52 protein-coding genes, 1 other RNA gene and 1 riboswitch (1 of these 54 running past the window's edge) are annotated in these 57,671 nt (G+C 34.2%); of the genes, 23 read left to right on the top strand and 30 right to left on the bottom strand.

Translation table 11 applies throughout. The features are described 5' to 3' along the window. Window positions 1-304 precede the first annotated feature (304 nt). Both AC6CHH_RS08195 and AC6CHH_RS08200 read right to left on the bottom strand, forming a co-directional pair. Window positions 305-961 (bottom strand): hypothetical protein, encoded by a 657-nt coding sequence (locus AC6CHH_RS08195; protein ID WP_498281665.1) that lies wholly within the window; start codon window positions 959-961, stop codon window positions 305-307. 63 nt (window positions 962-1,024) lie between these two features. Next, the gene (locus tag AC6CHH_RS08200) at window positions 1,025-1,636 is read right to left on the bottom strand and encodes a WbqC family protein (protein WP_498281667.1); all 612 of its coding nucleotides are present in this window, start codon (window positions 1,634-1,636) and stop codon (window positions 1,025-1,027) included. A gap of 75 nt (window positions 1,637-1,711) precedes the next feature. On the opposite strand from AC6CHH_RS08200, the gene AC6CHH_RS08205 reads away from it, so the two are divergent. The 9 genes from AC6CHH_RS08205 (at window position 1,712) to AC6CHH_RS08245 (ending at window position 11,806) form a co-directional block, all read left to right on the top strand. Next, entirely contained in the window at window positions 1,712-2,578 is an 867-nt protein-coding gene (locus tag AC6CHH_RS08205) for a lysophospholipid acyltransferase family protein (protein ID WP_498281669.1), read from the top strand. After that, complete coding sequence (locus tag AC6CHH_RS08210) at window positions 2,579-3,610, top strand: glycosyltransferase family 2 protein (RefSeq protein WP_498281671.1); 1,032 nt, start codon at window positions 2,579-2,581, stop codon at window positions 3,608-3,610. A gap of 122 nt (window positions 3,611-3,732) precedes the next feature. Beyond that, on the top strand, window positions 3,733-5,751 hold the full coding sequence (gene ligA, locus AC6CHH_RS08215) for an NAD-dependent DNA ligase LigA (protein WP_498281673.1): 2,019 nt from the start codon (window positions 3,733-3,735) through the stop codon (window positions 5,749-5,751). A 27-nt stretch (window positions 5,752-5,778) separates the two neighbouring features. After that, on the top strand, window positions 5,779-6,657 hold the full coding sequence (gene dapA, locus AC6CHH_RS08220; RefSeq protein ID WP_498281675.1) for a 4-hydroxy-tetrahydrodipicolinate synthase: 879 nt from the start codon (window positions 5,779-5,781) through the stop codon (window positions 6,655-6,657). Window positions 6,658-6,717: 60 nt separating this feature from the next. After that, window positions 6,718-7,146, top strand: coding sequence for a hypothetical protein (locus AC6CHH_RS08225; RefSeq protein WP_498281677.1), 429 nt, complete (start codon window positions 6,718-6,720; stop codon window positions 7,144-7,146). A gap of 175 nt (window positions 7,147-7,321) precedes the next feature. Next, a riboswitch (SAM riboswitch) is annotated at window positions 7,322-7,435 on the top strand. Between the two features lie 241 nt (window positions 7,436-7,676). After that, complete coding sequence (locus tag AC6CHH_RS08230; RefSeq protein WP_498281679.1) at window positions 7,677-8,984, top strand: O-acetylhomoserine aminocarboxypropyltransferase/cysteine synthase family protein; 1,308 nt, start codon at window positions 7,677-7,679, stop codon at window positions 8,982-8,984. A 52-nt stretch (window positions 8,985-9,036) separates the two neighbouring features. After that, window positions 9,037-10,095 carry a homoserine O-acetyltransferase family protein gene (locus AC6CHH_RS08235; protein WP_498281681.1) on the top strand — a complete coding sequence of 353 codons (1,059 nt, stop codon included), beginning with the start codon at window positions 9,037-9,039 and terminating at the stop codon, window positions 10,093-10,095. Between the two features lies 1 nt (window position 10,096). Beyond that, a complete protein-coding gene (locus AC6CHH_RS08240) occupies window positions 10,097-11,278 on the top strand; it encodes a homoserine dehydrogenase (protein WP_498281683.1) in 1,182 nt (393 codons plus the stop codon). 345 nt (window positions 11,279-11,623) lie between these two features. Continuing rightward, on the top strand, window positions 11,624-11,806 hold the full coding sequence (locus AC6CHH_RS08245) for an LPXTG cell wall anchor domain-containing protein (protein ID WP_498281685.1): 183 nt from the start codon (window positions 11,624-11,626) through the stop codon (window positions 11,804-11,806). A gap of 66 nt (window positions 11,807-11,872) precedes the next feature. Here the strand turns inward: AC6CHH_RS08245 and AC6CHH_RS08250 are convergent, their stop codons facing one another. The 5 genes from AC6CHH_RS08250 to argS form a co-directional block, all read right to left on the bottom strand. Next, window positions 11,873-13,249 carry a sigma-54-dependent transcriptional regulator gene (locus AC6CHH_RS08250; RefSeq protein ID WP_498281687.1) on the bottom strand — a complete coding sequence of 459 codons (1,377 nt, stop codon included), beginning with the start codon at window positions 13,247-13,249 and terminating at the stop codon, window positions 11,873-11,875. A gap of 44 nt (window positions 13,250-13,293) precedes the next feature. Next, an RNA gene (gene rnpB, locus AC6CHH_RS08255) (RNase P RNA component class A) lies at window positions 13,294-13,671 on the bottom strand. Between the two features lie 180 nt (window positions 13,672-13,851). Then, window positions 13,852-15,051: a BaiN/RdsA family NAD(P)/FAD-dependent oxidoreductase gene (locus AC6CHH_RS08260; protein WP_498281689.1), complete on the bottom strand. Its 1,200-nt coding sequence runs from the start codon at window positions 15,049-15,051 to the stop codon at window positions 13,852-13,854. Next, window positions 15,051-16,124 carry a Gfo/Idh/MocA family protein gene (locus AC6CHH_RS08265; protein ID WP_498281691.1) on the bottom strand — a complete coding sequence of 358 codons (1,074 nt, stop codon included), beginning with the start codon at window positions 16,122-16,124 and terminating at the stop codon, window positions 15,051-15,053. The genes AC6CHH_RS08260 and AC6CHH_RS08265 overlap by 1 nt, the downstream gene beginning before the upstream one ends. Window position 16,125: 1 nt before the next feature. Further along, window positions 16,126-17,907, bottom strand: a complete 1,782-nt coding sequence (gene argS / locus AC6CHH_RS08270) for an arginine--tRNA ligase (RefSeq protein ID WP_498281693.1) — start codon at window positions 17,905-17,907, stop codon at window positions 16,126-16,128. Window positions 17,908-18,016: 109 nt separating this feature from the next. On the opposite strand from argS, the gene AC6CHH_RS08275 reads away from it, so the two are divergent. Both AC6CHH_RS08275 and AC6CHH_RS08280 read left to right on the top strand, forming a co-directional pair. Beyond that, window positions 18,017-19,408 carry an arginine decarboxylase gene (locus AC6CHH_RS08275; RefSeq protein ID WP_498281695.1) on the top strand — a complete coding sequence of 464 codons (1,392 nt, stop codon included), beginning with the start codon at window positions 18,017-18,019 and terminating at the stop codon, window positions 19,406-19,408. A 207-nt stretch (window positions 19,409-19,615) separates the two neighbouring features. Further along, the gene (locus AC6CHH_RS08280) at window positions 19,616-20,734 is read left to right on the top strand and encodes an MBL fold metallo-hydrolase (protein ID WP_498281697.1); all 1,119 of its coding nucleotides are present in this window, start codon (window positions 19,616-19,618) and stop codon (window positions 20,732-20,734) included. 64 nt (window positions 20,735-20,798) lie between these two features. Here the strand turns inward: AC6CHH_RS08280 and AC6CHH_RS08285 are convergent, their stop codons facing one another. Continuing rightward, complete coding sequence (locus AC6CHH_RS08285) at window positions 20,799-21,251, bottom strand: hypothetical protein (protein WP_498281699.1); 453 nt, start codon at window positions 21,249-21,251, stop codon at window positions 20,799-20,801. Between the two features lie 219 nt (window positions 21,252-21,470). Between AC6CHH_RS08285 and AC6CHH_RS08290 the strand changes: the two genes are divergently transcribed. Next, entirely contained in the window at window positions 21,471-23,498 is a 2,028-nt protein-coding gene (locus tag AC6CHH_RS08290) for a M3 family metallopeptidase (RefSeq protein ID WP_498281701.1), read from the top strand. A 76-nt stretch (window positions 23,499-23,574) separates the two neighbouring features. Here AC6CHH_RS08290 and AC6CHH_RS08295 read toward each other — a convergent pair whose 3' ends face one another. Next, entirely contained in the window at window positions 23,575-24,246 is a 672-nt protein-coding gene (locus tag AC6CHH_RS08295) for a tetratricopeptide repeat protein (RefSeq protein WP_498281703.1), read from the bottom strand. Between the two features lie 316 nt (window positions 24,247-24,562). Between AC6CHH_RS08295 and lon the strand changes: the two genes are divergently transcribed. Both lon and rnhA read left to right on the top strand, forming a co-directional pair. Beyond that, the gene (gene lon / locus AC6CHH_RS08300) at window positions 24,563-27,025 is read left to right on the top strand and encodes an endopeptidase La (protein WP_498281705.1); all 2,463 of its coding nucleotides are present in this window, start codon (window positions 24,563-24,565) and stop codon (window positions 27,023-27,025) included. 198 nt (window positions 27,026-27,223) lie between these two features. Continuing rightward, the gene (rnhA, locus tag AC6CHH_RS08305; protein ID WP_498281707.1) at window positions 27,224-27,721 is read left to right on the top strand and encodes a ribonuclease HI; all 498 of its coding nucleotides are present in this window, start codon (window positions 27,224-27,226) and stop codon (window positions 27,719-27,721) included. A 35-nt stretch (window positions 27,722-27,756) separates the two neighbouring features. Here the strand turns inward: rnhA and AC6CHH_RS08310 are convergent, their stop codons facing one another. Next, window positions 27,757-29,259: an NAD(P)H-hydrate dehydratase gene (locus AC6CHH_RS08310; RefSeq protein ID WP_498281709.1), complete on the bottom strand. Its 1,503-nt coding sequence runs from the start codon at window positions 29,257-29,259 to the stop codon at window positions 27,757-27,759. Between the two features lie 50 nt (window positions 29,260-29,309). Next, on the bottom strand, window positions 29,310-29,576 hold the full coding sequence (locus AC6CHH_RS08315; RefSeq protein WP_498281711.1) for a hypothetical protein: 267 nt from the start codon (window positions 29,574-29,576) through the stop codon (window positions 29,310-29,312). A 107-nt stretch (window positions 29,577-29,683) separates the two neighbouring features. On the opposite strand from AC6CHH_RS08315, the gene AC6CHH_RS08320 reads away from it, so the two are divergent. Continuing rightward, window positions 29,684-30,415, top strand: a complete 732-nt coding sequence (locus AC6CHH_RS08320) for an acyl-[acyl-carrier-protein] thioesterase (protein ID WP_498281713.1) — start codon at window positions 29,684-29,686, stop codon at window positions 30,413-30,415. 160 nt (window positions 30,416-30,575) lie between these two features. Here the strand turns inward: AC6CHH_RS08320 and AC6CHH_RS08325 are convergent, their stop codons facing one another. The 14 genes from AC6CHH_RS08325 to AC6CHH_RS08390 all read right to left on the bottom strand — a co-directional run bounded on the left by AC6CHH_RS08325 (window position 30,576) and on the right by AC6CHH_RS08390 (window position 44,908). Then, window positions 30,576-31,145: a gluconate 2-dehydrogenase subunit 3 family protein gene (locus tag AC6CHH_RS08325; protein WP_498281715.1), complete on the bottom strand. Its 570-nt coding sequence runs from the start codon at window positions 31,143-31,145 to the stop codon at window positions 30,576-30,578. Between the two features lie 12 nt (window positions 31,146-31,157). Continuing rightward, window positions 31,158-32,582 (bottom strand): Gfo/Idh/MocA family protein, encoded by a 1,425-nt coding sequence (locus AC6CHH_RS08330; RefSeq protein ID WP_498281717.1) that lies wholly within the window; start codon window positions 32,580-32,582, stop codon window positions 31,158-31,160. A gap of 18 nt (window positions 32,583-32,600) precedes the next feature. Further along, window positions 32,601-34,286 carry a GMC oxidoreductase gene (locus tag AC6CHH_RS08335; RefSeq protein WP_498281719.1) on the bottom strand — a complete coding sequence of 562 codons (1,686 nt, stop codon included), beginning with the start codon at window positions 34,284-34,286 and terminating at the stop codon, window positions 32,601-32,603. A 12-nt stretch (window positions 34,287-34,298) separates the two neighbouring features. Continuing rightward, a complete protein-coding gene (locus AC6CHH_RS08340) occupies window positions 34,299-35,552 on the bottom strand; it encodes a nucleoside permease (RefSeq protein WP_498281721.1) in 1,254 nt (417 codons plus the stop codon). Between the two features lie 100 nt (window positions 35,553-35,652). Continuing rightward, complete coding sequence (locus AC6CHH_RS08345) at window positions 35,653-36,582, bottom strand: hydroxypyruvate isomerase family protein (RefSeq protein WP_498281723.1); 930 nt, start codon at window positions 36,580-36,582, stop codon at window positions 35,653-35,655. A 28-nt stretch (window positions 36,583-36,610) separates the two neighbouring features. Next, window positions 36,611-37,618, bottom strand: coding sequence for an FAD:protein FMN transferase (locus AC6CHH_RS08350; RefSeq protein ID WP_498281725.1), 1,008 nt, complete (start codon window positions 37,616-37,618; stop codon window positions 36,611-36,613). A gap of 2 nt (window positions 37,619-37,620) precedes the next feature. Next, the gene (locus AC6CHH_RS08355) at window positions 37,621-38,934 is read right to left on the bottom strand and encodes a Gfo/Idh/MocA family protein (RefSeq protein WP_498281727.1); all 1,314 of its coding nucleotides are present in this window, start codon (window positions 38,932-38,934) and stop codon (window positions 37,621-37,623) included. A 45-nt stretch (window positions 38,935-38,979) separates the two neighbouring features. Then, window positions 38,980-39,945: a formylglycine-generating enzyme family protein gene (locus AC6CHH_RS08360; protein WP_498281729.1), complete on the bottom strand. Its 966-nt coding sequence runs from the start codon at window positions 39,943-39,945 to the stop codon at window positions 38,980-38,982. Window positions 39,946-40,048: 103 nt separating this feature from the next. Further along, window positions 40,049-40,963 (bottom strand): AEC family transporter, encoded by a 915-nt coding sequence (locus AC6CHH_RS08365; protein ID WP_498281731.1) that lies wholly within the window; start codon window positions 40,961-40,963, stop codon window positions 40,049-40,051. Window positions 40,964-41,280: 317 nt separating this feature from the next. Next, a complete protein-coding gene (locus tag AC6CHH_RS08370; protein WP_498281733.1) occupies window positions 41,281-41,883 on the bottom strand; it encodes a hypothetical protein in 603 nt (200 codons plus the stop codon). A gap of 6 nt (window positions 41,884-41,889) precedes the next feature. After that, window positions 41,890-42,639: a hypothetical protein gene (locus AC6CHH_RS08375; RefSeq protein WP_498281735.1), complete on the bottom strand. Its 750-nt coding sequence runs from the start codon at window positions 42,637-42,639 to the stop codon at window positions 41,890-41,892. A gap of 85 nt (window positions 42,640-42,724) precedes the next feature. Next, a complete protein-coding gene (gene pyrF / locus AC6CHH_RS08380; protein ID WP_498281737.1) occupies window positions 42,725-43,558 on the bottom strand; it encodes an orotidine-5'-phosphate decarboxylase in 834 nt (277 codons plus the stop codon). A 4-nt stretch (window positions 43,559-43,562) separates the two neighbouring features. Next, on the bottom strand, window positions 43,563-44,162 hold the full coding sequence (locus tag AC6CHH_RS08385) for a TlpA family protein disulfide reductase (protein WP_498281739.1): 600 nt from the start codon (window positions 44,160-44,162) through the stop codon (window positions 43,563-43,565). A gap of 2 nt (window positions 44,163-44,164) precedes the next feature. Then, window positions 44,165-44,908 (bottom strand): RluA family pseudouridine synthase, encoded by a 744-nt coding sequence (locus AC6CHH_RS08390; protein ID WP_498281741.1) that lies wholly within the window; start codon window positions 44,906-44,908, stop codon window positions 44,165-44,167. A 119-nt stretch (window positions 44,909-45,027) separates the two neighbouring features. Between AC6CHH_RS08390 and panB the strand changes: the two genes are divergently transcribed. Then, window positions 45,028-45,843: a 3-methyl-2-oxobutanoate hydroxymethyltransferase gene (gene panB / locus AC6CHH_RS08395; protein WP_498281743.1), complete on the top strand. Its 816-nt coding sequence runs from the start codon at window positions 45,028-45,030 to the stop codon at window positions 45,841-45,843. 32 nt (window positions 45,844-45,875) lie between these two features. Continuing rightward, the gene (locus AC6CHH_RS08400; protein ID WP_498281745.1) at window positions 45,876-46,445 is read left to right on the top strand and encodes a hypothetical protein; all 570 of its coding nucleotides are present in this window, start codon (window positions 45,876-45,878) and stop codon (window positions 46,443-46,445) included. Here the strand turns inward: AC6CHH_RS08400 and AC6CHH_RS08405 are convergent. After that, window positions 46,438-47,730 carry a Gfo/Idh/MocA family protein gene (locus AC6CHH_RS08405; protein WP_498281747.1) on the bottom strand — a complete coding sequence of 431 codons (1,293 nt, stop codon included), beginning with the start codon at window positions 47,728-47,730 and terminating at the stop codon, window positions 46,438-46,440. The genes AC6CHH_RS08400 and AC6CHH_RS08405 overlap by 8 nt on opposite strands. 573 nt (window positions 47,731-48,303) lie before the next feature. Here AC6CHH_RS08405 and AC6CHH_RS08410 point away from each other — a divergent pair. Next, window positions 48,304-48,897 carry an outer membrane beta-barrel protein gene (locus AC6CHH_RS08410; protein WP_498281749.1) on the top strand — a complete coding sequence of 198 codons (594 nt, stop codon included), beginning with the start codon at window positions 48,304-48,306 and terminating at the stop codon, window positions 48,895-48,897. 104 nt (window positions 48,898-49,001) lie between these two features. Here the strand turns inward: AC6CHH_RS08410 and AC6CHH_RS08415 are convergent, their stop codons facing one another. Continuing rightward, window positions 49,002-49,427, bottom strand: a complete 426-nt coding sequence (locus tag AC6CHH_RS08415) for an NUDIX hydrolase (protein ID WP_498281751.1) — start codon at window positions 49,425-49,427, stop codon at window positions 49,002-49,004. Window positions 49,428-49,551: 124 nt separating this feature from the next. On the opposite strand from AC6CHH_RS08415, the gene AC6CHH_RS08420 reads away from it, so the two are divergent. Then, window positions 49,552-50,586 (top strand): L,D-transpeptidase, encoded by a 1,035-nt coding sequence (locus tag AC6CHH_RS08420; protein ID WP_498281753.1) that lies wholly within the window; start codon window positions 49,552-49,554, stop codon window positions 50,584-50,586. Between the two features lie 67 nt (window positions 50,587-50,653). Next, complete coding sequence (locus AC6CHH_RS08425) at window positions 50,654-51,424, top strand: murein L,D-transpeptidase catalytic domain family protein (protein WP_498281755.1); 771 nt, start codon at window positions 50,654-50,656, stop codon at window positions 51,422-51,424. 136 nt (window positions 51,425-51,560) lie between these two features. Here the strand turns inward: AC6CHH_RS08425 and AC6CHH_RS08430 are convergent, their stop codons facing one another. Beyond that, on the bottom strand, window positions 51,561-53,471 hold the full coding sequence (locus tag AC6CHH_RS08430) for an amidophosphoribosyltransferase (RefSeq protein ID WP_498281954.1): 1,911 nt from the start codon (window positions 53,469-53,471) through the stop codon (window positions 51,561-51,563). 88 nt (window positions 53,472-53,559) lie between these two features. Continuing rightward, window positions 53,560-54,087, bottom strand: coding sequence for a lipocalin-like domain-containing protein (locus AC6CHH_RS08435; RefSeq protein WP_498281757.1), 528 nt, complete (start codon window positions 54,085-54,087; stop codon window positions 53,560-53,562). A 378-nt stretch (window positions 54,088-54,465) separates the two neighbouring features. On the opposite strand from AC6CHH_RS08435, the gene AC6CHH_RS08440 reads away from it, so the two are divergent. Further along, window positions 54,466-54,798: a YegP family protein gene (locus tag AC6CHH_RS08440; RefSeq protein ID WP_498281759.1), complete on the top strand. Its 333-nt coding sequence runs from the start codon at window positions 54,466-54,468 to the stop codon at window positions 54,796-54,798. Window positions 54,799-54,845: 47 nt separating this feature from the next. Here AC6CHH_RS08440 and AC6CHH_RS08445 read toward each other — a convergent pair whose 3' ends face one another. After that, a complete protein-coding gene (locus AC6CHH_RS08445) occupies window positions 54,846-56,849 on the bottom strand; it encodes a M13 family metallopeptidase (protein ID WP_498281761.1) in 2,004 nt (667 codons plus the stop codon). 137 nt (window positions 56,850-56,986) lie between these two features. Between AC6CHH_RS08445 and AC6CHH_RS08450 the strand changes: the two genes are divergently transcribed. Then, on the top strand, window positions 56,987-57,631 hold the full coding sequence (locus AC6CHH_RS08450) for a hypothetical protein (RefSeq protein ID WP_498281763.1): 645 nt from the start codon (window positions 56,987-56,989) through the stop codon (window positions 57,629-57,631). Next, window positions 57,624-57,671 carry the beginning of a hypothetical protein gene (locus AC6CHH_RS08455; RefSeq protein ID WP_498281765.1) on the top strand. 321 nt of this gene lie beyond the right edge of the window, so only the first 48 of its 369 coding nucleotides appear in the window; its start codon is at window positions 57,624-57,626; its stop codon lies off the right edge, out of view. The genes AC6CHH_RS08450 and AC6CHH_RS08455 overlap by 8 nt, the downstream gene beginning before the upstream one ends.

Consider the following 57,671-nt stretch of genomic DNA (forward strand, 5'->3'; position numbering starts at 1 on the left):
CTAATTCGCCTTACATTATTATTAAAAAAATACCCAAAGCGGAGAGCTTCAGGTATTTACCAAACCAATTATTAACCTAAATAATTTATTATTATTGAGATATATATTTAAACGGTTGCGAATTCGTTTTATTGCGTTAATAAAAATAAATTTTAAATATTAATCAAGGGCTATAGGATTTTGCATTTTAGCCAATGTTTCTCAAGTTAAGAATTTAGCAATTTTATTTAATATCTAAAACAGTCGAGGTGGTTTATCCGCATCCTAATAGCATTGATATTATACTCCATTTCAGTGTAAAAAATCAACTTCCAGAAATCACCTCAACTACTTTATCACTAAGTTTTGTAATATCAGATTTTAAACCAAACATTATACTAATCACGTTTACTGGATATCCCTGCATTTTGCGGAAGTTATGTAAGTATCCAAATTCCATTCCTAAAAAAAAACCTTTGAATTTATAATCTGCACCCATACCTAATTTAAATGCTGGAGATAAACTGGATTTATAATCCAAATCAATAGTTCTACCATCTGGATCCTTTTGAGCTCGTGGCTCCATATTTAAGGCACCTGACGGTCCGATATAGGAATATGTATTCAATCTCTTCCATTGCTTTCGATATCCACCAGCTAAACTTAAAATATACATGTTCGAATTAGCATTTTTTAATATGCTATTGTATTTCTCGTCATCTTCAAGTTGGTCATACCCAAAAGCAAATATATAAAGTGTAGGTTGAAGATAAAATGAAGGATTTTTTAAGGATATATCCAGACCCAAACTGCTTGTAAATAACTTAGCATTCAATACATTGTTTGTTTTTCCAATTGGGAATGCAATTCCTGTGCCTCCAAAATAATATACTTTGCGATAATGCAACGTATCCGCTCCGGATTGTCCGAAAATCATAAAAGAAATTAAACTAAAAAAAAGTGTAATTATAGACTTTTTCATTGCATTAAAAATTAGTTCACATTATAATAAGTAGACAAACTCCGTTATTGTAAAAGTAGCTCTTTAGAAGTAATTTTTCGATTGTGGCCCTTGACTAAATAGCAAATCGATTATGCTTAGATCCTTTATAAATCCATTCTTTTCCTCAAAAAGCTGATAATAAGGCTTAATATCGTTAAATACCGAAGGTCTCTTGGGATGAATGACATCTCTATAATCAAGATCATTCATACTGGCAGATAAGTATTCTTCGGTAAATTCGATTGATCTATTAAGTTTCAAAAATTTAAGAATAATGTTTAATTGTTCAACGTTAAAGTCCAATAAATAATCAAACCTTTTCTCATAAAAATGGGATAAATCATCCTCATAGAATTCAAAGTAAGCTGAATTACGGTAAGCATTTTGTATACTTAACCAATGTAATCGCTGCCAAGGATGATCATAATTAATTCGAATATCTTTCATTGCAGATCTTTCCCTTCGGCCATGAACGATTGGAACGATTAAGTCTAAAACTGTATTTGCAGTTGAAATTTGGCAACGAGTTCGAAAAGTTTGTTTTGGAAAATGTTCAAATTTTTCTATAATAATGGGGGTTTCATGGTTTTTTATAACATGAAAATAGCTAATATTCGGTAAATAAAATGCTGGAAGTAACAATCCTTGTGACATAACAAAAATTTTCAATCAATTTAACACCAAAAGTAACTTAATTTGGGGATATTTGTAAAGAACTTTATATTTAAGATGAAGGAAAAAATAGTCTATGGATTAATGTATTTAATCTCTCTCCTTCCTTTTTGGTGCCTATACCTAATTTCAGATTTATTATTTATTCTGATATATTACGTAGTTGGGTATAGAAGGCAAGTAGTAGTTGAAAATTTAACAAATGCTTTTCCAAATAAATCAAATTCTGAAATTAAGGATATAGCTTTTAAGTTTTATCGTTATTTCCCCGACTTATTAGTCGAATCAATTAAAATGGCCAGCATTTCCAAGGACGAAATACTAAAACGTTTCGAGCTAAAAAATCCACAGGAGGTTATGCAATACATCGATAATGGGAATTCAATAATTGCAGTTTGTTCACATTATGCAAATTGGGAACTTGCAATCCATCGGGTTTCTTTGATGATGGATGCTCCAAAATTAATCATTTACAAACCTTTAAACAATAAAATATTCAATCAAATTCACAATAAAATTAGAACTAAATTTGGCGCTACAATGGTACCTATGAAACAAATATTGCGTCATATTCATAGGTTAGGAAACCAAGCCCACATTAGTGTATTTGTAGCGGATCAAACCCCTACCTATCAGGATTCAGATTATTTTATAAATTTCCTAAATCAGGACACTTTAGTTTATACAGGAGTGGAAAGAATAGCAAGGCTCACAAAAAACCCGATCGTTTTTTGTGAATTTAAAAGGAAAAAGAAAAGAGGTTATTATTATTGTAAGTTTACTACTTTAGTGGAAAATCCAGATCATTATGCTGAACATGAGATCACTCATATTCACAATGAATTTACTGAAAAAATAATTACTGAAGAACCAGCCTATTGGCTTTGGTCTCATCGTAGATGGAAGCGTAAAAGAAGAAATTAAATGACACATTACCCAAAAGTTGCTGTTGTAATTTTAAATTGGAATGGAAGGTATTTTTTAGAAAAATTCCTACCTTCTGTATTCAATAGTACCTATCAAAACGTAGAATTTGTAATTGGCGATAATGGATCAACAGATGACTCTTTGGAGTTTGTAAGAAATAATTTTCCGAAATTCAGCATCCTTCAGAATAACGAAAATTTAGGATTTGCCGGTGGATATAATGAGATCCTAAAACAAGTTGATGCTGATTATTTTGTTTTATTAAATTCCGATGTCGAAGTTTCTGAATCTTGGATTGAGCCGGTTATTGAGTTCATGGAAAAGGACCCGATGTTGGTTGCATGTCAGCCCAAAATACAATCCTATCATAGCAAAGGTGAATTTGAACATGCAGGAGCTGCAGGTGGTTTTATAGACCAGTTTGGGTTCCCCTTTTGTCGGGGTAGACTGTTAAATAAAGTAGAGAAAGATATTGGGCAATACGACGACAACCTCGAAGTATTCTGGGCCACAGGTGCCGCACTATTTATAAAAGCGAATGCTTGGAAAGAAGTTGGTGGATTTGATGCTGATTTCTTTGCTCATTTTGAAGAAATAGATCTGTGTTGGCGATTAAAAAAATTAGGATATAAAATTGGATATTGTTCCAAATCATTAGTATTTCATGTTGGTGGTGGAACCCTTCAAACCAGCAACCCTCAAAAAACGTACTTGAATTTTAGAAACAATTTATTGATGTTGCATAAAAATCTTACCATTGATGAATTAATTTGGAAATTATTTATCCGATTCTGGTTTGATCTTTTGGCGTTAATCAAATTTTTAGCCGATCGAAAATTTGCCGACGCATGGGCCATAAGTAGAGCTCATCAGTATTTTGTTATGAATTTCATAAAAACTGCAAAAAAAAGAAAAAAACTAAATATTATAGAGAACAAAAAAGGTCAGTATAAAAAATCAATTATTTGGGATTATTATGTGAATAAAATCCATAAATTCAACCAACTTAATGACAAAAATTTCCATTAAAAACAAATCTACTGAACAATCTTTTTTGCAGGTTCTATTTTTATTGTGCGTTTCTATGCTTGTTTATTAAATAGTTGTTTTAAATTACCTTACGCTTAGAATATTTCGTATTTTCGTGGTCTATGTCAATGGATATTAAAGCGAAAATAGAAGAATTAAGTAGACAGCTAAATGAATATAATTACCAATATTATGTTCTGGCTAATCCATTAATTTCTGATTATGATTTTGATCAAAAATTAAAGGAACTTGAAACGCTTGAAAATCTGTACCCAGATTTTAAAGTTCCCAACTCTCCTACCTCAAAAATTGGAGGGGAGGTTACTAATAAATTTAAGACCATCATCCACAGATGGCCGATGATGTCTTTAGGCAATACCTATAATGAGCAAGAATTAAAAGATTTCGACGGTAGGGTTCGAAAGATCGTCGGTGACAATGTCCAGTATGTTGCTGAGTTAAAATTCGATGGACTTTCTATCTCCATTCATTACGAAAATGGTATTCTAAAACAGGCCGTCACTCGAGGGGACGGAACTAAAGGAGATGAGGTTACAAATAACGTAAAAACTATACGAAGCATTCCTCATCAGCTTAAAAGGAACAATTATCCATTGAATTTTGATATTCGGGGGGAAATATTTATGCATAAGTCCGCCTTTCTTCGGCTTAATAATGATCGCCTAGAAAATGGAGAACAAACCTATGCAAACCCAAGAAATTTTGCTGCGGGAACTATCAAATTACAAGATTCAGCTGAAGTAGCAAAACGTCCACTAGATTGCTTTCTTTATTTTTTAAATACAGAGAATAGAAATAAACTTTTTAACACTCATTGGCAAACTATTGAGGAAGTTAAATCCTGGGGATTTCCCGTTTGCGAACATAGCAAACTGTGCAATTCTATTGACCAAGTGTTGGAATTTATTCATTATTGGGATGACGCACGACATCAGCTTTCATATGAAATAGATGGAATAGTAATCAAGGTAAACGATTTTTCTCAACAAGACGAACTAGGAACTACTGCAAAATCACCACGCTGGGCGATTTCCTATAAGTTCAAAGCTGAACGCGTTGAAACAATTCTCAAGAGCATAAGTTATCAGATTGGAAGAACTGGCGCTGTGACACCTGTTGCAAATTTACAACCCGTATTATTAGCAGGTACAACAGTAAAACGGGCGTCCCTACATAATGCTAATGAAATACTTAGACTGGATCTACACCAAGGAGATACGGTTTATGTAGAAAAAGGTGGAGAAATAATCCCTAAAATTCTCGGAGTGAATCTTGATAAAAGACCTCCATTAGCGATACCCTTTGAATATCCGACTACTTGTCCGGAATGTGGGACTATATTGATAAGAGAAGAAGGCGAAGCTGTGCATTATTGTCCTAACGAGGATGGATGCACTCCTCAGATTGTAGGTAAATTACAACATTTTATCGGTAGGAAGATGATGGATATTCAAGGATTAGGAAATGAAACCATAGAAACATTTCATCGTCTAAATTTGATATCCAAGATATCAGATATCTACACATTAAATGACAGGAAATCAGAATTAATTGGGATAGAAAGATTTGGTCAGAAGTCTATTGAAAATATGTTAGATGGAATTGAACTCTCAAAGCAAAAGCCATTTGAAAAGGTTCTTTTCTCACTTGGAATTCGTCATGTTGGGGAGACTGTTGCCAAGAAATTAGCGCTACATTTTAAAAATATCGACGAGATTAAGGCAGCATCCATTGGCGATATACTCCAGGTTGATGATATTGGGATAAGAATAGCCGAAAGCATAGTTGAATATCTAAATTTGCCCCACCACTGGTTGGAAATTCAAAAACTAAAAGAACACGGTTTAATTTTTGAAATTCACGAAAAAAAAATCGAAATGTCTGGTGAGAATCTTCTAGGTAAATCATTTTTGATATCAGGGGTTTTTGAAAATCATTCCAGAGAAGAATTAACACAATTAATTGAATCGCATGGAGGTAAAATTCTTAGTGGAGTATCCAATAAATTGAGTTTTTTAGTTGCTGGTGAAAAAATGGGGCCATCTAAGATGGTCAAGGCAGAAAAACTACAAATTCCAATAATTTCCGACACGGAATTGTTAAAAATGATAAATACATAACATACAGATTACAATTAAATAAATAATATGAACGAGCTTCATGGAGCAGGTGTAGCATTGGTTACACCATTTAATGCAGACGGAACAATAGATTATAATACATTAGCAAACTTAATTGATTACCAAATTGAACATGGAATTGATTATTTAGTTTCATTAGGTACAACAGGTGAAACTGCTACGTTATCTTCAGGGGAAAGAAAAAAAGTCTTGGAATTCACCTCTAATCATGTAAACAAACGAATTCCTCTTGTTATTGGAATAGGTGGAAATAATACGCAAGAAATTGTTGAAAGTATAACACAATTTGATGTGTTAGATTATATTGCAATTTTATCTGTTTCTCCATATTACAACAAACCCTCCCAAGAAGGAATTTACCAGCATTATAAAGCGATCGCTGAGGTATCAAAACTTCCAATCATTCTATATAATGTACCATCTCGCACAGGAAGCAATATCTCGGCGGAAACAACATTAAGATTGGCAAATGACTTTAAAAATATTGTCGGTATTAAAGAAGCATCAGGCAGTTTTGCTCAATTCAGTGAAATCCTTAGTAAAAAGCCCAAAGACTTTTTACTAATTTCTGGAGATGACCCTGTCACTTTACCAATGATTGCATTAGGAGCTGTAGGTATTATTTCTGTTATTGGAAATGCATATCCAAACAAGATTTCTACATTAACACACCTATGCCTTGAGGGTAATTTTGTTGAAGCGAGAATAATTCATTCCGAATTATTAAGGATAACGGAACTATGTTTCGTTGATGGAAATCCATGTGGCGTAAAATACATTTTACAACAAAAAGGTTTTGGTCAAGATTTTGTTCGACTACCTTTGGTTCAAATTTCCGCGAAAACAAAATTAGAAATAGAAAAAGAAATATTGTTGTTAGGATAATTTTTATATTTTTAGGTATCTTATTTGTTTAAGTACTTGAAAATTATTAATCCAAAAATCATGGAAACATCAAAACTTTCATCCTCAAATCGATCAGTATTCAAAAAAGTTATCAGTTGGCTATTGTTGATTGTATTCTTGGCCTTTGCAGGATTTGTGTATTTCAATTACTATTTTGTTTTTGGTGAGGGTGTAAAATCAGGAGTCTTAAATTATGCTGTTAAAAAAGGTAATTTATTTAAAACCTTTGAAGGTAAATTGATTCAAGAAGGCATTAGAAGCCCAAAAAGTGGCACAGGCCTCTCTAGCAATGAATTTGAATTTTCAATCCAAAATGATTCCGTTTTTCACATATTGGAATTAAATAGTGGTAAAATATTTGACTTACATTATAAAGAATATCATGGAGTTCTTCCTTGGAGAGGAAATACCAGATATGTTGTCGATAAGATTATTCAAATGAGAGAGGAAAAAACAACTTCCTTTTAGATAAGAAAACAATTTGTACACCTTATATATTCAAAGTTTTAAAATAATTTAAAATCAAAAGTTTTTTTTGACTTTGAATATTCAAAAAAAATTGCAAATATAAAATCCTAACATTATATTTGCAACGTGCTATGAGAATAGTGCACTAATCAAAACCTCCTCATTGAGTGGTCTTGATTTATAAAGAAGTGGCGAGAGACTGGCTCTATGACCCACTGGCAACCTTCAATATGGATTGAAAAGGTGCCAAATCCTGTCCAAAGCAATATTGCTAAGGAGCATATAAATGAAATAGACTATGACATCAAATTTTGCAAGCTCTAATTTATCATGTATTGTTGGGAAACCTAACAACATTACAAATCGTATCTTAATTTTCTGCACTGAAATTTTTCAGTTAATGCATTAGTCATTATTGTACTGCTTATTTATAATAAAAAAATGAACGTAAGACGTACAGTTTTTATGACAATCAATAAAAGAAAAATGAAAGGGTAATTACATAATTTATAATTTAAAAATCTAAAAAAATGGCTGATAATAAAAATCTAAAATTCGAAACATTACAAGTTCACGCTGGCCAGGTAGTAGATCCGGCAACTGGTTCCAGAGCCTTACCTATATATCAAACCACATCATTTGTATTTGAAAATGCGGAGCACGGAGCAAATTTGTTTGCTTTAAAAGAATTCGGAAACATCTACACTCGAATAATGAATCCTACTACGGATGTTTTCGAGAAACGTATTGCAGCGTTAGAAGGTGGTGTTGCTGCTGTAGCTGTAGCTTCAGGTCAAGCTGCTCAATTTCTAGCAATAACCAATATACTAGAATCAGGAGATAACTTTATCACGAGCGCGAATCTATACGGAGGTTCGTATAATCAATTTAAAGTCTCTTTCAAACGGTTAGGAATCGAAGCACGATTTGCCGGTGATCTAGAGGTGGATAAGATTGAGGAATTAATTGATGAAAACACAAAAGCGATTTATGCCGAGACAATAGGTAATCCAAGTTACCAAATTCCAGATTTTGAACGTATTGCAGCAGTGGCCAAAAAACATGACCTTCCTTTAATTGTCGATAATACTTTTGGAGCTGGCGGATATTTGTTTAAACCATTGGAACATGGCGCTAATGTTGTCGTGGAATCTGCGACCAAATGGATAGGTGGACATGGCACTAGTATTGGTGGGGTAATTATTGATGGAGGGAATTATAACTGGGGTAATGGAAAATTTAAACAATTCTCCGAACCATCTGAGGGTTATCATGGTTTAGTATTTTCTGATGTTTTCGGAGTAAATGGCCCATTTGGGAACATTCAATTTGCTATTCGTGCCCGAGTGGAGGGTTTAAGAGATTTTGGTCCTGCCCTATCTCCATTTAATTCTTTTTTATTGGTACAAGGTTTAGAAACTTTATCACTCCGTGTTCAAAGACATGTTGATAACACTTTAGAAATCGCCCAATGGCTAGATTCACACGCACAAGTTGAACATGTAAGTTATCCAGGTTTAAAAAATCACCCTTGTCATCAAAACGCGCAGAAATATCTAAAAAATGGATATGGTGCAGTTTTGTCGTTCACAATCAAGGGAGGTGTAAACAAAGCAAATGAATTTATCGATTCTTTGGAATTAATTAGCCATTTGGCGAATGTGGGTGATTCAAAAACTTTAATCATACACCCCGCTGCTACAACTCACCAACAATTGAGTGAAGAAAACCAAAAGAAAGCCGGAGTTATCCCTGGGCAATTAAGATTATCCGTGGGCATTGAACATATTGACGATATTAAAGCTGACTTAGAACAGGCTTTCGAAAAAATAAAATAAGCGACACATATCCCTCTTATTTTATTTTAGAATGAAGGAAAAATAATAAAGAATGAGTTTGAAAATATTCGAATATGGTCAAGAATTCCAGCTGGAGAGTGGAAAGAAATTACCAAAGCTTCAAATAGCTTATCATACCTATGGCAAACTTAATGAGGACAAATCCAACATCATATGGGTTTGCCATGCCCTTACTGCAAATTCTGACGTTTTTGATTGGTGGCCAGGCTTATTTGGACCCAATGAACTTTTTAATGAAAAAGATTTTTTTATTATTTGTGCAAATGTTCTAGGTTCACATTATGGAACAACTAACCCGCTTTCAATTAATCCATTAACAGGGAAACCATATTATTTGGATTTTCCTCAATTCACAATCCGTGATATCGTAAATGGACATCAATTGCTAGCCAAACATTTAAACATTTCTGAAATCAACACTATAATTGGCGGATCTTTGGGAGGCCAGCAAGCCCTAGAGTGGTCTGTGTCAAAAAGCATTAAAATTCACAACTTAATAGCAATTGGTACAAATGCATATTTTTCCCCTTGGGGTATCGCGTTTAATGAAAGTCAACGATTGGCGTTGACTGCTGATTCAAGTTTTTACGAGAATAGAGATGATGCAGGAAAAAATGGACTTAAGGCAGCTAGAAGCATGGCTTTACTATCCTACCGTACGTATAATGCTTATGCTACTACTCAAGTAGAATCAGATCATGAAAAAACAGATTTGTATAAAGCATCATCTTATCAATCTTATCAAGGAGAAAAATTAGTAAAAAGATTTAATGCCTTTAGTTATTGGTATTTGACAAAAGCAATGGACAGCCACCATTTAGGGAGAGCTAGAGGACCAGTTGAAGAAGTTTTGAAATCTATAAATGACATCAATGTATTGGTTATAGGTATCCCATCTGACATTCTGTTCCCCCCTGAAGAACAAGAATTCATTGCTAAAAACATACCTAATGCGGAATACTATGAACTTCATTCCTTCTTTGGTCATGATGGTTTCTTGATAGAGACTAAAACATTAACGAAGGTGATTGGAGATTTTTTAAATAAACATAAAGACAGGGCGGAGAATCAATTAAAATTAACAAATTAAAATGAGTAAAAAACTTACTATCGGTATGTTTGGTTTTGGAGTGGTGGGTCAAGGATTATACGATATCATTAAAACAAAAAACCTAAATCTAGAAATTAAAAAATTCGTAATTAAAAACCCAGATAAAAAGAGAACTTTAAACGAGGATCTCTTTACAACTGATCCAAATATAATCTTAGAAGATCCGGAAATCAATACTGTTGTAGAACTTATTGATGATGCAGATGCCGCTTTTGAGATTACCAAAAAAGCGCTAAGTACTGGTAAAAATGTTGTTTCTGCAAATAAAAAAATGATCGCTTCTCATTTGGAAGAATTAACTGAAATACAAAATAAATATGGAACTTCTTTACTTTATGAAGGTGCAGTTTGTGGAAGTATCCCAATAATCAGAAATTTAGAAGAATATTATGACAATGAATTATTACATTCCATAAGTGGAATCTTTAATGGTTCATCAAATTATATTCTTTCTAAAATATTCAATGAAAATCAATCCTATGGAGAGGCTCTAAGCAAAGCCCAAGAATTAGGTTTTGCAGAGACGGATCCGACACTAGATGTTGAAGGGTACGATCCGAAATATAAATTAACGATCGTTGCATCACATGCATATGGAATATATGTTGATCCTGATAAAGTATTAAACCTTGGAATTGATACATTGGGGCTCGCAGATATCAGGTATGCGAGGGAGAAAAATTACAAAATTAAATTAATTCCCTTAGCCAAAGAGATTGAAAATCATCAGGTTGTTTTATACGTACTTCCAAAATTTATTTCAAGCAATAATATTCTCTATAATGTAGAAAATGAATATAACGGCGTTTTAGTTAAAGCAGCTTTTGCAGATGAACAATTTTTCCTAGGAAAAGGAGCTGGAGGGCATCCCACCGGTTCTGCTGTTCTATCTGACATTGCTGCCTTGAGATACGATTATAAATACGAATATAAAAAGCATTTAGATAAGCAACAATTAACGTATTCAACTGATTATAATATAAAAGTTTATTTCAAATACGATGATCAAGATTTATTGGAGAATATTAATTTCATCAATATTTCTGAAAGATTTTATAGTGAAGAACATAAATATGTAATTGGAACTATTAATCTCCAAGAAATCATAGAAAAGAGATCATTAATACATCAAAAAGATAACTTTATAGCTGAAATCTTATAACTTCTATTCATGTTACAGTATACTTGAAGAGCTAAATAATAAAAATGGCTTCCATGATTATAATTTTTCATCATTAGTTCAAGATTCAGTTTATAAAATAGCTTTAATTAGGAAAAGAAATTCACAAGATACAATACGGTCAACATAGAAATTATAAGAGATTAGCTAAGCTTCATATATTTTTCTTTGGTGATTGTTAAATTTGAAAAATGTGCTATTCCGACGTTGAAATAGCACATTTATTTTATATTAAAAGAAAATTTATTTTAGATTTCCTTGCTTTATCATAATTTAAGCGTTATCTTATCGGATAATTAAATATAAACTAAAAAAATCTATATCATCATGAAAAAATGGAATGTATTGGGCATATTGAATGCAATTTCTATTGGTTTATTTGCCCAAGATAGTACAATTACTAACACAAGTGAGAGCTCCTCAATTTCCTATATAGTCATTGGTTTACTAGTTTTGATTGTTATCATTTACATTTTGTATAGCCGTCAAAAAAGAAAATTCAATGATTAATTTATTGTAATTAAAGAAGGTCTTATTTTCGATAAGACCTTCTTTAATTACTAAATAACAGATTGATTAATCTCTCTTCAAACCAAACTTTTCAATTTTACTATAAAGATGGCTTCGTTGAATATCTAAATCATCAGCCGTTTTTGATACATTCCAATTGTTTTTTTCCAGTTTATATTTTATAAATTCACATTCAGAATAATCCTTAAAATCTTGAAATGAGGTAAATTGCTCCATATCTAAATCATTCGAATTTAGTTGATGATTTGAAGAAGTGGTAGAAGGCCCTCCTGGATTAGCAAATGTAAAAACGTCCTCCTCAGTAATCTTCTTATCACATAGAATAATTAATCGTTCTACCATATTTCGGAGCTCTCGAATATTCCCCGTCCAAGGTAATGCTTGTAATGCTTTCATGGCATCTGGAGTAAACCCTTTCAGTGGTATACTGTATTCGCCACAAATCTCTTCGCAAAAAGAAGTTGCAATTGTGGGTATATCATCTTTTCTTTCAATCAGAGAGGGAACATGAATAAGAATTACACTCAATCTATGATACAAATCCATGCGGAAGTTGCCTGCCTCAATCTCACTCAATAGGTCTTTATTTGTTGCAGCAATTACACGGACGTTAACATCAATTTCCTTCTCACCACCAACTCTTGTAATTTTATTTTCTTGTAAAGCCCTCAACACTTTAGCTTGAGCGGATAGACTCATATCTCCTATCTCATCCAAAAATAAGGTTCCTCCGTTCGCCTGTTCAAACTTGCCAATCCGTTGTTTTACCGCTGAAGTAAATGACCCTTTCTCATGTCCAAATAATTCAGATTCAATTAATTCAGAAGGTATAGCGGCACAATTAACCTCCACTAAGGGAGAACTTGAACGAGATGACTTTTCATGCAACCACCTAGCTACCAACTCCTTACCAGATCCGTTAGCACCAGTAATCAATACACGTGCTTCTGTTGGGGCAACTTTATCAATGGTATCTTTAATTAAGTTAATCCCGTTTGAATTTCCTAAAATTTCCTTTGTTTTGGAAATTTTCCTTTTTAAAACTTTGGTTTCTTTAACTAAAGATCCTTTTTCTAAAGCATTACGCACAGTAATCAGGAGTCGATTTAAATCTAAAGGTTTCTCAAGAAAATCAAATGCTCCTTTCCTAGCAGCCTCCACTGCTGTCTCGATTGTACCATGTCCGGAAATCATGATGAATGGAATATCGGTAATTTTTTTAGCGGCTGTCAGAACCTCCATACCATCCATTTTATTCATCTTAATATCACATAAAACTAAGTCAATTTTTTCCTTGCTTAAAATTTTAAGTGCTTCATCTCCATTATCAGTATCCAATACTTTATAATCTTCGTATTCTAAAATATCACGTAAAGAACTACGGATTGGACGTTCATCATCAATTATTAGAACTGTTGTCATAGCTTAATTTACAATTTTTTAGGCAATTGAAAGTATTATTAAAAAAAGAAGCAAACCTTGTAAGCCGGATTCTGTACCCCATTTTAGGGATTTCTATCATTTATCTAGATCTAAACTTGCGTTTAAACTCAATCAACCTACCCATTACGAGTACCCTAAGGTAGAAAACGAGCAGTCTTCAAATCTCGTAATCTATTTGGTCTTTCAACACACGAGGTTTACCGTGATGTATGTCTCCATACAAAACCGTGAGCTCTTACCTCACGTTTTCACCCTTACCATTTTCACATGGCGGTATATTTTCTGTGGCACTTTCTGTCTGTCCATAAGGACATCCTTCCCGTTAGGAAGCGTGTCGCTCTATGTTGCCCGGACTTTCCTCTCTTTCACTAATGTGAAACAGCGATAGAACCAGTTTGCTTCAATTGCCAAAACTACAAAAAATATAATCAAATAAACTGCACAAAATATAATCTCAATAGTTATGATTAGGACTTTAATATCTTTACACTAAAAAAACCAAAACCAATATTAAAATTATAAATCATAGTATAATCGTATAAAAAAAACAAATGATTCAATAATACTAAATCATTCTCTCTTTAAAGGTCTTGGGCACATGCAAAACCAGAAGCCCACGCCCATTGAAAATTATAACCGCCTAGCCACCCTGTGACATCAACCGCTTCGCCGATAAAATATAGTCCCGGACAATTTCTTACCTCAAGTGTCTTGGGGTTTAGCTCATCTGTTGAAACTCCGCCACGCATTACCTCCGCCTTATCATATCCCTTATCTCCTGCGGGTTTTACTTTGAATTTATGAATAGTATTAATGATCAAGTTTCCATCGAGTTTACTTAAGGAAGCAATCTTTAAATCTATTGGTAAAAATTTGGAAAAAGCTTCAACTATTTTCTTTGGAAAATAATCATTCATTAATTGGCCAATAGTACGCCGACCTCCATTTTGTCTTTCAAGCTTAATCAGTTTGTCTAAATCAAATTTCGGAAGGAGATCTATGGTAAAAACTTCTCCAGGTCTCCAATAGGTTGAAATTTGAAGAATAGCCGGACCACTAAGTCCCCAATGAGTAAATAAGATATTCTCTTCGAATGATATTCGATCGTTATACACTCTGGAATAGACAGAATTTCCAGATAGTGAAGCATACCATTCTGTTTCCTTTCCTGTAATAGACAATGGAACTAAAGCAGGTGCAGTTTCAATAAGTTGAATACTGAATTGCCTAGCGACACGTAAGGCAAAATCCGTGGCACCTAACTTTTCTACGGGAAGTCCTCCAGAGGCAACTACAATCTTGTCTCCAACAATCTTAACTTCTTTCCCTTGACTCTCCATTGTTAATTCAAAGCCTCGGTCTAGTTTATCAATTTTTTTTACAACAGAGTTAAGTTTGATCTCTTGTTTTGTATCGAGCATTAATTGCCAAAAGACTGAAACAATATCTTTTGCTTTATTAGTTTCTGGAAATAACTGACCTAATGTTTTCTCCTTTCCAATTATACCACCATAATTTTGAAAAAAATCAATAGAGTCTTGCACCGACCATTGAGAAAATGCAGATATAAGAAACTTAGGATTTTCTGACATGAAATTTTCAGGTGTCGTATAAAGGTTTGTATAATTGCAACGTCCTCCTCCTGAAATTAGAATTTTTGCTCCAATACGGTCATTACCCTCAATAAGCAGAGTTCTCTTACCTAGTAATCCAGCTTGCACAGAACACATTAGTCCACTCGCACCAGCTCCTATTATTATGGCATCGTATTTTTTTTTCATTAAGATATTAGTTCACCCGTCAGGGATATTACCCTTTGTTCTGCATTTGACTGTTCGGCGAGTTCTAAAATTCGAATTACATCCCTAGCTTGTTCAGGTTTTATAAACAGTTGGCTCTTTCCCTGTAAGGTTTCAACTATATTCCGATAGAAATCTTGTCCTGTTCCCTTTTCACTTATAATACGTTCTTGGATATCTTCTCCATTTTCAAGTAAAGAAAGATTTCCATAAATCTCCTTAGATTCTTCTCCCCAGCTTACGATCTCGTGAGGTTTAGCCCCATTCCGAAGTAACGTCTCTTGTGGGTCTTCACCCCATTTCACAAAGCAACCATTCGTCCCATATACAGCATATCGAGCTGTTGGAATTTTTGCTAACATTTGTCCTTTCAAGGAAACCTTTACCTCAGGGTAAGACAAAATAAATTCAAAGTCGTCAATGGTTTTCGCTCCATCTCTTTGAATACGGAGATCAGCAAAAACCGTTAATGGGTGACCAAATAGCTGTAAAGATTGGTCGATTAAATGAGCCCCGAGGTCGTAGTGAATACCTGAACCAGGTAAATTCTCTTCTCTCCATGCACCCGGTCTTAAAAAATTACGAAACCGATCATATCGAGCTTCATAGTTTCTAATTTTCCCTAAACGATTGGATTCAATCACTTTTTTGACTGTCTTAAAGTCTGAGTGAAACCTGGCATTATGGTGTACTGAAAGCAATAAATCTCTATCTTTAGCTAGGGAAATTAACTCATCAGCTTGATAAGAGTAATTTGTAAAAGGCTTTTCAACTATAACGTGCTTACCTGCTAATAACGCTGCTTTAGCTAAACTATAATGTACATCATTTGAGGTCGCAATGACGACGAGATCAACCTTTGGGTCATTTATGATTTCTTCAGATGAGTTAACAGCAATTGCCTGAGGATAACGTTCAGAAAGCATCTTCTGTTGCTCTTGCTTGCGAGCTGTTACTTTATATAATAACAAGTGGGGATTTCCATGAATGAAAGGAGCATGAAAAACATGTCCACCAATTGAAAACCCAATCAATCCAATTCTAATTATTTCCATATTACATTCTTTCGGGAACCTGAATTCCCAGCATTTTCATACTTTGGGCAATTACTCTGGCTGCTGAGGCAGACAATTGAAGGCGGAAATTTTTTACATCCAAATTCTCTGCCTTTAAAATTGTTTCCTCATGGTAAAATTTATTAAACAACTTTGCCAATTCATAAGCATAATTAGCCAGCTGTGCCGGACTAAACTCTTTTGCAGAAGCTTCAATTATATATGGAAAATTGGCCAATGCCTGAATTAAATCGCGTTCAAAGATTGAAATTCTTTGAGGATTGAAATTGCCTCTTCCAGTATATTCAGCTTTTCTCAATACGGATTTGATTCGTGCATGAGTATACTGAATAAAAGGACCAGTATTTCCTTGAAAATCAACCGATTCCTTAGGATCAAATAATAATCTCTTTTTAGGATCAACCTTCAATAAAAAATATTTCAGGGCACCCATTCCTATTGTCTCATAAAGCTCTGTCTTTTCTTCTTCCAGAAGACCATCGGTTTTTCCAAGTTCCTCTGTGCGAGCTTTAGCAGTTTGAACCATCTCTTCCATCAGATCATCTGCGTCTACAACTGTTCCTTCTCTGGACTTCATTTTTCCAGAAGGAAGATCTACCATACCATAGGAAAGATGAAATAAGCCGTTAGCCCATTCTTTCCCTAGTTTTTTAAGAATAGTGAATAAAACTTTAAAATGATAATCTTGCTCATTACCTACAACATAAATTGATTCATTCATTGCAAATTCATCATATTTCAGTTGCGCTGTACCTAAATCTTGTGTAATGTAAACTGAAGTTCCGTCTCCTCTAAGCACCAGTTTTTGATCTAATCCATCATCAGTTAAATCAATCCAAATAGAATTATCTTCTTTCTTAAAGAAGACACCTTTTTGCAGACCCTCCTGAATGATATCTTTCCCTAAAAGATAAGTATCTGATTCAAAATAATATTTATCGAAATCAACGCCGAGCTTCTTGTAGGTTTGATCAAACCCAGCATAAACCCAAGTATTCATCATATGCCAAAGTTCCAGAATTTCTTTATCACCAGCTTCCCATTTCTGCAACATCAATTGTGCTTCTTTAATCAACGGTGCATTCTTTTTGGCTTCCTCTTCGGTCTGTCCATCCTTTTTAAATAGCTCAATTTCTTTCTTATATTCCTTATCGAATACAACATAATACTTTCCGACTAGATGGTCTCCTTTCAAATTTGTAGATTCTGGAGTTTCACCTTCGCCAAATTTTTGCCAAGCCAACATTGATTTGCAAATATGAATCCCTCTATCGTTTACTAAATTTGATTTGATTATTTCATAACCATAAGCTTTTAAAATTTCGGCAACGGCATACCCTAATAAATTATTTCGAACATGGCCTAAATGCAGTGGTTTGTTTGTGTTAGGTGATGAGTATTCAACCATAACTTTCTTACCATTGGGTTGAAAAATGCCAAAAGATTCTGAGATTATGGTTTCATTTAATAAGTCGATCCAATACCGGTCTGTAAAACTTATATTTAGAAATCCTTTAATAACATTAAATGTTAAAACTTCTGATATATTGTTTTTAATGAATTCGCCTATCTCATTAGCTGTTACTTCAGGCGATTTTTTGGAAAATTTAGTTATAGGGAATACAACCAACGTTAATTGACCTTCAAATTCCTTTCTAGTTTCTTGAATTGCAAGCTGAGAAGCCGGAATATCTGAGCTATAGAGTATTTTAACTGCCTCAATCGTTTTATCAACTAGCAGTTCTTGGATTGATTTTGCCATGTAAATTTTTCGTAAAATTTATAACTTTCTGATAATCATACAAAAAAATAACGTCTTGAATATTTATGTATTCATTATGAAAGTATATCTTTGCCAAAAATAATAAAAAATGCAGAGCTATCAGGAATTTCTTGACTTAAGTGTTGGTTTTCCACAAGACGGATTCGATATTATCGATGACGAATTGTACTTCCACGATTTGAATTTGATGGAAATGATCGAAACGTACGGAACTCCCCTACGTTTTACCTACCTTCCAATCATTAGTAAAAAAATTCAGCAGGCGAAAATTCTATTTCAAACTGCGATGTTGAAATATAATTATCGGGGGTCCTATAAATATTGCTATTGTACCAAATCTTCACATTTTAAACATATTGTGGAAGAGGCGTTGAAGAATGAAATTCACTTGGAAACTTCGTCAGCGTTTGATATGCCAATGATAGATGCCTTGGAAAGACAAGGAAAGGTTACTAAGGACATAACAGTCATTTGTAATGGATTCAAAACTTATCAATACAAGCAATATATTATTGATATGCTTCACGATGGATACCATAATATTATTCCAGTTTTGGATAATAAAGAGGAATTTAACATGTACGATGATGAGGTGGAACTTCCCGAACCATGTAATCTGGGTATCCGAATTGCGGCAGAGGAGCAACCAGACTCGCAATTTTACACATCAAGATTAGGGATTCGTATGGAAGATGTCATTGATTTCTACAATAGTAAAGTTGCTGAAAACCCACATTTCAAAGTAAAGTTACTCCACTTCTTTATCAATTCTGGTATTTCAGATACTCCATACTATTGGAATGAACTTGAAAAATATGTGACATTATATTGTAAATTCAAAAAAATAAACCCTGATTTAGATACATTGGATATCGGTGGCGGAATGCCTTTCAAAGATTCACTAGTACATGATTTCGATTATGAATATATGGTGAATGAAATCGTAAACCGAATTAAACAGATTTGCGCTCACCATGAAGTAATGGAACCTGATATCATTACCGAATTTGGCAAATATACTGTTGCCGAGGCGTCAGGAATTTTATATAAAGTTTTGGGCAGAAAACAGCAAAATGATCGTGAAAAATGGTTGATGCTCGACGGTTCTTTTATCACAAATCTACCAGATGTTTGGGCGCTGAACCAAAAGTATATCCTATTGCCTATTAACAATTGGGATTCCGAATATGAACGTGTTAACTTAGGAGGAATTACCTGCGATGGGCAAGACTATTACAACCAGGAAGCCCATATGAACTCAGTTTTTATGCCTAAGACTAGAAAGCTTCAATACTTAGGGTTTTTCCATACAGGAGCATATCAGGAAGTACTAAGTGGTTACGGAGGAATTCATCATTGCCTCCTTCCATCGCCAAAACATGTTTTAATACGTCGTAACCGAGATGAAACCTTTAACTATGAAGTTTTTGGAGAAGAACAAAACTCCAAACAAGTAATGAAATTACTAGGTTATCAATAATTATTAAATAGTCTAAGCGGGGCTTATTAAAAATCCCGCTTAGACTATTTCTTACTACCTTCTAACTCGGCACAAATAGTCTAAGCCGCCTTTCCTTACTTTTTTCCTTCCTAATCAAGCGGCCAATACATACTAAAAGTATCACGATATTATTTTTATTCGCTATCAAGTAAAAATTGGATTTAATACATTAATTTGCATAGAGATATGATTAAGAAACTTTTAAAGATTATTATGTATTTTTTACTCACCATTATTGTCCTGTTAGGGATCTATGTAATTATTTTAATTAATTCTGACAAGGTTGGTTTTCTTGCTAAAGGAGAAAGATTACAAAAAATGCAAACCAAGTCAACCTTTAAAAATGGTGTGTTTGAAAATATTGAATTTACTCCTGCCCTAAAAGAAGGTGAATCCTATTTTAAAGTGATGCAAACATTTTTGTTTAACAAGGATAAACGAAATGTGCCTTCCAAACCATTACCGACTATAAAAACTGATTTAAAGCGAATTCCAACAGACCAAGATGTTTTTCTATGGTTTGGACATTCAACCTATTTTCTTCAAATCGATGGAAAAAAGATTTTGGTTGATCCTATTTTTAGTGATAATGCATCCCCTATTCCAGCGAGTGTCAAAGCCTTTAAAATGACAAACACTTACTCATCGGAGGATTTGCCCGAAATAGATGTTCTAGTAATAACCCATGATCATTGGGATCATTTAGATTACCCTACTTTTTTACAAATTAAGGATAAGGTTAAGACCATAGTCACTAGTCTTGGGGTTGGAGCACACTTGGAGAAATGGGGGTACCCTGAAAATAGAATTCATGAATTATATTGGGGAGAGAATATTACGATAGATCTATTGACTTTTACAGCATGTAATGCAAGACATTTTGCAGGTCGTCTTTTCAAGAGAAATACGAGTCTCTGGTCAAGTTTTGTACTCAAGACAAACGAATACAACATTTTTTTGGGGGGTGATAGTGGATATGGAAATCATTTTAAAGAAATTGGAGATAATTATGGTCCTTTTGATTTAGCAATTTTAGAGAATGGACAATATAATGAAAGTTGGAAATATATACATTTAATGCCTGAGGAGGTAATATTAGCCGGAGAAGATTTAAGAACAAAAGCTGTCATCCCGGTTCATTCTTCTAAATTTTCCTTAGCCTATCATGCATGGGATGAACCATTAATCAGAGTTACTCAGGAAGCTGAGAAAAGAAAATTTCCTCTCTGGACTCCCCAAATTGGTCAGTTGATTTTTTTGAATCAACCAAACCAATTTAAAAAATGGTGGATCGGGGTAGATTAATTTTCTTTTTCTTCTATAGTCGTACTTTCAATCTATATTCTCGGAAAATCAAAAGAAATACTTATTATTTTTCCTTTTTTAGAATCATTCCGTGATCAAAACTCAGTTTTTTGCTATTTTTAAAAACCATTTTTCCGTCCTGTTCATCTAACTCGCCATATCCTTCAATTAACCCCCCTGGTGCTATTCTGAACACAACTTCGCGAATCGAACGCATACCTTCTGATTGAAAAGTATATGAACCACTAAGTAAGGAATCTAAAATTATTCCCTTAAAAATACCCTCATTTTTATCTTTCTCTTTCAATTGATAAACTAAATCACCCGATAAACTATCGTTCAAATTTCTCAGCTCTAATCTAATCGTGTCACCACCTCCCACATACAGGTAATTCCCAACTAATTCTTCATGACTAATTTCAGAATCAATTGCATCAGCATTTTTATTAACACCTGACTTACAACTAAATATTAAAACTGCAATCAATCCATAAAATGTTATTAAGGTCTTTTTCATAATTATAAAATATAATTTTTTTAAAAATAAACAGCAAATAATCCATTGAAATTAAGGTTTTCAATCCCATCATTAAAACCTAATTGAAAACTCATTATCTTGTGATAAATTTAGTTAATATTACTCAAACTCTATATAGTATCCCGAGAAACCAAAAAACGGTGGAATGAAATCCTCCATTTCAGTTCATGAAATAGGAATAATTTGTAACTTTATCACATGAATATATTGACAGAAACTTTTAATACAGTTCACAATACAGCTCCATTTTCTAAAATAAAGATGGAGGATTATATACCTGCATTCGATTATGCCATAGATTATACTTTTAAAGAAATCCAATCTATTGTAAATAATTCAGAGCAGCCAAATTTTGCAAATACAATTGAAGCCTTGGCTTTTTCAGGAATGACTTTAGATCGTGTTCAAAATATATTTTTCAATTTACATTCTGCTGAAACCAATGATCAAATGGACCGAATTGCTCAGGAAGTTTCACCTAAACTATCCAAGCTCAGCAACGATATAACTTTAAATTATGGGCTATTTAAACGAATAAAGGAAGTTTATGATCAAAGAAAGAATTTATCATTAACGCCTGAACAAACTACGCTTTTAAACAAGTATTATATTGATTTTGTCCGCAATGGTGCCCTATTAAATGACGAAAAAAAAGAAAAACTAAGAGAGATTGATAAAAATCTTTCCATTTCGAAGCTAAAATATGGTGAAAATGTCCTTGCTGATACCAATGCTTATCACTTACACATAACTCAGTTGCAAGATCTATCTGGCTTACCAGAAGGGGCAATTGAGGCTGCTCATGAACAAGCCAAACAATTGGGAAAACAGGGATGGGTCTTCACGCTAGATTATCCAAGTTTTATCCCTTTTGTTACCTATGCTGAGAATCGTGAAAAGAGAAAGGAAATAACCTTAGCAGCTGGGCGTAAGGGCTTTCAATCAAATGAGAACAACAATGAAAAACTCGTATTAGATATCGTAAACCTGAGACATCAAAGAGCTCAAATATTAGGATACGACTCACATGCTCATTTCGTGCTTGAGGAAAGAATGGCTCAAACTCCATTAACGGTAAAAAATTTTCTAAACGATTTATTAAGAAAAGGAAAGCCAGCGGCTGAGAAAGAGTTTGCAGAATTAACTGATTTTGCCAAGGAATTGGATGAGCTAGAAAAATTGGAAAAATGGGATGGAACTTTTTATTCCGAAAAATTGAAACAAAAAAAGTTCAATTTAGATGATGAGAAATTAAAACCTTATTTCAAACTCGAAAATGTTTTACATGGAGCCTTTGAAATTGCTTTTCGTCTTTATGATTTACGCTTTAAAGAAGTGACAACAATTGACAAGTACCATCCAGATGTACAAACGTTTGAGGTAACTGATAAAAATGGAAAATTGACAGCAGTTTTCTATACGGACTTTTTCCCTAGAAAGGGGAAGAGAAATGGAGCTTGGATGACGACTTTTAAACCACAGTACACACAAGACTCCCAAAACCACAGACCACATGTTTCGATTGTATGTAATTTCACTCCCCCTACTTTAACCAAGCCGTCTCTGCTTACCTTCAACGAAGTATTAACCCTTTTTCATGAATTTGGCCATGCATTGCATGGTATGCTAGCAAACACAACCTATCCCAACCTTTCAGGAACATCCGTTTATTGGGATTTTGTGGAATTACCTAGCCAAATCTTGGAAAATTGGTGTTATGAGGAGGATGCTTTAGGGCTTTTTGCTAAGCATTATCAAACCTCAGAGTCTATCCCTATGGAGTTTGTCCAAAAAATAAAAGAAAGTGCAAACTTTTTAGAAGGTATGGCAACAGTACGGCAAATTAGTTTTGGATTATTAGATATGGCCTGGCACGGCCATAATCCAGATAAAATTCATTCAATAAAAGATTTTGAATTGGAACAATTTACTTCAACTTCCTTGTTTCCAGATGTAAAGGATAATGTCATGAGTACTTCATTTTCCCATATATTTAATGGTGGTTATTCATCAGGTTATTATTCCTATAAATGGGCAGAGGTTTTAGATGCGGATGCTTTTGCTTTTTTTAAACAAAAAGGCATTTTTGACAAATCAGTAGCCAACCTTTTTAAAGACAATATATTATCAAAAGGTGGTACAGAACACCCAATGATATTGTATAAAAGGTTCAGAGGACAAGAACCTTCAGTGGATCCTCTTTTGGAGAGAGCTGGTCTTATTTGAGAGCTAGCATAAACACACAAAAACACAAAAAGCCCGGTTCACCGAGCTTTTTGTGTAATAAATAACCGTAGATATATTATTTCAAATTATCACGATATACTTTGGCTTTTTTAACCTCTGTCTGTATGTCCTTACGAGCAGAATTATACGTTAAAACTTTCTCATAATCAGCAACCGCTTTATTGTAAGCATCCGACGCAGTTTCCTTGTTATAATTAGGCGCTCCAAACGTACCTGTCAAAATTCCTAAATCACGATATGCAATTGCACGATTTTGATATAATTTGGCATCTCCCGCATTGATGAGGATAGCTTTTGAATAATCAGAAATTGCAGATTTCAATAAGCCCTCACGGTCAACATTCGTTAATTTAAGATCCTTATTAACTGCCATATTATTATTAGCTTTAGCTTTATAATAAAACGCCGATACATTTTTCGAATCAAGGCTGATTACTTTCGTAAAATTAGATATCGCCTTTTTATATTCCCCATTTTGGAACTGTGAATAACCTAACAAATACACTACATCAGGGTCGTTTCCTGAAACTGGCAGTGCTTTTTCAAATTGCGTGGCTGCAGTTTTAAAATCACCATCCAACAATGCTTTTTCACCTGCACGTACATTTGGATCGCTGTGTTGTTGCTTTTCTTGAGCCTGCACTCCTAAAGTGCCAAGCGTTAATGCAATAGTCGCTAAACCAATCTTTACCGCCTTCATCTGTGTATTAAAAAAAATTAATTTCATATTCATCTCTTATATAGTTTTTCTGTTTTGTGTAAACCTTTATCAAATAGAGTAAAAATCCGTCAAAAAGTTTAAGTTATCAATGATTATTTATAAACATTTCCACATTTCAAGGGTTTTCTATTTAAACAATCATTATTTATGATGTGACAAAATTTGATTCTAACTGACGATTTAACAGCTATGTTTTTATATTAACACAAATAGTACCAAAAATAAGTCTTGGCATCGCAGTTGCATTACAATCAGAAATAATAATTTAAATTAAATATTGCTAAGCATCTGACAAGATGTCGGCAATTTGGAAATATAGCTTATGAGCAAATTTGATGCATTCAACTTTAATCAAACATTACCAATAATAAATGAAGAGACGGAATTTTTCCCACTCCTTACTCAGCAAGATGAGGATGAAATGAGAAATGCTGAAATTCCTGATCAACTTCCGATACTTCCGTTAAGGAATACAGTTTTATTTCCTGGAGTTGTTATCCCCATTACTGTAGGTCGAGATAAATCAATAAAGTTAGTTAAAGATGCCTATAAAGGCAACCGTACGATCGCTGTCGTATCTCAAAAAGATATGAACGTTGAGGACCCTACTTTTGATCAACTAAATAAAGTTGGTACTGTAGCACATATTATCAAAATACTACAAATGCCAGATGGGAATACCACGGTAATCATTCAAGGTAAACAAAGGGTGAGACTAATTGAAGTCTTGCAAACAGAGCCTTATATGACAGCCAGTGTGCAACGTTTTCCTGAAGATAAACCAAAAACTAGCAGTAAAGAATTCAAAGCCTTGATTTCTTCGGTTAAAGAATTGGCTTTGCAAATTATTCAGCTGTCCCCTAACCTTCCTAGTGAGGCAGGAATAGCTATTAAAAATATCGAAAGCCCTACCTTCTTAGTTAACTTCATTTCCTCTAATTTAGCTTTAGAGCTTGAACAAAAACAAGATTTATTAGAGAATAAGGATTTTATAAAGAGGGCTAAACAATTGTTAGAGCACCTAACAACTGAAATTCAGATGTTAGAACTGAAAAATCAGATTCAAAACAAAGTAAGAGTTGATCTAGATAAACAACAACGAGATTATTTCTTAAGCCAGCAACTTAAAACAATACAAGAAGAGTTAGGTGGAAATACTCCTGATCTTGAGTTAGAAGATTTAACCAAACGAGCCAAATCTAAAAAATGGCCACAAGAGGTCTCAAAACATTTTCTTAAAGAACTTGAAAAACTAGGACGAATCAACCCAGCTGCTGCAGATTATTCTGTACAACTTAATTATTTAGAACTCCTTTTAGATCTTCCATGGGGAGAGTATACTAAAGATAATTTTGACCTTCATCGTGCAGAAAAAGTTTTAAACAAAGACCATTACGGTTTGGATAAGGTGAAACAACGTATTATTGAATATTTAGCTGTATTAAAGTTGAAAAATAATATGAAGGCACCTATTCTATGTCTAGTGGGTCCTCCAGGGGTTGGTAAAACATCGTTAGGGAAATCTATTGCACGTGCGTTGGGAAGAAAATACACTAGAATGGCCTTAGGTGGTATAAGAGATGAGGCCGAAATTAGAGGACATCGTAAAACATATATTGGAGCGATGCCTGGACGCATTATTCAATCTCTAAAAAAAGCAGGGGCATCCAACCCTGTCTTCGTTTTAGATGAGATAGATAAAATTGGTTCAGATTTTAAAGGAGACCCTTCTTCAGCACTCTTGGAAGTATTAGATCCAGAACAAAATACTAACTTCTATGATCACTATGTAGAAATGGAATATGATCTTTCCAAAGTTATGTTTATTGCTACAGCCAATTCATTAAACGGTATTCAACCAGCTCTACTAGACAGGATGGAAATTATCGAAGTGAATGGATACACGATAGAGGAAAAAATAGAAATTGCTAAAAAACACCTTCTACCAAAGCAAAGGGAAATGCATGGGATACAAACGAAAGATATTTCTCTGAAATCTACTATTCTTGAAAAAATTATCGAAGAATATACGAGAGAATCCGGAGTTCGTGGATTGGAGAAAAAGATAGGTTCAATTGTAAGGGGTATCGCAACGCGGATTGTGATGGAGAAACCCTATAGTCAAAGTGTTAATGAAAAATTGACAGAAGAAATATTGGGTCCGCCAATTTTTGACAAAGATCTTTATGAAAATAATGAAATTGCTGGCGTTGTAACTGGTTTGGCATGGACATCTGTCGGTGGTGATATATTGTTTATTGAATCTAGTTTGAGTCCAGGCAAGGGCAAACTTAGCCTTACAGGGAATCTTGGAGATGTGATGAAAGAATCTGCTTCATTAGCAATGGCTTATTTACGATCACATTCTGAAGATTTCGGAATTGATTATAAGATATTTGATCAATGGGATGTTAATATACACGTACCAGCAGGAGCAACGCCCAAAGACGGACCGTCAGCCGGTATCACTATGCTAACTGCCTTAGCATCTTTATTTACGCAACGTAAAGTGAAATCTAAACTAGCTATGACTGGAGAAATAACCTTAAGAGGAAAGGTTTTACCTGTCGGTGGAATCAAAGAAAAAATATTAGCGGCTAAACGGGCAAATATCAAAGAAATCATTCTTTGTAAATCCAATCAGAAGGATATTCTTGAAATTAAGGAGGATTATATTAAAGATTTAACATTCCATTATGTAAGTGAAATGCAAGAAGTTGTAAAATTAGCACTATTGGAAAATAAAGTAAAAAATGCGAAAACACTTTTAAGATCTGAAAATTAAACGCGTACAATCTAAGTATTTTAACATAATCGTCTTGAAAGACCGCATTCGATCGTTAAGTCCATGCGGTCTTTCATTTGTCTGCGAAGGTGATTTTTATTATTTAATTCTTTCAAAAAAAGGAACTTCAGGTTCTCTTGACAGGCAATAATTACCTAATGAGATGTTGCATTCATTAATTTCCTTACTTTTGTGCCAATGATCGAACTTTATACAGACGGGGCTTCAAGTGGAAATCCAGGACCAGGAGGATACGGCACAATATTGCGCGTATTATATCAAGGTGAAAATCCGGATTTTAAAGGAAAATTATTACAAAAAGAATTTTCCGGAGGTTTTAGAAGGACCACCAATAATAGGATGGAGTTAATGGCTGTTATTATTGGATTAGAGGCATTAAAAAATTTAAATCAAAAAGTTACAGTATTTTCAGATTCCAAATATGTCATTGATGCAATCGATAAAAAATGGGTGTATGGATGGATACAAAAGGGTTTCCATGGGAAAAAAAATAAAGACCTTTGGCTTCGATTAATGAATGTCTATAAATTACATCAGATCAAATTAGTGTGGGTTAAGGGTCACGCGGGTCATCCTTTAAACGAAAGATGTGATCAACTAGCGGTCAATGCATCCAAAGATAAAATGCATTGGAAAATTGACACAGTTTTTGAAGCTGAAGCACAGATCAAATAATATTTCATTTATCTCCTGGTTTTCGAGACAAAATTTCACAGACAATTATTGTAAACAAAAGCATGCGGTATTCCTTCAATTATATCACTTGCTATTAAGCATGTTTGACTTTTTATTTCTGCCATATAATCTCCGGCACAGCCATGAATATAAACGGCTATAAGACTTGAATCAAAAGCAGAATAGCCTTGGGATCTTAAGCTAGTTAGCATGCCGGTTAAAACGTCACCGGAACCTGCTGTGGCCATTCCTGGATTTCCAGTTGAATTGAAATAGATATCTCCATCCGTATTAATTATTGCTGAGTGTGCCCCTTTAATAATCATTATGACCTGATGTTTAATGGCAAATTCTTTTGCTTTTTTTATTTTTTCGTAATCATTATCCCAAGGTCCTATTAGCCGAGTCAATTCCTTTGGATGGGGACTAAAAATACTTTCAAAAGGTACAAAATCTAAAAGGTCTGGTCGTATTGCCAAAATATTCAAAGCATCCGCATCAAATATGATGCGCTCATCCCCCTTAAGATTTTTCATCCAATGTGCAAATGCTTCAACGGTCTGTTGACTCTTTCCCATTCCCATCCCAATTCCAATTGCGGAAAAGGAGTTAGGAATAGAAAAATGAGCAATTTCCTTTTCAGAAGGAGTGATTTGAACAATTACCTCAGGAACAGACACTTGAATAACATCAACTCCACAACTAGGCACCATAGCAGAGACTAGGCCAGCCCCCATCCGTAAGGCCGCTTTGCTGCTTAAAACTATTGACCCCATCATTCCAACGCGACCTCCCACAATTAAAGAATGCCCGAAGGTTCCTTTATGGCTAAACTTTTCCCTTGGTCGTAATAATGGGACAATATCTGTTTTTTCAAGATAAAAATGACTACTCTGTTGATTATTAATCACCAACTTATCGATTCCTATGTTCAGAATTTTGAAATCACCTACATAGTCTTTATTTTCAGGTAATAACAAAGATAATTTAACTGTTTGAAATGTATAAACATGCTTTGCCCTGACGACAATAGAATCCGAAGGCATAGTGGTTTGACAAAGTAATCCTGATGGCATATCAATAGAGATAATGTCTCCTTGGAATTGATTAATTTGATTGATTAATGAATACCATTCGGTAGATAACGGAGAATTCAACCCGATACCGAACAAACAATCAATCAGCAATCCGTCTTTAATAATTAATTCAGAATCAAGATCAATATATTTAAAATCATTAAATTTTAATTGATTTGATAAATTATCTTGTGAATACTTCTCGCTTTGGATTAAAAATACTTGAACTTTTACTCCGATATCTCTCAATAATCTTGCTATCGCTAATCCATCTCCACCATTATTTCCCTTTCCACAAATAATATTTACAGGAACCTTGAAGAGCCTGTTTTTATAATCCATTATAAGTTCTTCTACAACAGCCTTGGATGCTCTTTCCATTAACTCCCAAAAGCTAATCTTTAGATTTAAGACAGTTTGTTGATCTACATATTGAATTTGTTCACGATTAAGTATTTTCATGAAAAGCTTTTCTAATAACAAAAAAAGAGAAGTTTCACCTCTCCTTTCCTTTAATATTCAATTTGAATTAATGATTTAAGTGGAATTAAAATACCATGTTTTATTTGAATATATTTATCAGTCAATGACCATACTGTTGTCTCAATTCGTTTAGGTCCCTGCTCAGTATTGAATACAATTGTGGTCTTTGATTTGAACTCATTTCCTAGGCGGAGAGCATTTTGCAACTTTGAGAAAAACTGGTCCGAATTATCAATTTCAGCAGGGACAATTCTGAATTTATCCACGTCTTCTTTTTCAATAGTTATTGCGGTCATATAATTTACTTTTATAAGCTTAACGTTAATTTAGCGATTTCTATATATTTGAACAAGATTTTTAGTCAGAATATTAAATTAGTTACATTCGCGTTATATATACTTATATGGGAACATTCGAAAAAATATGGAATTTGAACTTTACCCAATGTTATCCAAAGGGGGACCTAAAGTTCAGTGAACTAAATAATATTTTACAAGTAACAGCAAGCGAGCATGCAGAACAAATTGGACTGGGATACGATCAAATGATGAACGTCAATCAATCATGGGTTTTGAGTAGAATGTTAATTGAAATCGAAAAATTACCAAAATTCACACAAAGCATCACCGTTAAAACCTGGATTCAAAATTACACTGGAACAAGATCTATCCGTAATTTTGAAATCACATTAAACGATCAAATAATTGTAAGTGCGACTAGCTTATGGGTCGTATTCAACATTGAAAAGCGAAGAGCAGATACCTTAGCTATAAGTACTGATCACATCACCCTATACCCAGATATAAGTAATACAAAGGATAGTTTGAAAAAGTTAGAAATAAATGTTGCGAATCAAAATATAGGTGAGCATCGGGTAAAACTATCCGATCTTGATATTGCAAATCATGCAAATAATGTTAAATACATGGAGTGGTGCTTTGATGCAATGGAACCTAATACCATAACTGATGGATCCATTCAGAAATTAGAAATGAATTTTTTAAAGGAATTGAAACTAGGTGAAACTATTCAAATCAATGAAGGAAAATTAGATATAAGTAACTTTATCTATCAAATTGAAAAAGAAAACTCAATACATTTCCTAATGAAAGTACAAAGAGGGACAAATAAATAAACACAAAAATTGGTAGATTTATTTTCTTATCATATTTTGAAAGACATAGAAGATGATAAAAATAAAAGTGATCAAGTAAAAATCATATTTTACTTGATCACTTTATTTACTTTGCTCTAAATTCAAAAGTAACGAATTATCAAGCTTATTTTATTTTAGCTTAAATTGCCCAGGCTTTTTCTCCTTTTTTGTATGGATAGTTCCCATCGTATTTCCCAGGAATCTTAACATAACGGAGTGCCTGTTTCATACCAACTTCGGATGTAAAAAATCCAGTCAAAGTTAGTTGTTTCAACATCGTAAAGAAATGATTTCCGTCCTCAGGCTTTTTATTCTTTTGATACTCTTTTGCTTCTTTATCAAGTGTATCTACAAATTTCAGTTTTTCTTCGGCTGTAAGTTCCAAGAATGGTTTGTTGAATTCTTTTTTAGTTCGATCATTCACAGAATTCAATCCTTCTAAGAATATTTTTTGATCCTTTTCCTCGTAACAATCACGGATCATTACAGGTATAAATTCACCTACTCCTGCTTCTTTAGCGCCTGGAGTTGATGTTTTTGGAAGAATCGCTTCTGCTAATTCACCTAGAAAATCTGTCGATTCTTTCTCAAATAAAGCTGCCACATCTTTAGATGCTGTTCTAGTACATCCTTGAATAAACAAGTTTGCACCAATTACAGAGCCACCAACGATAAACGCAACACGTTTTAATGCTTCTCTTCTGTCCATTATTTCCAAAAATTAGATTTTATAATCAATTTCCCAACCTTGGCGGTATTCCCGTTTAACAAATTGATTAACAATATCAAAGTTAGTTACTTTCATATTATTATTATCCCATAATAATTTCAAATTACGGCCTGGATATCCACCATCAACGCGAAGATCTGCTCCTCTAATAGCTAAATTAGCCATTAATAGTGCTTCTGTTAGAGGCCCCGAAATTTCAAATGGTGCACTCACCTCTTTTTTTCCGTAACCTGCAATGCAAGCCTCAACCCATTGTTTATAGTGACCACCCGCTCCGCCTGGAACACGATCATATTTCAATGCAACATTTTCTTTTCTTGAAGTTGGAAGTAATCGAGCATTATCGCCATATGTATCAGCCAAAATCTTTCCTTTTGTGCCAACCATCAAAATTCCATTACCACCATCACCAAAAATCTCATTTGCTTCTAGTTCTTCGGGACGCGCTGGTTGAATACCACCATCCATCCAATGTAGAGTAACCGGACCTTCTGTTCTGGTAGCTTTTGGAAATGTCATTGTTGCGTGACTTGACGGTGGACAACTTTCAGGGAAATATCCACGTTTAAATTCATCAACATATACAGAGCCTACTGAAGCTTGCACATCCTGAACATACGATAACCCCAATACACTGAAAGGCACCTCAAGTAGGTGACATCCCATGTCTCCTAGAGCTCCGGTACCATAATCCCACCATCCGCGCCAATTAAATGGAACTAATTTATCAACAAAAGCTTTATCAGGTGCGGTACCTAACCAAAGATTCCAGTCTAATTCTTTTGGCACAGGAATTCCTTGAGTAGGCCACGAAATACCTTGAGGCCAAACCGGACGGTCTGTCCAACAATAAACTGTATGAACATCACCAATTAAACCGGCTTCATACCATTCACGAGCTATCCTTGGTCCATCATTAGAGGATCCTTGGTTACCCATTTGAGTAACTACTTTATATTTTTTTGCTGCCTCTGTTAAAACCCTAGCTTCCCATATGTCATGAGCAAGTGGTTTTTGAACATAAACATGTTTGCCTAATTGCATTGCTGCTAAAGCCTGAATTGCATGATTATGGTCTGGGCTTGAAACAGAAACTGCATCAATATTTTTATGCTCCTTGTCCAACATCTCCCGAAAATCTTTGTAGTATTTCGCCTTCGGAAAACGTTTTATTGAATTTGCTGCACGACGATCATCAACATCGCATAAGAATGCAATATCAGCTTTTCCACTCTCGTGAAATGAACGGATATCACTCTCACCCTTACCGCCAACTCCAATTCCTGCAACAACTAATTTATCACTAGGAGCAACAAAACCAGTGCCGCCTAACACATTTCTAGGTACTATACTAAAACCTGCAGCCGCAATTGCAGTATTTTTGAGAAATTCTCTTCTTGAATTATTTTTATTCATAATTATTGGTTTAGTCAATTATAAGTTTCCTTTTTTAAGTTCACTAATCGCGAAATCAACTGCCCTTGCAGTCAACGCCATGTATGTTAAGGATGGATTAACGCAGCCTGCGGATGTCATTGCTGCTCCGTCAGTAACAAATACATTTTTAGCATCCCAAACTTGGTTATTTCCATTTAAAACTGAAGTTTTAGGATCTCTACCCATACGAGCTGTCCCCATTTCGTGTATACCCATACCGAAATGATAACCACCATCATAGGTATTCACATCTTTAACACCAATTTTTTCAAGCATTTCTTTCATCTCCTCAGTCATATCCTTTCTCATCTTCTGCTCATTATCTTTGATTTCCATATCCATTGATAATACAGGCAAGCCCCATTTATCTGTTTTAGTTTTATCCAAGGAAATCTTGTTCTCGTGATACGGCAAAATTTCTCCAAATGCTGTGAAACCAACGCTCCAATTTCCCGGTTCACAAAGCGCATCTTTCCATGCTCCGCCAACTGCCATTTCGGCAATATCGCCTGACCAACGACCACGGCTTCCGGATCCTTGATACCCAAAACCGCGCACATAGTCACGTTTTTTTGTATCACTTGGAATATTCACAAATCTCGGCACATATAATCCGGTTGGTCTTCTTCCAAAATAATACTTATCATCATATCCTTCGACTTTACCTCCCGCACCGAGGCGAAAATGATGATCCATAGCGTTATGACCTAATTCACCTGAGCTACTTCCTAAACCACCTTCCCAGACATCCGTAGCAGAATTCATTAATACCCATGTTGAGTTAAATGCAGATGCATTCACGAAAATAACTTTCGCAAAGAATTCATAGGTTTTATTCGTTTCTGCATCAATAATTTCTACTCCTTTTGCCTTTTTGGTATCTTTATCATAAATTATTTTAGTTACTATAGAGAAAGGTCTGAGGGTTAAATTCCCAGTTTTCATAGCCGGAGGTAAGGTTGAAGATTGTGTGCTAAAATAAGCTCCAAAATTACAACCTAACCAACATTGGTTTTGATATTGGCAATTAACACGGCCAGTATGCGGTTGAGTGATATTTGCGGTACGTCCCATAATGAAGTGACGATTTCCGCTATATTCTTTTTTTAGTCTTTCTGCAAGATCTTTCTCAACAATGTTAAAATCCATTGCTGGCATAAAGTCACCGTCGGGCAAAACATCGAGGCCGTCACGGTTACCCGAAATACCAGCCCATTTCTCAGCATAACTATACCAAGGAGCAATTTCAGCATACCGGATTGGCCAGTCAACCCCATGACCATCTTTTAAATTAGCTTCAAAATCTAGATCACCTAAACGGTAACTTTGGCGACCCCACATTAATGAGCGACCTCCCACATGATACCCTCTAAACCAATCAAACCGCTTAACTTCGGTATAAGGACTTTCTTTTTCATTCACCCAGAAATCTAGGTTTTTTTCATTTAATGGGTAATCTCGTTTCAATACTGGATAATCTTTTTCCATTTGAACAGTACGACCACCTCTATGTGGATATTCCCAAGTATCCTTTACGGCATGATAATCCTTAACGTGTTCTACATTACGACCACGTTCTAACATGATTGTTTTTAAACCCTTTTCAGTTAATTCCTTGGCGGCCCATCCACCACTGATACCGGATCCAATAACAATAGCATCGTATACATTATTTTCTACCATTATCTTTTATTTTTAATTAGTTTCAGTTTGATTTTTTATAGTTTCTTTTTTGAAGAAAACTAAAAATATAATAAACACCAAAAATGCAATTCCAGCTGGAACTACCCACAACTTGTTCCAGAATAATGCGAGGTCATTTGTTTTGATATCAACATACATATCACTTACATATCCAGCTACCCAAAATCCGATTAACTGCCCTACCCCATAGGTAGCTAAAGTTATTAAACCTTGTGCTGCACTTTTATTTTCTGAACCAGCCTTGGAGTCTGTATAAATCTGTCCAGACACAAAGAAGAAATCATAACATATTCCATGTAAAGCTATACCTAATAATAGCATAAATGTATATTCTCCAGCATTTCCATAAGCGAACAATACATAGCGAATTACCCAACATAACATTCCCAATAAAATGGTGTTTTTAAAGCCAAATCGCGTAAAGAAAACGGGTAGTAATAACAAACATAATGCTTCCGAAATCTGACCAATGGTCATTTTACCCGTTGCATTTTCTAAACCAATTTCTGTCAAAAAGGGGTTCGCATATTGATAATAAAACGCGAGTGGGATACAAATTAAAATGGAACATAAAAAGAATACTAAAAAATTACGATCTTTCAATAACTTTATAGCATCCAATCCTAATATCTTTGAAATACTTTCCTTTTCATTTTGATTTCCAGCTTTAACCGGAGGTGTTTTCGGAAGTAAAAAGCTAAACAAACCCAAAACCAGAGATCCGACTGCAGCCATTAAAAAGGTATTGCGAAGCAAACCGTCTTGTAACCCTTGATCTGAATCCCATTTGAATAAATAACTGATTGACAAACCTGCAACTATCCAACCAATTGTACCCCAGATTCGAATAAATGAAAATTCTTTCTCTGGATTTTTCATTTGTCTAAAAGAAACTGAATTTACTAATGATAAGGTTGGCATATAAAGAATCATATACCCTAAAACATACGGGAAAAAAGTTGCCACATCTTCACTGTTATAAAGTTGAAACATTAAAACAGCACCAATAAGGTGTAATACACCCAATATTCTTTCTGCATTAAAATAGCGGTCAGCGATCATTCCAATTATAAATGGAGCTATAATAGCTCCCCATGATTGAGTCGAAAAAATATTAGAGATCTCTAAGCCAGATGCTTTTAGTGTATTTCCTAGGAACGTTCCCAATGTTACAAACCATGCTCCCCAGATAAAGAACTCCAGAAACATCATGAAGGATAACTTAAACTTAATAGATGATGACATTATTTAAGGTTTATTAAATATAATAGAATTAAAGATATAAATAATTAAGTGTTTTCAAAAGATGATAACGAATTTGTTTCATTACTAAATGCGTTTAGCACTAAAATGAATCAACCTCTCTATAAGCTTTCACAAGAGCATCTTCACCTTCTTTACCAGATTTGGACATACCATGTTCCATACCGATAACCCCAGTATATCCTTTTTTATGAAGCCATTTAAAAATATTTTTATAGTTAACTTCACCAGTAGTTGGTTCGCGTCTACCTGGATTATCTCCTACTTGGATATAGGCAATTTCACTCCAACATAAATCCATATTAGGTATTAAGTTTCCTTCATTTTTCTGTTGGTGATATGCATCATAAAGAATCTTACAAGACGCACTACCAACCGATTTACAGATTTCATATGTTTGGTCCGTAAATCTCAAGAACAAATCTGGTGTATCACTTAATGGCTCTAATACCATAGTGATTCCATGAGGTTCAAAAATTTCAGCCCCCCTTCTTAATCCCTCTATTACGTTTGCTGTTTGTACACCAATTGGCAAATTCCTTGCGTAGTCCCCTGGAACAACTGTTACCCACTTCGCATTGCAACGTTTTGCTATTTCTACAGACTCTTTACATCCTTTTAAAAAGATATCAACGTGTTCCTGTTTGCCTGCTGCTAATGTATTGGCACCATTTCCTCCTTTAGGAACAACAAATACCCCCATACGCATACTTAACTTTGCTAATAGATCACCAATCTTTTTTTGTTCCTCAGGGGATCTTCCCGGCATACCATTGTCTTCTATACTCCTAAAACCTAAATCATACATATATTGTATCTCATCTAGAACATTTTTCCCAGCACTAGCTGCAAACATTCCTTGATGTGGAGCATAATCTAATTTAAAAGGTTGATTGGCGGAATTTGGCATGTTATTGTTGGAATTCGACTGAGTATGAGCATCAAGGTTACTTGATAATAAGGATGCTCCAACTAATACAGAACTATTTTTCAAAAAATCTGATCGTTTCATGTAGGTTTAAGTTATTAAAATAAAAAATTTATTTGGTTTGCAAAAACTTTGCGAAACCCGTAGAATGGGCCTCTTTTACCTGACCATTATCTAAATATAATAAATAAATATCCATTATATTTTTTGAATTCGCAAATCTCAAAGCATCTTCAGGTGTCATAGCCATAAAAACATTATCATACGCATCGGCATCGATGGCCTTATTTGCTATAACCGTAACTGAAATAATTGTTGATGTCAATGGATAACCATTCCGTGGGTCAATATGATGTGAAAATTTATATCCATTAACCTCTCGAAAGTTCTGATAACTGCCGGAAGTAGTAATAGCCTTATTTTTCAACATTACAATGTGTTCCGAATTCTCAGTTTCAGATTCTGGTCTTTGAATTAAAATTTTGAATGGTTCATTATTCGGTTTTTTTCCATGGGTTTTAATCTCACCTCCCACCTCAACTATAAAATTTTTAACGCTTTTTTTAAGAAGATAATTATAAAGAACGTCTACCGTATATCCTTGAGCGATACCGTTTAGGTCAACCTGAACTCCTGCTTGTTTTTTTTTCAGCACTTTGCCCTTTAAGCTTAGCTTATCCATTCCAACGGAATTCAATACTTCTTTTACTTTGTTTGAATCTGGTATCCCTTGCTCTTTTTCAACTCCAAATCCCCACAATTCAACCAGTGGCTTAACTGTAACGTCGAATAAGCCTTTCGAATCTTGATAAACATTAAATGCGCTTTTGATCACCTCATACATATGAGGATCCAACTTCATTTGGTTGGTGGTATACTTATTGAATTCAGAAATTTTAGAATCGTTTATATACAAAGACATGGATTCATCAATCTCTTTGAATACGCTATCTATAGCAGATTTTTTTATAACGGGTGAAGAAGAATAATAACTGATTGTATAGGTTGTACCCTGAGCCTTCCCATATATTTCATGACGTTTTAAAACAGAGATTGGTTGTTGGGAATAAGTCCAACAACCAATCATCATTAATACGATAAAACTGGAAAATTTTATCACAGTTAAATATATTTATCTACGTCTATTCCTGGAATTGCAACTGGATAAAACCCATCCTTATTTGGAACTATCTTTGGTGTAGCATCCCATGAATATGTTGTTGGCATCAAATCGATATTAGATTGTAAGGCAGCATCCCACTTAATAACCTTACCCGTATAGCAGGCAATTCGGCCGATTATTCCCGTTAAACTACTATAAGCTCCATATTCAGCATTATCGAATTTGTACTCCCCTTTGGCAACAGCTTCAAACAATTCTTTATGCTCTTGTTGATACGGGTTAGGGTTTCCTTTTGGATCATGTCTATAAACTTCCTTTCCATTCGCATCCCATAATATCGCTTGGTTATTCGCTGATAGAAATGCTCTTCCTTTTGAAGCTTGGAAGGTTTCATCTACACGGTTGGAAATGCCTTCAAAATGTCTACATTGACTATAAACAACAGATCCATCATCATAGGTTAACTCAAGTGCAAAATTATCATAGATCTCACCATACTCTTTTCCTGTACGGTGTGCTCTACTCCCAGTTCCTTGAATTAAAACCGGATATTTCCCTTTTACCCAATTGGCTATATCAATATTATGGACATGTTGTTCTACAATATGGTCCCCACATAACCAGTTGAAATAATACCAGTTACGCATTTGATATTCCATTTCCGTTTGTCCGGCTTTACGAGGTCGCACCCAAACACCACTTCCGTTCCAATATACTTGACCAGAAACAACCTCTCCAATTGCACCGTCGTGAATTCTTTGAATCGCTTCTCTATAATTAGTTTGATAACGACGTTGTAATCCAACCACGACATTCAATTTCTTACGACGAGCTTCTTTAGCTGTTTCCAAAACACTACGTACTCCTGGAATGTCGGTGGCGACTGCTTTCTCCATAAACACATGTTTACCTTGTTTTACAGCTTCAGCAAAATGCATTGGACGAAATCCCGGAGGAGTTGTTAGTAAAACAACATCGGCATCTTTCATAGCTTCTTTATACGCATCGAAACCAACATACTTACGGCTATCAGATACATTAATTTTATCTCCGAATTTCTCCTTAAGAATTTTGTATGTATTATCTAGATTATCCTTAAAAGCATCAGCCATAGCAACCAATTGAATGTTTTGACCAGAAGCAAATGCATCGAAGGTTGCCCCAGTTCCACGGCCTCCACAACCAATTAATGCAATTTTTATCACGTCGCTTCCAGCAGCAAACACTTGGCTAACCGAACTAGAGGTAAGTGCCGCAGCCCCTACAATAGCAGATGAAGATTTTATAAATTCTCTTCGTTTTAAACTTTCCATGAATATAGATTTAAATTGAGTTTATTATTAGGTATTAGGTTTACATTAAAAATCTTTGATTGGAGCTTTGTCATAATATGCCATGATTTCTTCATGACTAGGTTGATTGACAGGTCGAACTAAGCGCATTCCGACAAATGGAGCTTCAGGAAACCACCAATTCGACTTTGGAATTTGAGGATCTAATTGTTTCCAAAATGGATCGGAGGCAATCCTTGAAGATGATCTTAGGTCTTTCGGGTCACTGTCAAAAGATCCACCCCGCACTACATGGGGATATAATTTAGTAGGGACATTCACAGGGTTATCTGCAACCTTTCCATCGAACTGACTATAATAATCTTCCTGATATTGATCATAAGTCCACTCTGAAACATTGCCTAGAATATCATACAAACCCCAAGGATTAGGTTTTTTTGTACCGACTTTCTGAGTTTGACTTCCAGAATTTTCTTTAAAAATAGCATATTCAGATAGCTTGGATTGATCTTCACCAAAGAAATATTCGCTTTCGCTGCCAGCTCGACATGCATATTCCCATTCTGCTTCTGTAGGAAGTCTGTAAAATACACCAGTCCGAACGTACAACCATTTACAAAACTGTATGGCATTGTAATGGGTCATAGCTAAAGCAGGCAAACCGTCTTTACCAAATCCAAAAGTCATATCTAAATATGGCTTTGTTGGTCGGGTTACTGCATCCACCTCAGGTGGTACTTTTCCATCTGTTGATTTAGTTATTTCAAAATCTTTGTATAAGAAAGGTTCAAAGATATTCCATGTTACCTCATAAGTTCCCATCCAAAATGGATCAATTTTCACCTCATGCACAGGCTTTTCATCAACATGATCAGAACTCGCACTGCCCATTTTAAATTTCCCTTCAGGGATAGCCTCCATCGTGAATTCAAGGTTAGTCCCATCTATCTTTTGCGTATATTTTTCATGCTTGGTTTGAGCATAGCTTAACTGCATTCCTGCTAATAAGGCAAAGAATAATACATTTTTCATAAATTACTTACAAGTATTTGTTTTTATTAAAATTTAATAGCAATCCTTTGTTTAAATTGCAATAAAGATAAAAAATCTAACACTAAATTCCATAACATTTCAGTTACAAAATATAATTGTTCAAAATTTGGAACCATAAAAAAGATGTTATTATACCCAATGGAATCCCCAATCCAATCACACTATTTCCAATCTTAGAATTTAGTTTAAACTGACTCAATACCATGCTTGTAGCTACTAAACTCGGCATAGCCATTTCAAAAATAGAGACCTCTACAATTTCTCCCTTAAAACCAAAAACCAATGCAATTGAAAAGACTAACAGAGGGGCTAAAACTAATTTATAAATAATCGCATAAGTAATATTTGGAACCTCTTTTTTGACAATTGCAAAATTTAGTTGTAGGCCAATAGAGAATAATGCAATAGGTGAAACCGTAGCTGCTATCATTTGGAAAAAGTCGTCGAGACTACTTAAATCTATAAATTTTGAAAGTACAATCGCAGATAAACAGCCAATTAAAGGAGGAAAAGTAAATACCCTTCTTAATAAAAAAACAAACCTCACTGTACTTTTGGTATTCAAGCTGCCCTTCATAGCAATTATTACCCCTAGAGTTGAAAGCAAGAAAAAAGTCATTTGATCGCTTACAATTCCAATAGGTAAGGATTGAGCACCATAATATGCAGTGATTAATGGAAACCCTACAAATGAAGTATTACTCAACCCACCAACTAGCATTAAAGTATTCACAGTTCTTCTAGACAGATTAAATATTCTTCCTAAAATGTAAAAAAACAAAACTGAACCAACCAAAATTACCAAAGGGCATAACATTGTGAATAGGAGATTATTATCCCATTTCAATTTAGGTAAATATCTAAATGAAATTGCTGGTAATCCAAAATATAAAACCCAAGCGTTTAAAGCTTTAAATCCATCTTTTGGTACCCAATTTAATTTTCTACTGATAACTCCTGCGGATAGACAAAATATGATGAGAATAAAATTAGACACAGATTTTATTTATAAAATGAAAGAAATAAAACGATATTGTTATGATTAGTTCACAAAGTTATTAATAATGAGTTAAGGTACAAGGCATTCATTATTTATAAATCTGTTTCTAAAATATTCAAGTTATTAAACTATCTCTCGAAAAGATAATATATAAAACCCAACAGATTCAATAACATTTGACACAAAAATTAATTAATTATGAACTAGCTGACTGATCATCAATGATGGAATTACTATCCTAACCAACACAAATACATCCCCTGATCCGTAAAAAAAGCAGCCTGTTAATGACTGCTCCAAATAGTTTTTCTATTTTATTTCTTAAATAATGTAAATATTTTTTTTCCGAAATTTTTATCGACTGTTAGGTAGCTAGGATAATATATATTTTGACCTGCTATTCTAAAGGAGGGTTTTATTTTCAGAACCATAAAACCGTCTGTATTTTTATTAAATAACTCATCAAAAAACTTTTCAAAACCACTTTCTTTTGCTTTATTAAAAATATTGGCTTTAAATGTGAGAGGTATAATAGCACTTTCTCCTTGAGAAAGATCTACATTTTGATCAACTACACCTTCAAACAGGGGCGAACCTTGGATTTCAATCATGTATTTAAAGGAATTTATAGCTGCTCGCTGTTGCTCAGGATTGGTGATTTTCAAATTTATCTTTCCCTCTAATGGCAACTCTTTACTAAACAAAGCTACTGTTAAACCTGCTAGAGACGATAAATTATAATTTCCATCACTTCCTTTGTAAGAGTCCAGAAACTTTCCATTAAATTTCACTTGCTCAACTGAGGAAACTACATATTCACAATCCGCTAATGCCTTAAGTTGAGCTTTTTTATTTACTTGACAACTGCCTAGCAACATAGTAAGACAAATTACAAGCATCCATATATTTTTTTTCATATTGTTTTAATTCTTTTTATCAAAATTGTAAATTATTCCCAAGGTAAAAACTGCATTTCCGGGTTTTAAATATTCATTATTCATGAGTCCTATATTCCAACCATTTGTGTATTGGATTTGCAATCCTTTGTGGAGTTCTAAACGAGTGAAGAAAATAGGTTCTATATACAGGTTTTCTTCTAAGTTTTGCGAAATTTGATTCAAATCAAAACGATCCATCTTAATTCTTGACATGCGAATAGCTGTTCCATAATTTAAGCTACGTTTTTTTCCAAAAAGACTGATCTTATTCTTCCTGGTAGAAGAAAAATTAGCTTGAATAAATATTTTATTAAAATCCATGTCCTTAGTCTCAACCACATTAGTTCCAGTTGTACTTGCTCTTTTTTCTAAATCTATTGTTGAACCTATCCCGTAGCCTGCGTAGAATTCAAGCACACTTCGTTTAGCTTTGCCAACTTGAGTATAATACCCTAGACCCCCTTCATAAAGATACTGTTTAAAATCATGATTATCAGACTTATAATCTTGAAAAGAACCGTTTGCAATAATTGCAATATTATCCGTAATTGCTACTCCAGCATTTCCGCTTAAATTTCCTTTAGTATTCACGTGTCCGGCAATGTACCCTTCGCCTGCACTATTGAACATTGGAGTTGCTGGAACGTTTGGCAAGTACATTGAACTACATCCTGTAATAAGATTCGAAAGAGCCCATACAGCGGCCCATAAACAAAATATTTTCGTTTTAATCATAAGCGTATTAATCATCCAAGCATCTAAATTATTATGCCAAAAATGAAAATTCTAACAAAAAGAATAATTTTTGTTAAAAAGCAGCCTATATAATTTGGTGAATTTCGAGTTGATGCTGCATTTGTCCCTGGAGAATCAGAGCTTCTTCTCGGGCTCTTTCTGCGAAATCTTTTCCATTGGAGGCATAAATTATTCCACGCGTACTGTTAACTAACAATCCACAGTCTTTATTCATACCATATCTGCATACGTCCTCCAGTGAGCCCCCTTGTGCACCGACACCAGGAACTAAAAGAAAATGATCTGGGGCATGTTCCCTTATTTTTACAAAAGCTTCCCCTCGAGTAGCACCAACTACATACATGATATTTTCAGGTGTTCCCCAAGTATTGACCTTTTCTATAACCTGTTCAAATAATTGTCTACCAATACTGTTTTCAAAATTTTGGAAGTCTTTGCTTCCGTGATTAGAGGTAAGCGCTAATACAATGGCCCATTTGTTATCAAATTCGAGGAAAGGAGTAATCGAGTCCTCCCCCATATAAGGTGCGATAGTGATCGAATCAAAGTTTAGTCCTGAAATTTTAGTATTGAAAAAAGCTTGTGCATACATTTTCGAAGTGTTGCCAATATCACCTCTTTTTGCATCTGCGATACTAAAACAATCTTTAGGAAGAATCTCACTAGTCTTACGTAATGCTTCCCAACCTTTCACACCATAACTTTCATAAAAAGCAATGTTTGGTTTGTACGCAACACATAGATCAGCTGTCGCCTCTATTATTGCCTTATTAAATGAAAATATTGGATCTTGATCATCCAACAAATGCTCTGGTATCTTCGTTAGGTCTGTGTCTAATCCAACACATAAAAAGCTTTTCTTTATTTTAATTAAATTGATTAGCTCTTGCTTCGTCATTTTATTATTGATTGATTAATGATATCAGAAAATCCTCGAATTCTTTATTTGAATAATCTGCCATTCCCTTATGATCAAAGGCCAACTGACCTTCTTTATCTAACACAACGGTCGAAGGAATTGCATCGCTTAGCCACGTTTTTGGAATTTCACTTTCTGGAAAATAAATTGGAAGATTGAGATTTTCTTCTTTTAAAAAGGCTTTGGCTCCATCACGATCATTTTCGATCTCAACCAATAGAAACTCAACTTGATTATTTGTTTTATACTTGTCGTAAAGTTTTTGAATAGATGGCATTTCTGCACGGCAAGGTCCACACCAGGTTGCCCAAAAGTTGATAAAAACAACCTTTCCTTTTAGGTTTTGAACTTGGGTTATATCGCCTGTTTGATTTGAAAAACTTACGGATTCAACCACAACCATTGGTAGGTCTGAAACGATCGGCTTTGATTGATTCTGGATGACTTCTTTCTTAAATAATCCCATATTCATCAGACCTTTCTGAATAGCAATACGACTACTTGGCCATAGAAATAATAAAACCACCAGCCCTAATATTGCGTATAAAATTACATTTTTCTTAGATTTGTTTTTGTTGTTCATAGTTATGAATCATATTTTTCCAATTGCTTTAACAAGGTAGCGAAATCCTTTGGATATTCAGCTTGGAATGAATAATCATTGTTATGAACATTAAATTTAACTGACCTTGAATGTAGAGCAAATCTTTTCATAATTGGTTGTTCCTGCTGATCTTTAGATAAAGTATATCCTCTTTTTTTAATCTGAGAAAGAAAAACCGGATCTCCATGATACATTGTGTCTCCCACAATGGCTGCCCTTTGAGTCGCTAAATGAATACGAATTTGATGCATACGTCCAGTAATAGGTTTACATTGTACTAAAGTGAAACTTTTGAAATACTTAATACTATTAAAAATAGTTTCCGAAGGTTTACCATTATACCGGTCAATAGTGACGCTTTTATTTCCTTGATTCAAAATTGGCAAATCAACTAGCAGATTATCAAATGTATGTGTTCCTTGAATAATTGCATGATAAATTTTTTCAACTCGTCTCTTTTCGAATTCAATTGAAACCAACCTATATGTCTCTGGATTTTTAGCAATCAAAAGTACTCCTGATGTATCCTTATCCAATCGGTGACAAACCTGTGCATCTGCAACGTATTTTTTAGCTAATCGTAGAATATTTACCTCACCACCATCTCTAGCGTCTAACGATGCAATAAATGGTGGTTTATTAATGGCAATTAGATTATCATCCTCATGAATGATTAAATCTTCAAATTTTGGAAATTTGAATTGATTCTGTACTTGTGAAACCATTTTGCAAAAATAACAATTTAAGGCTAAATTTCTATTATTCAGACTACTTTAACCAATAGACTAACATTCAAGTTGATACTATTACAAAAATGTCTACTTTTGCATTAAACCCATCTATTATGTCAGTAAATAAAGTAATAAAGCGAATCACAACCTCTATCCTACGCGATATGAAGAATCAGGGGGAGAAAATCAGTATGCTTACAGCTTACGACTATTCTACTGCTCGAATTTTAGATGATGCTGGAGTAGAAATTTTATTAGTTGGAGACTCGGCAGCAAATGTTTTCGCTGGTTATGAAACTACGCTTCCGATCACTTTAGATAACATGATCTATCATGCATCTGCTGTTGCTAGAGCGGCAAAAAAATCAATGGTATTGGTAGACCTTCCATTCGGAGAATACCAAGGATCCACGGTCGATGCTTATAAAGCCGCCGTAAGAATGATGAAAGAATCCGGTGCTCATGCCTTAAAATTAGAAGGAGGTGTAGAAATTATTGACAATATCAAAAAAATCGTCCAATCAGGAATTCCAATTTGTGGACACTTAGGATTAACACCTCAGTCTATTTATAAATTTGGCGATTTTGGTGTTAGAGCAAAGGAAGACGAAGAAGCAGAAAAGCTTAAATCTGATGCTTTAGCATTACAAGAAGCGGGTTGTTTTGCAATAGTATTAGAAAAAATCCCCGCCAAACTAGCACAACAAGTTTCAGAAAGTTTGTATATTCCTACAATTGGAATTGGTGCAGGCAATGGTTGTGATGGTCAGGTCTTGGTGGTCAACGACATGTTAGGAATAACCCAAGAGTTTAAACCGAAATTTCTTAGACAATACCTGAATCTAAATCAAGAAATTAACAAGGCAGCGACGCAGTTTATTGCAGATGTAAAATCAGGTAATTACCCTAATGAATCAGAACAATATTAATGTACAAGATTCTACTAATAATCATCCTTCTTGTGGTATTAATATATTTATTATCACAAAAGATATTATCAAAAACTAAATCAAATAATTTGAATTTACGATTCAAACAAGGTTTTACTTTAATTGAATGCGCTAAACCTATCATCCAAAAAGCAATAAAAAACACATTATTTAGTGTTTTTGTTGGATTAGTACTATTTATAATAACAATTTTATTAGCAATAAAAATCAAGATTCTGTTTTTCTTGTTGCCAATCAGCCTTTACTTAATGAGTCAATTGTTTTTGCTTAACAATCAACTCAAGTATATTAAACAGCAAAGCATATGGTTTAATGCAAACACTCTGGATATAACCATAGAATGGGTAAGCGGAAATCAAGTGACTTTTAATTTAGCAAATGATATTCAATTAGTAAGAGCAGTAAAATCAGTTCAAAAAAATAATCAAATATTGTTTGGTTATTATGAACTCAATGTCCAAAATAATAAAATATATCTTCCTCTGTTGTTGGAAGAAAATATTAAAAATGCTACCTTTTTTAACCTAATAAAGGAGAATCATCTGGTGGTCTTGAAGAATTCACTATACCCAATCATTTAACATTAGGCAATTTATAACCGTTGTAGTATTCTGCGGCTAATAAATCATTCGCCTGCAGTTCATTAAAATTCTGTAATTCTGGGTTCCAATTTATTTTTTGACCTATTCGATAGGCAATGTTTCCCATCTGGGCAAGTTTAGCAATATGTGCTCCAACTTCAATAGGTGCATGTAAAATACTAGCATCATTGGTACGAATAGCTTGAACAAAATTTGCCGTATGCACATCCAGTCCATTATCTGTTTGTTTTTGGAATGGTACAGCTTCCATCCTATTACCTTCTGGAATGACTTCCCAACCCTTCCTGTCTAAAACAAGGGTTCCGTTATTTCCAATAAAAGCTATCCCATGCTCTCTTTGATATGGCCCCCCGCTTATACTCGATGCATGCTCCCATTGGATATTAAATCCGGAGAACTCATAAACTGTTGTAAGTGTATCTGGTGTCTCACCAGCATCGTCTGGATAAGCAAATTTTCCACCAGCGGCCATAATAGATTTAGGATCGGATACTTTCATTCCCAGTAACGCATAATCCAATAAATGGACCCCCCAATCGGTCATTAGACCACCTGCATAATCCCAAAACCACCGGAAATTATAATGGAACCTATTCATATTAAAGGGTCTTGTTTTAGCTGGACCAATCCAACTTTTATAATCAACTCCAGTTGGCACAGAGGAATCAGGAAGTACTGGAACACGTTTTTTCCATCCTAAGTAGGCCCAAGCCTTAACTAATCTTACTTTTCCTAATTTATCAGAATGAACAAAATCAATAGCCTGTTTAAAATGCTTTTGTGATCGCTGCCATTGACCCACTTGAACTATGGAGTTATATTTATTTTTAGCCACCACCATTGCATTACACTCAACAATTGAATTTCCAATCGGTTTTTCAATATAAACAGCCTTGCCAGCTTGACAAGCATCAATCATCATGAGGCAATGCCAGTGATCAGGTGTAGCAATGATAACCGCATCCACATTTTTGTCCTCTAATAAATCTTTATAGTTTTTATATACTTTAACTTGGTGTCCTAAGTCGGATAATTGTTTTTTTCTTTCAGAAATTACTCGATCATCTATATCACAAATTGCAGTACAAATAACATTCGAATGTTTAATTATGGATGATAAATTGGACCATCCCATCCCTTTAATGCCAATTGCGGCAACTCGAACAATCTTTTCTGCTTTGGAATTTGAATACAATGTATTCATTTGAATAAACGGCAAAACCATGGCCGTTTTTTGAATAAAATCTCTTCTTGAAATCGACATATTATTATAGGTTTAATTCTAAATTAGAAAAACATTTTCAAAAAGGTCTATAATGTCTCAAGTATTTATAAGATTTTGAACAAATATTACAAATCGCACAGCAGTTGGAAGTGTTGTAAAATTACATTCGGAATTCTTTCTTTTGGTTTAATTATACATAAAGAAGACGTTGTATTTATCTTTCAATTGAATTCAAGAAGAAAATGCCAGTAAATGATCATCCTCTATAATCATAAAAGCACATAAATCAACCTGTTTGCACTTCTAAATTCAATTAATCTGCCATTTAACCAGTATATGTCAGGATCGAACACTTTAAATTACTGCCAAATTGACTTTATGAAAAAATATCTGTTTAAATTTTATAACGTTTTTTCAGGAATGTCCACCTACTGTCAGGAAATCATGATAATACACTGACGTTAAAATGTTAAAACACTAATTATCAATTTAATACCATAATAAGAAGATTTTTTGATAAGAAAAGTAAATCAGAATAGAAATACTTTGGCATCCGATTTGAATATTTGACTAAACATGACAATAAAGTCAAATTATATAAAAATAAACATCATGAAAAAAGCATTACTTACATTAACAGCTATATCAGCTCTTACATTTGCAGCAAGTGCACAAACAGAACAAGGAAAATTTTTAATTGGCGGAAACCTTAGTTATGATGGTTCGACAGTAAAAGATTCTGACATAAAAAATAATTCCTTCAGTATTATTCCACAAGTTGGATACTTTGTTGCTGATAATATACTAGTGGGTACTGGTGTCGGTTATCAGTGGGAAAATAATGAGTCAGTAAATAACGTTGAAACCACACAAGGTGAGTTTGTTTTGGCTCCATTCGGAAGAATGTATAGCAATAACCAAGGTCCAGTTAAATTTTTTGGTCAATTGACAGTCCCAATGGCATGGGGTACTTCGGATGTGGATGGAGAAAAAATTGGATCGACCGCACAATATGGGGTTGAATTAGCTCCTGGTATCGCATATTTTCCAACCAGTAACATTGGAATAGAATTTAAAGTAAAGGGACTATATTATAAAAATAGTACTACAAAACAAGAGGTTTCAGACACCGAAACAACAACAAATTCATATGGTTTAAATGCAAATTCATTAGCACCATCAGTAGGCGTAACATTCAGTTTTTAATAAAATATACCTCATAGTATTTACCCTTCCAATTAAGTTTGGAGGGGTATTTATTTTAAAAATCATTCTAAAAGGAATGACCAACAGTAAATACTTAAAATTTATCAAAAATTATTTTTAGCCAACCAGATTGGTAAAGCATATTGTTTGAGTAAGTTTGCACACCTAACATTCTCGACATTCTTTTTATTCACCCACAATACTTCCTCTAATTCTGCACGGGGCTTCATCCAATTAAATTCTAGATCCTGATTGAATCGAAAAAGATATCCCCTAACGGTTTTACCTGTTTCATTAACAGCTTGGGCCTCATGTAAACCTACAAAATTAAAATTGACAGCATTCAAATCTAGATTCAATTCTTCCTTAAGTTCTCTTAATAAAGCAATGATTGGAGTCTCTGAAGCATCAATCTTTCCTCCCGGTAATTGAAAATAATCCGAACCAATTTTACGAACAGTCAACAGATCATCATCCTGATTTGTAATTACAGCAACAGCAATACATATGTAGTTCTTTGAGTTCACCATGATTATTTATAATATTTTCCTAATTTACAGATAAATTTGGAATGAATTTGGTAGAATATTAGTTGATTCTGGGTAAGAAGCTTTAAATTGTCATTATTAAAAAACCATTTATTAATTATTGCGAATGAGAAATTGTATTTTCTTTAGTCTATTTGTTTGCCTTCTGATAGCTTCCTCCTGTCAAAAATCAACCTCAAAGAATGAAAATTATAACGAACAAAAAAGATTGGATTCTTTGGAACAAGTTAAACGAGCAAAAGAAGAGGAAGAAAAAGCTCGCCCCAGAACCGCTAAAGACATTAATTTGGAAATTGATATAACTTTTGACAAATATACGTTGGAGGAAGTATATCCTTATAAGGATACTACTAGACTATTTCAATTAGATAAAATAAAGGAAAAACTAGCTTTTATCGAGAACTTTCAGCGAGAAGAGCATCAATACGCAGTTCTTCAAAACTACAGGAACAGAAATAAAGAGGCTGAGGTGGTAGAAAATTTTGTCAGAAATCAATATAAAAGAGTTTCAGACACTTTAGGCACGGAAAGATACCAATCAGCCCCTTTATACCGAGAGGAATCTAGTGAAAGACCAACCATTTATGGAAGAGATGGTTCCTTAGTTAGTTTAGAGAGTTCGGACACATTAGATATGGTGAAATTGAAGGGAATATCCTTCGAAGGGACGTGGTATGTTCCTAAACGGTACGTGAAACTCATAGGCAGCGACATGATAATCAGACACGTAAACATTGTAGATGTTACAAATCAAAATATTTGTAGCATAGAACGAACAGGAAACTGCGAATGGAAAATACGCAGTATGAATCCTGCCACAACAGGTCGTCATAAACCTCCCCATGCTATGGAAACCCCAACGGGTGTATTTGTCATCCAAGAACAAAAAGCAAAAATGTTTTATTATAAAGATGGAACAACTTCCATTGAAGGCTATGCTCCATATGCAAGCAGATTCACTAACGGGGCATATATACACGGTGTGCCTGTAAATAATCCAAAAGGTAAAATCATAGAATATAGTTGGTCATTAGGAACCACACCACGATCACATATGTGTGTTAGAAATGCATCTTCACATGCCAAGTTTGTTTATGAAAAGTCAAAACCCATGGAATCTTTAGTCGTCGTGATTGAATAAAACATTATTTAACACTTTGACAATCAATTTTTTCCTAAATTTGTAATCGAAAATAAAGAAAGCGCTTATGAATAAATTAATGCTTATTTCTTTATGGGCTGTAGCTACTTCGGTACTCACATTAAATACTACAAATCATGTGATTGCCCCCAAAGAAATCAAGGATACCATAGAAAAAAAACAAACAGATCCAATCAGAAATCTATATTTAGAGATGGAATTGGGTAAAATAATGAAATGGGAAGCATTTCAACAAGCATTACAAGGATACAATCAACTTAATCCTAAGAATAAAGAAATTATCACTGTAATTGATTTCACTAAACCATCCACCGAAAAAAGGATGTATGTATTAAATGTGAAATCCAAAAAATTATTGTTTCACAATATAGTATCGCATGGTAGAAATAGCGGAGAAAAATTTGCTACCTCCTTTTCTAATAATCATGGCTCTTATCAAAGTTCTTTAGGGTTTTATCTAACTCAAGAGACATATCAAGGTGGTAATGGTTTTTCATTACGATTAAATGGTTTGGAAAAAGGTATTAATGATCAAGCCAGACCACGTGCAATTGTGGTACATGGAGCTGATTATTGTAGTCAAAACATAATAAATTCTACCGGCAGATTGGGAAGAAGTTACGGTTGTCCAGCTTTACCTAAGGAATTAACAAAACCTATAATTAATACTATAAAAAACGGTTCTCTCTTGTATATATTTGCAGGGAACAAAGAATATTTGGCAAGTAGTAAAATTATAAAGAAGGTTCCTTTGCTCGAATCCAACTCATTGATAGCTTCTCAACTTGAAGAGGATAAGAAAATATCTATTAACTAAGGAATAATCTGAATCCATAGTATATTTAATAAGCTAGAAAACAGGTGCAAACGTTGCACCTGTTTTCTAGCTTATTTTTTAACTGCTTACTCCAACATTATACTTGCAGCAAAGATAACTTAATGCTTAATCCTTTTTAATTACTAAAGTAAGCTCTAACGTTCTTTCCTTCCATCCAATTCATAAAAGCTCTATTTACCACCTTATTACCCCCTGGAGTAGGATAATTTCCAGAGAAGTACCAATCCCCTTTATGATTTGCACAGGCTATATGTAAGTTATCCAATGTTTGGAATATTACTTCTAGTTCTGCTTTTAAATTATGAGGTCTAATAATTCTTCCTATTTCCGTGGATATTTCATTATCTGTAAAAGGTTCATAAATCGCTTTGACATAATTTTCAACCTGATCTTTAGGTAATGTTATTGATGCTAAGCACTTTTGATAAACTTCATCGATGATATGCGCTAATCCATTTTTTCGTAGAAGTGAAATAGCAGCCTCAAAAGCAACAAACTCGCTCATTCGGGACATATCTATTCCATAACAATCAGGGTAGCGAATCTGCGGAGCTGAGGAGACTATTACAATTTTCTTAGGATGTAGACGATCTAAAATTGTTAGAATGCTCTGTTTAAGAGTAGTCCCACGAACAATCGAATCATCAATTGCAACAATAGTATCCTGATGATCACGAACTATTCCATAGGTGGTATCATAGACATGTTGAACCATGTCTTGTCTGTCAGCATCCTGGGTTATAAATGTACGAAGTTTAGCGTCCTTTACGTTCAATTTTTCAAAACGAGGAGTAATACTTAACATTTCATCCAATTCTAAATCACCGATTTTATCAGAACGGTTCAGAAGTGCCTCTTTTTGAAAACTTCTAACATATTCATTTACTCCCTCCATCATACCATAATAGGAAACTTCGGCTGTATTTGGAATAAAGGAAAAAACCGTATTTTTTATATCACAATTAATACTTTCAAGAACTTGAGGACATAAAAGCTTTCCAAGAGCTTTACGTTCCTTATAAATGTCAGCATCTGAACCTCTTGAAAAGTAAATTCGTTCAAAGGAACACGACATTTGTTCAACAGGTTGTCTAAACATTTCTTGAGAAACTGTACCGTCCTTTTTTGCTATCAAAGCATAGCCAGGTTTGATTTCTTGTACAGATTCAAGTGGTACATTGAAAGCGGTTTGAATAACAGGACGCTCGGAGGCGACAACTAATACTTCGTCATCTTGATAATAAAAAGCAGGTCTTATCCCCGCAGGATCTCGCATAACAAACGCATCTCCGTGTCCAAATATACCGGCAATAGTATATCCACCATCCCATGTTTTAGCTGAACGAGTTAAAATGGTGGATACATCAATGTTCTTTGCAATTTGTGCACTTATTTCAATATTAGAAAGGCCGTCTTGTTTAAATTTGTCAAATAAATTCTGATTTTCTTCATCAAGGAAATGACCAATTTTCTCAAGAACAGTTACCGTATCGGCCTGTTCTTTTGGATGTTGCCCCAAATCATAAAGCTGCTGTAAAAGTTCATCAACATTTGTCATGTTAAAATTACCAGCCACAACAAGGTTTCTAGACATCCAATTATTTTGACGTAAGAAAGGATGACAGCTTTCAATGCTATTTTTCCCATGTGTTCCATAACGAAGATGCCCAAGTAGAACCTCTCCCGTGAAGCTTACATTATCTTTCAACCATTGGGTATCCTTAGATTTTTCAGGATAAGCCTTTTGAACAGCGGCAAACTTTTTTTGAACGTATTCAAAAATTTCTGCAACTGCGCTTGAACCCATTGCCCTATATCGAGAAATATATCTGTTGCCAGGCTTTACATCGAATTTAATCGTAGCAATACCTGCCCCATCTTGGCCGCGATTGTGTTGCTTTTCCATAAGCAAATACAATTTATTGATGCCATAGTACGGCGTACCGTATTTTTCTTGATAATAAGATAGGGGTTTTAAAAGTCGGATAAGTGCTATTCCGCACTCGTGTTTTATAGCGTCACTCATATCTTGAATTGATGCCACAAAGGTACGGAATTTTAAAAACAACTACTATAATTAGTGATGTAAAAAAACTATCATTTTTTTTGACCATTTATTCTCGTTCCATTTGCGTTTTATCTCGTCTGAGTGATGCGATTTCAAGAAATCGATCTCGATTTGAGGGAATCTCTAGCTTGTCTATCCGTTGCCAAGTCATATAACTGTTTACATATTCATTGTCAGAAAGGATTGGTTCAATAGATTTTAAATACAAAATATCCCCCTCGAAGTCGATTTTACGTTCCTGAATTTCACCTTCCCAACTCGGAAGAAATGAATTCGTAATGTGATGCTGAAGTATAGCATCGGTAACATCTACTTTATAAGTCCCAGAAAATGCCATAAATTCTTTTAGGCATTTTAACATATTATTTTCTGAATAGAGATCTTCATTTGGGCCATACTTATTTCGTTTAGCATTTGAAATTTGTATTGACATATATCCATCCGCTCCGTAAATTAAAATTCCTTTTGGATTTTGTCCCATTGGAAACTTAGAATCGACACCATTGATAGGCACTTCAATAAATGATAATAAAGACCAGGTACCAATTAATTCTTCCTTGATTGTCGTCGTCATTTAGGTAATCTTTGTTTGCTCTTATAACGGAATATTATCACAATTAGTTTATCGAAACACTTTAAAAAGTTTTTAAATGACATTTCTTTGGCATAAGGTGTTAAAAACATTTAAAGCAGTGTAGTCCTAAGAAAAAAGAAGAACCAATATATATAGTAGAAGTTATCTATATATCATCCCCAGTATTTACCAAAATCATTAAAGAAGAATACATCTAATAGAAGGTCAGTAAAGATCAGAACAATTATGAGCGGGATATACACCTTATCCCAATTCTGACAACCAATGCCTTGGTTTGCTACTAATTGCTGAGCACAGCGATAATTCGAATTGAAATCATTAAATTAGTATCAATTAACTAAAAAATTAAATTAAACTATGGGAAAATTTGTTGTTTCAACTAGAAAAAACGGGGAATTTCAATTTAATCTGAAAGCCTCAAATGGACAAGTCATTTTAGCTGGTGAAGGTTACACGACAAAAGCTGCTTGTGAAAACGGTATTGCCTCGGTCAAAAAAAATGCCATCGATAGTAAAAAGTTTGACAAATTGACTGCGAAAAACGGTAAATACTACTTTAATTTAAAAGCCGGAAATGGACAAATAATAGGTTCAAGCGAAATGTACGAAAGTGAAGCCGGAAGAAATAATGGTATAAAATCTGTCCAAGAAAATGCACCAGATGCGGAAGTTGAAGATGATACTATTTAATGTTAAATACAAAAAGAGCCTAAAGGCTCTTTTTGTATTACTAATTATTACCAGATAACAATTCGTTTTTCTTTTGGCAAATACAACTTATCCCCTTGTTTAGTTTGGAAAGCTTTATGAAACGCATCCAAATTAATGATAGGACCAATTGCACGATATTGAGCTGGAGAATGGGGATCTGTTTTCACTTGATTCACAACAAATTCTTCCGTTGTTTTTGTACGCCAAATGGTCGCCCAAGAGAAAAAGAACCGTTGATCTTGCGTATATCCATCGATCAAACCTGGATTCCCTTTGTCTTTTAAATACATTTGCAAAGCATCAAAAGCTACTGAAGAGCCACCCAAATCACCAATATTCTCACCTAAAGTAAATCGACCATTCACAAAGACTCCTGGAATTGGTTCATAACTTTCAAATTGAGCCACTAATGCATCAGTTGCCACTTCAAATTTTTCTTTATCCTCTTTTGTCCACCAATTATTTAAATTTCCGTTTCCATCATATTGGGAACCTGAATCGTCAAAACCATGTGACAATTCATGACCAATAACAGCGCCAATTCCACCGAAATTTACAGCCGGGTCAGCTTTATAATCATAAAAAGGTGCTTGTAAGATTGCAGCCGGAAATACAATTTCATTGAATAAAGGACTATAATAAGCATTAACAGTTTGAGGACTCATGCCCCATTCTGATTTATCGACAGGTTTCCCCTGTTTAGCTAAATTTTCTTCAAAGGCCCATTTTTGAATGTGATGAACATTCTCAATTAGGTCGGTGCCTATATTTAATGAAGAATAATCCTTCCATTTATTTGGATAACCTATTTTTACAGTAAACTTGGATAGTTTTTCTAAAGCTTTTTCCTTTGTCGCTGGCGACATCCAAGCTAGATTTTTAATATGTACATCGAATGATTTCAATAAATAATTCACTAATTCTTCACATGTCTGTTTAGCTTCCTCTGGAAAGTTATCCTTTACATATAATTTACCCAAAAGCTCCCCTACGTTACCATTTACAAACTCCAAGCCTCTTTTTTCTAGAATTCTTTGTTCCTTCTGACCTTTTAGGGTTCTGCCATAAAAATCAAAAGATAACGAATCCAATTCTTTAGTGAGATAACTAGTGGCACCATCCATTATATGGAATTTCAAATAATCTTTAATAGCAGGAAGATTTTTTTCATTCAAAATCTCATCCAATGCTTGATAATATTTCAGTTCACTAATAATAACCGTATCAGCATTGAATCCCAAACTTTGAATATATTTTGCAACATCCATGTTTTTCACCATAGAACCCAGATCTTTAACAGCTATAGGATTGTATCTCTTTTGAGCATCCCTGGACTCTTCCACGGTTTTAAGTTTCGATGCAATTAATTTTTCAAATTCAACAATTTTAGGTCCCTTTAGGTCTTTCGTCTTTGGAGCAATTTTACCATACAAAGAATTGATATAGTTTTGATAATTCCCTAAAGTCTCTGTGTTTTTAGCATCCTGCTTTTGATAATAGGAACGTCCTAAACCAAGACCACCGCCTCCTAAGTAAACTGCATTAACATTGCTGTTTTTCATATGGGCATAAACATACCCGCCAAAGAAAGGATTGCCTCCTATTGTAGCATACTTTGAAAAATAATCATAAAGCTCTTTTAGATTTTTAACCTGATCAATATCATTCAATTGCCCTTTGATTGGATTAATACCTTTTTTATCTCTTGTATCAAAATCAACATATGATCTGTAGAGATCTGCTATTTTCTGACCATCAGATCCTTTCTCAAAACTTTTTTCAAGAGATCCCTTTAATATTTTTAAAGTCGCCTCATCTGTGTTTTCACGTAATTGATCAAAGGAACCCCAGCGCGCCTTATCTGAAGGTATTTCCACTGTCTTCATCCAATTTCCATTCACATAATTGTAAAAATCATCCTGAGGACGAACAGTCTTGTCCATATGAGACAAGTTAATCGCCTGTTGATCTTGCGCTACCCCGAGGCCAGAACTTGCGAATAATGCTGCAATTAAAACGTATTGTTTCATAATTAACCTAAATTATTTATACCGACGATCATTAAACCGTATGCAAACATAACAATTCTAGGAAAAAAGTCGAAAGAACCTTTTAAATATTAAAATCAAAAGCTAAATCAAAATGAAAAACTGTATTTTGCATCATTATGTTAATTAGCATTGATAAAAAAGAGTATGAACTAATTATTACTAAAAATAGTGAAATTCGCGTAGTCTATGAACCTAACAAAACACCTTTTTTATATGCACACCCATTACATACACTCGAGGAGTTAAAGGCATTTGTCCGTCAATTTTCCAAAAATCATAAATACAAGTCCGTTCAGAGAATAACGGAATTGGAATTTATCAAAATTCAAATTTTCGGCCAGGATTACCCTGTTAAAATTTTAAGAAATGGGGTACAAAAGCCTTATTTAAAAGATGGTTTAATTTACTACAGCACCACCGCATCAGCCAAGATTTATCAAGAAAATTTCAAAGTCAAAATTTATCAAGAGTTATTTGAATACTATATATTAAGCAGAATTAGTTATTGGGAAGAGGAACTTAATATTTTGAGTAATGAGATAATTTTTCGGAAATTAAAATCATCAAACTACCATGTTAACGAAAAGAAGAAGAACATTACTTTTAACAAATCAAATGCTGGATTGCCAATCAGAATAAATGATTATATAACCTTACTTGCGCTATCAGAACTATCTGGAAAAGGACATAACCAAGCCAAATTAATTCAAAAACATTTCCAAGATCATGAACAATTATTAAATTATTTGAAAAATGGATAATAAAAATTTTCAAATCAAAATGCCCCTCCAAGAGCTGGAA

It is taken from the genome of Sphingobacterium sp. GQ94 (assembly GCF_059758715.1).

Excerpts from the sequence above, each read along its gene's own strand:
- rnhA (WP_498281707.1), top strand. The coding sequence starts at position 27,224 with ATGATCGAACTTTATACAGACGGGGCTTCAAGTGGAAATCCAGGACCA.
- AC6CHH_RS08390 (WP_498281741.1), bottom strand. The coding sequence starts at position 44,908 with ATGGTTTCACAAGTACAGAATCAATTCAAATTTCCAAAATTTGAAGAT.
- AC6CHH_RS08260 (WP_498281689.1), bottom strand. The coding sequence starts at position 15,051 with ATGAAAAAAAAATACGATGCCATAATAATAGGAGCTGGTGCGAGTGGA.
- AC6CHH_RS08445 (WP_498281761.1), bottom strand. The coding sequence starts at position 56,849 with ATGAAACAATACGTTTTAATTGCAGCATTATTCGCAAGTTCTGGCCTC.
- AC6CHH_RS08230 (WP_498281679.1), top strand. The coding sequence starts at position 7,677 with ATGGCTGATAATAAAAATCTAAAATTCGAAACATTACAAGTTCACGCT.
- AC6CHH_RS08360 (WP_498281729.1), bottom strand. The coding sequence starts at position 39,945 with ATGAAAAATGTATTATTCTTTGCCTTATTAGCAGGAATGCAGTTAAGC.
- AC6CHH_RS08430 (WP_498281954.1), bottom strand. The coding sequence starts at position 53,471 with ATGAGTGACGCTATAAAACACGAGTGCGGAATAGCACTTATCCGACTT.
- AC6CHH_RS08420 (WP_498281753.1), top strand. The coding sequence starts at position 49,552 with ATGAGAAATTGTATTTTCTTTAGTCTATTTGTTTGCCTTCTGATAGCT.
- argS (WP_498281693.1), bottom strand. The coding sequence starts at position 17,907 with ATGGCAAAATCAATCCAAGAACTGCTAGTTGATAAAACGATTGAGGCA.
- AC6CHH_RS08355 (WP_498281727.1), bottom strand. The coding sequence starts at position 38,934 with ATGGAAAGTTTAAAACGAAGAGAATTTATAAAATCTTCATCTGCTATT.
- AC6CHH_RS08370 (WP_498281733.1), bottom strand. The coding sequence starts at position 41,883 with ATGAAAAAAAATATATGGATGCTTGTAATTTGTCTTACTATGTTGCTA.
- AC6CHH_RS08325 (WP_498281715.1), bottom strand. The coding sequence starts at position 31,145 with ATGGACAGAAGAGAAGCATTAAAACGTGTTGCGTTTATCGTTGGTGGC.
- AC6CHH_RS08210 (WP_498281671.1), top strand. The coding sequence starts at position 2,579 with ATGACACATTACCCAAAAGTTGCTGTTGTAATTTTAAATTGGAATGGA.
- AC6CHH_RS08205 (WP_498281669.1), top strand. The coding sequence starts at position 1,712 with ATGAAGGAAAAAATAGTCTATGGATTAATGTATTTAATCTCTCTCCTT.
- ligA (WP_498281673.1), top strand. The coding sequence starts at position 3,733 with ATGTCAATGGATATTAAAGCGAAAATAGAAGAATTAAGTAGACAGCTA.
- AC6CHH_RS08275 (WP_498281695.1), top strand. The coding sequence starts at position 18,017 with ATGCAGAGCTATCAGGAATTTCTTGACTTAAGTGTTGGTTTTCCACAA.
- AC6CHH_RS08320 (WP_498281713.1), top strand. The coding sequence starts at position 29,684 with ATGGGAACATTCGAAAAAATATGGAATTTGAACTTTACCCAATGTTAT.
- AC6CHH_RS08250 (WP_498281687.1), bottom strand. The coding sequence starts at position 13,249 with ATGACAACAGTTCTAATAATTGATGATGAACGTCCAATCCGTAGTTCT.
- AC6CHH_RS08435 (WP_498281757.1), bottom strand. The coding sequence starts at position 54,087 with ATGACGACGACAATCAAGGAAGAATTAATTGGTACCTGGTCTTTATTA.
- AC6CHH_RS08195 (WP_498281665.1), bottom strand. The coding sequence starts at position 961 with ATGAAAAAGTCTATAATTACACTTTTTTTTAGTTTAATTTCTTTTATG.
- AC6CHH_RS08440 (WP_498281759.1), top strand. The coding sequence starts at position 54,466 with ATGGGAAAATTTGTTGTTTCAACTAGAAAAAACGGGGAATTTCAATTT.
- pyrF (WP_498281737.1), bottom strand. The coding sequence starts at position 43,558 with ATGACGAAGCAAGAGCTAATCAATTTAATTAAAATAAAGAAAAGCTTT.
- AC6CHH_RS08335 (WP_498281719.1), bottom strand. The coding sequence starts at position 34,286 with ATGGTAGAAAATAATGTATACGATGCTATTGTTATTGGATCCGGTATC.
- AC6CHH_RS08310 (WP_498281709.1), bottom strand. The coding sequence starts at position 29,259 with ATGAAAATACTTAATCGTGAACAAATTCAATATGTAGATCAACAAACT.
- AC6CHH_RS08450 (WP_498281763.1), top strand. The coding sequence starts at position 56,987 with ATGTTAATTAGCATTGATAAAAAAGAGTATGAACTAATTATTACTAAA.
- AC6CHH_RS08290 (WP_498281701.1), top strand. The coding sequence starts at position 21,471 with ATGAATATATTGACAGAAACTTTTAATACAGTTCACAATACAGCTCCA.
- AC6CHH_RS08225 (WP_498281677.1), top strand. The coding sequence starts at position 6,718 with ATGGAAACATCAAAACTTTCATCCTCAAATCGATCAGTATTCAAAAAA.
- AC6CHH_RS08385 (WP_498281739.1), bottom strand. The coding sequence starts at position 44,162 with ATGAACAACAAAAACAAATCTAAGAAAAATGTAATTTTATACGCAATA.
- AC6CHH_RS08245 (WP_498281685.1), top strand. The coding sequence starts at position 11,624 with ATGAAAAAATGGAATGTATTGGGCATATTGAATGCAATTTCTATTGGT.
- dapA (WP_498281675.1), top strand. The coding sequence starts at position 5,779 with ATGAACGAGCTTCATGGAGCAGGTGTAGCATTGGTTACACCATTTAAT.
- AC6CHH_RS08330 (WP_498281717.1), bottom strand. The coding sequence starts at position 32,582 with ATGAATAAAAATAATTCAAGAAGAGAATTTCTCAAAAATACTGCAATT.
- AC6CHH_RS08425 (WP_498281755.1), top strand. The coding sequence starts at position 50,654 with ATGAATAAATTAATGCTTATTTCTTTATGGGCTGTAGCTACTTCGGTA.
- lon (WP_498281705.1), top strand. The coding sequence starts at position 24,563 with ATGAGCAAATTTGATGCATTCAACTTTAATCAAACATTACCAATAATA.
- AC6CHH_RS08345 (WP_498281723.1), bottom strand. The coding sequence starts at position 36,582 with ATGAAACGATCAGATTTTTTGAAAAATAGTTCTGTATTAGTTGGAGCA.
- AC6CHH_RS08285 (WP_498281699.1), bottom strand. The coding sequence starts at position 21,251 with ATGAAAAAGACCTTAATAACATTTTATGGATTGATTGCAGTTTTAATA.
- AC6CHH_RS08375 (WP_498281735.1), bottom strand. The coding sequence starts at position 42,639 with ATGATTAAAACGAAAATATTTTGTTTATGGGCCGCTGTATGGGCTCTT.
- AC6CHH_RS08410 (WP_498281749.1), top strand. The coding sequence starts at position 48,304 with ATGAAAAAAGCATTACTTACATTAACAGCTATATCAGCTCTTACATTT.
- AC6CHH_RS08200 (WP_498281667.1), bottom strand. The coding sequence starts at position 1,636 with ATGTCACAAGGATTGTTACTTCCAGCATTTTATTTACCGAATATTAGC.
- AC6CHH_RS08405 (WP_498281747.1), bottom strand. The coding sequence starts at position 47,730 with ATGTCGATTTCAAGAAGAGATTTTATTCAAAAAACGGCCATGGTTTTG.
- AC6CHH_RS08280 (WP_498281697.1), top strand. The coding sequence starts at position 19,616 with ATGATTAAGAAACTTTTAAAGATTATTATGTATTTTTTACTCACCATT.
- AC6CHH_RS08340 (WP_498281721.1), bottom strand. The coding sequence starts at position 35,552 with ATGTCATCATCTATTAAGTTTAAGTTATCCTTCATGATGTTTCTGGAG.
- AC6CHH_RS08240 (WP_498281683.1), top strand. The coding sequence starts at position 10,097 with ATGAGTAAAAAACTTACTATCGGTATGTTTGGTTTTGGAGTGGTGGGT.
- AC6CHH_RS08295 (WP_498281703.1), bottom strand. The coding sequence starts at position 24,246 with ATGAAATTAATTTTTTTTAATACACAGATGAAGGCGGTAAAGATTGGT.
- AC6CHH_RS08235 (WP_498281681.1), top strand. The coding sequence starts at position 9,037 with ATGAGTTTGAAAATATTCGAATATGGTCAAGAATTCCAGCTGGAGAGT.
- AC6CHH_RS08415 (WP_498281751.1), bottom strand. The coding sequence starts at position 49,427 with ATGGTGAACTCAAAGAACTACATATGTATTGCTGTTGCTGTAATTACA.
- AC6CHH_RS08265 (WP_498281691.1), bottom strand. The coding sequence starts at position 16,124 with ATGGAAATAATTAGAATTGGATTGATTGGGTTTTCAATTGGTGGACAT.
- panB (WP_498281743.1), top strand. The coding sequence starts at position 45,028 with ATGTCAGTAAATAAAGTAATAAAGCGAATCACAACCTCTATCCTACGC.
- AC6CHH_RS08315 (WP_498281711.1), bottom strand. The coding sequence starts at position 29,576 with ATGACCGCAATAACTATTGAAAAAGAAGACGTGGATAAATTCAGAATT.